Raw genomic sequence first — 57,671 nt, 5'->3', positions numbered from 1 at the left:
AGGCTGGATGTGGGGAAGCACAGATAGAAATGAAGCCGTTGAAGCGATAAAAGCTTCTTATGATGTTGGAGTAACTTCAATCGACACCGCTCCGATTTACGGGCAGGGAACAAGCGAGGAAATTGTAGGTGAAGCCATCAAAGGCATTTCCCGTGACAAAGTTCAGATTCTGACGAAATTCGGAATGCGCTGGGATCTTGCAAAAGGTGATTTCGGCTTTAACAGCTTTAAAAATAATGGTGACGCAATTGATATTTACAAATATGCGGGTAAAGACAGCATTATCTACGAATGTGAGCAAAGTTTAAAGAGATTAGGAACAGATTTTATCGATTTGTATCAAATTCACTGGCCGGATTCTACGACTCCGATTGATGAAACTTTTGAGGCTGTTTTAAGGTTGATCGAACAAGGAAAAGTACGTTTTGCCGGAGTTTGCAACTATAATGTTCAACAAATGGCAGAAGCGGAAAAGACTTTGAATTTAGTTTCAAATCAAATCCCTTTCAGTATGGTGAATCGAGGAATTGAGGAAGAAACGGTTCCTTACTGCATCGAAAATAATAAATCAATTTTAGCATACAGCCCATTGGAAAGAGGTTTGTTAACCGGAAAAATATACAATGGGTATAAATTTCAGGAAGGTGATCACCGGGCAGGTCACAAACATTTTCAACCTGATTTTATTGAAAAAACAAATCAGCTTTTAGATAAAATTAAACCGATTGCAGAACAGCACAATGCTACTTTGGGACAATTGGTTCTCCGTTGGACAATCGAGAGACCTGGAATTACCATTGCTTTGGCAGGAGCGAGAAATGCAGATCAGGCGGTACAAAATGCAAAAGCAATTGAGATCAACTTGAGCAAAGAAGAATTAGCTGCAATTGACGAGCTTGTAAATAATTTTTAAATATTTTGTGAATGGTTGATTTTAAATTGATCATTCACAATTCATTTTAAACAATGGAAAAAAGAAGCAACAAATATCATCTCGAACTGAAAGAATTATCTTTAAAAGACGGTTCTGGCGGTACAAAAACACTAGAATTTGATTTTGAAAATCATGACGATATATTTCAGATTCTTGATGTAATTAAATCTAAAAATATTTTTAGTAATGAACAGACAGCGCGGGAATTCGCTTTAGGTTTGAAACTCTTCACAGAAGTCATGCTTAAAAACAAACAGCATCATTTGTTTGAAGAATTGAGACCTTCAATCATGGAATTTATGAAAAAACTGAAAAGCCAGTAAATACCAATTAAAAAAACATCAATTAATAATAAGAAATATGGAATATAGATTTTTAGGTAAATCAGGATTACAAGTTCCTGTTCTAAGTTTCGGAACTGCCACTTTTGGCGGCGAAGGTGATTTCTTCAAAGCTTGGGGAAGCACACAGGCAGATGAAGCAAAAAAACTGATTAATATCTGTTTGGATGCAGGAGTCAATTTATTTGATACTGCGGATATTTATTCTGATGGAAAATCCGAAGAAGTTTTAGGAAAAGCTATTGAAGGAATTTCCCGCGATCAACTTATTTTATCTACTAAAAGTACCTTTACTTTTGGTAAAAATCCATTGAATCAGGGTTCTTCCAGAACACATATTTTAAAACAGATTGAAGGAAGTTTAAAACGTTTAGGAACAGATTATATCGATATTTATCACATGCACGGATTCGATGGAAATACGCCTGTTGAAGAAACATTGAAAGTTTTGGACGATCTAGTCACAAGCGGAAAAGTGCGTTATATTGCGGCTTCTAATTTTTCAGGCTGGAATTTAATGAAATCTATCGGTGTTTCGGAAAAATATGGCTGGAGCAAATATATCGCTCATCAGGTTTACTATTCTTTAGCAAACCGCGAATACGAATGGGAATTAATGCCTCTCGGATTAGATCAAAATGTAGGAGCTATTGTATGGTCTCCCCTTTCATCAGGACGTTTGAGCGGAAAATACGGAAGAAATAAGCCTATTCCGAAGGAAAGCAGAATTGCACAAGGCGGAAGCCCGGTTCCGGAGGCTGTTGTTCAGGAAGAAATATTTTACAACACGATTGATGCGTTAGAAGAAATTGCTGAAGAAGTGGGTAAAAACGTCGCTCAGGTTGCTTTAAACTGGCTTTTGCAGCGTCCTACGGTTTCCAGTATCATTATTGGAGCAAGAAATGAGGAACAATTAAAGCAAAATCTTGAAGCTGTTGGCTGGAACTTAACTCGTGAACAGATTGAAAAATTGGATAAGGCAAGTGAAGTTCCTCCGATTTATCCTTATTGGCATCAATGGCAGAATAAAAGTCTGAATCCTACTCCTGATTTTTACAGTCACATAAAATAAATTTCTTTAATTGATTTCATTAAAAACAATACAATGGCTCAAGAAAAAATAGGGTTCATCGGATTGGGAAACATGGGATATCCGATGGCAAAAAACTTAGAAAAAGCAGGATTTCCCCTTTCCGTGTACAACAGAACGATTGAAAAAGCTGAAGATTTTAAAGAAAAATCTACCGTTTATCAAAATATCTCGGACTTAGTGAAAAATTCCGATATTATTTTCACGATGTTAACAAACGATGAAGCTGTAAAGATTGTCTACGAAAAAGTTTTAACATTAAATATTTCAGGAAAATTATTCATCGATATGAGTACAATTTCTCCTGAAGTGAGTAATGAAATTTCGAAGGCTGTTAAAATAAAAGAAGGCTCGTTTATCGACGCTCCGGTTGCAGGAAGCACAAAACCAGCTGCAGACGGAACTTTAATCATCATGGTTGGAGGTGAAGAAAAAGATTTGGAAAAGGCTCTTCCCTATTTTGAAAAATTAGGAAAACAGGTGAAGCATTTAGGCGAAAACGGAAAAGGACTTGCTGCGAAATTATCGGTTAATTATTTTATTTCAGCAATTTATCAAGGATTGGCAGAAACTATTTTGCTGTCTGACAAATTAGGAATTGAGCGAAAAGATATCCTCGAAATCATTAACGAAAGTGCAAGCGGAAGCGGTGCCACAAAAGTTAAAACTCCTGTATTGATTAATGATAATTATGAGGCCGCCTTTGCTTTAGATTTGATGTTGAAAGATATTTTGCTGGCAAAAAATGCAGGTGCCGATTTTCCTTTGTCAAAAACTCTGATTGAAACCTACCAAGCCGCTCATGATGCAGGCTTTGGAAAAGATGATGTGATCGGAATTATTAACTATCTTAAAAAATAAACGGCAAATTTATGATTTCGTGATTTTGCCGTTTTCTTAAAAAAATTCACCATGAAAAACTTCAAAACTGCTTTTTTCTTTTTAAGACTTCCCGTTGCAGTTTCATTATTGGGACACGGATTCGTTAGGATTCCAAAACTGGCAACATTCAGTGAATGGATGGTTAGTACGATGGAAAAATCAATGATTCCTGCGGCTTTGATTGTTCCGTTCAGTTATATTTTACCACTTGCAGAAGCTGTTATCGGGATTTTGTTATTAATTAATTTTAAAACAAAGCAGACTTTATATGCTGCTTTGGTATTAATGAGTATTTTGATTTTTGGAAGTTGTTCTATTGAAAACTGGTCGGCAATTGAAGCGCAATTATTGCATTCCTTTTATCTTTTTGGATTGTTTTGGTTTTATGAAAAATGTAAACCGGAAAATAGTAAATAAAAAATATTTTTTATTTTAATCATAATGAAATTATACTTCGAAATTTCAAAAAATAAAGAATTATTTTAGTTAAAATAGTAATTTTGAACAAATATTTTTTTTAATGTTTAAAGTTCTCCTTTCCCATATTCAGAATAAAGTCGATTTAAGTAAAGAAGAAAAAATTGAATTACAGTCATTTTTCGTATTTAAAAAACTGCGAAAAAAGCAGTATCTATTGCAGGAAGGTGATATGTGTAAACATATTTCTTTTGTAAGAAAAGGTTTGTTAAAATCCTATTTTTTAGATGAAAAAGGTGGTGAACATATCAATATGTTTGCTTTTGAAGGCTGGTGGATTTCGGATTTTAACAGTTTTATTAATCAGGAAAAAGCGGTTTTAAATATTGATGCAATTGAAGAAACAGAGCTGCTAATGATCACCCGCGATGATTATGAAAAACTGATGTTGGAAATTCCTGCTATGGAAAGATATTTCAGAATTTTATATCAAAATAGTCTGGTGACAAAAGATTACAGATTAATCGTTTCCAGTGGCTTTACTGCGGAAGAAAAATATACTCAATTAATGAAAAATAATCCGGAAATTATTAAAAGGGTTCCTCATAATTTAATTGCGTCCTATCTTGGTTTGGCTCCCGAAACGGTCAGTAGAATCCGTAAAAAGATTTCTTTTAAATAAAACTTGATTCAGATCAACAAAAAGCTGTGATTCAGGTCAAGTATTTCGATAGATTCTGTCCATAATTTTGTAAAATAAATTTTTATATTTTATGGGAAATAAAAATATTGCACTGGTAGTCGGTACTACCGGAATTACGGGAAGTAATCTTGCACAGGAGCTTATTTTACAAGGTTTTACAACTTACGGATTGTCAAGAACTTCTAATAATACTATTGAGAATTTAGTTCATGTTAAAGCAGACTTATTAGATATTCAGAATCTGGAAAAAGCTTTAGAAAATATCTCTCCTACTCATGTTTATTTCACAACGTGGATGCGGAATGATACTGAAGAAGAAAATATCCGTGTTAACAGCGCATTAGTAAGAAATCTTCTGGAAGTTTTATCTCCAAAAAAATCTATAAAACATGTGGCATTAGTAACAGGACTGAAACATTATTTAGGACCTTTTGAAGCCTATGCAAAAGAAGGAAAACTACCCGAAACGCCAGTAAGAGAGGAACATCCGAGACTTCCTCTTCCCAATTTTTATTATGCTCAGGAAGATGAAGTATATAAAGCTTCTGAAAGAGATGGTTTTGCATGGAGTGTTCACAGACCGCATACTGTGGTTGGTTATGCTGTTGGAAATCTAATGAATATAGCTTCGACCTTAGCGGTTTACGCCAGTATTTGCAAAGAAACGGGTCGAAAGTTTATCTGGCCGGGATCTTCCGAACAATGGAACGGAATTTCTGATGTGACGGATGCCAGAATCTTAGCGAAACAACTAGTTTGGGCGTCAACAACAGAATCTGCAAAAAATAGGGCTTTCAATATTGCAAATGGAGATGTTTTCCGTTGGAAATGGCTTTGGAAAAGACTGGCTGATTGGTTCCAAATTGAAGCTGTCGGTTTTGACAATGAAATCAAACCACTCGAAAAAGAAATGGAAAACGATCAGGAAATATGGAGACAAATCGCACAAAAATATGGTTTAAAAGAAGAAAATTTAACCAGATTATCCTCCGCCTGGCATACAGATCTTGACTTGGGAAGACCTCTTGAAGTAATGTGTGATATGACTAACAGCCGAAATTTAGGCTTCAATGAATATCAGAATACAGAAAGATCATTCATAGATGTTTTTGAAAAATTAAAGGCAGAAAAAATTATTCCTTAAGCTTTAATTTGATAAAGAGTTGTTTCATAACAGCTCTTTTTTTGTTATATAAAAAATCGTTTCTTTGTAAAAAAGACCAAGTGGTATTATTATGAAAAAATCGGAAGCAACCCGCTTAAATATTCTTCAAAAAGCATTTGAATTAATTTATACCAACGGCTATCAAACGACCAGTGTTGATGAGATTATTGCGACTACTCAGGTAACGAAAGGCGCATTCTATTATCATTTTAAAACTAAGGACGAAATGGGTTTGGCAATCATCAACGAACTCATGATTCCCAACTTCAAAAATACTTTCATTGAACCATTTCAAGGTGTTGTAAATCCGCTGGATGCAATTTATGATTTAATGCATTATTTGTTGATTGAGAATGAAACATTAAAGGTTGAATATGGCTGTCCCGCTTCCAATTTTACTCAGGAAATGGCCCCCTGGAATATTGATTTTACCAAGGCTTTGAACGAACTTACTAGGCAATGGGAACAGACAATGATCGATGCCATTGAAAAAGCAAAAGAAAATGGGAAAATTAAAGCCGATGTTAATGCCAAAGAAATTGCCGTTTTTGTGATGTCGGGCTATTGGGGAGTAAGAAATTTGGGTAAATTAGAAAATTCTAAATCCGTGTATCTTGTTTATTTAAAAGGACTTAAGGCTTATTTTGATTCAGTGTAATATTTTTTTATTAAAAAACATACTAATTAGTATGTTTTTATTATATCTTTGTCAAATTATTAAAAATTGATAAATGTATCAGACACTTACCTTTCTGCATTCCACTTTTCGGTGGTTGGTATTATTAAGTTTAATTTATGCTATTTTCACGGCTTACAAAGGTTATTTTTCAAATAAAGAATTTTCAAAAAAGGACAATTCTGTAAGACATTGGACAGCAACAATTGCTCACATTCAATTGGTTCTGGGAATCACTTTATACTCTCAAAGCCCTATCATCAAATACTTTTGGACTCATTTCAGTGAAGCGAAAGAATCATTCGATCTTTTATTTTTCGGATTGATTCACATTTTTCTGATGCTGTTTTCAATTATTTTAATAACGATTGGCTCGGCAATTTCAAAAAGAAAACCGACTGATAAAGAGAAATTTAAAACAATGCTGATTTATTTTACGATTGCTTTACTCATTATTTTCATCGCCATTCCGTGGCCCTTTTCTCCTCTTGCTAACAGACCTTATTTCAGATAATTATGATTGATTTATTTAAAACTAAAATCGGACGGTTAAGAATTATTGCGATCCTTGAAGGAATTTCATTATTAACTTTAGTATTTGTCGCAGTTCCAATGAAATATGGATTTGATAATCCCGCTTTTGTAAAGATGATGGGACCGATTCACGGTTCATTATTTCTGCTTTTTTTATTTAATACGTTAAGCGTTGGTATCGAACAAAACTGGAAGTTTAAAGAAATAACCTGGAAAGTACTTTTAGCGTGTATTATTCCGTTTGGAACATTTTATATTGATAAAAAAATATTAAGCAAACTATGAAAAATGCGTTGATTTTTTGCGGAATTATTTTACTGATTTACCTTGTTTATCGAGTGTATAAATACCAAACTTTAGATGATGGTTTGGATAAATTAATTAAGAATGGAGCTGTCATTCTGGATGTAAGAACCGAAAAAGAATACGAAAGCGGACATATTGCTGGATCAAAGAATATTTCGTTGGGAACAATCCGGGAAAGATATGTAGAACTTGATCCGAATAAAACGTATATCACGGTTTGTTCGCATGGTTTAAGAAGTGTAAAAGTCGAGCATATTTTAAAAGAAAAAGGTTTTAAAAATGTTCATAACGGCGGAGCTTGGAGTGATTTGAAAGAAAGTTTTAACTTAAAATAAAAATTTCGGAAGAGAAGATTATCCCCTTCCGAAATTACTATAAAAACAAGAAATTATTTGATTAATTTTTAATCACTTTAAAATCTTTGAAATAACCGATGGTACCAATATCAACCCAAAGTCCGATACTTCCCGATTTCAGGTTGCCTTTTCGTTCACTCACAATAAATGAAGGGTGTTTTTGATTATTCACATACAAAACAGCTTTCCCGTTTTTCAGTTCGATTCGTAATGTGATCCATTCATTCAAACCAGTATCGGCATACGTTTCATACTGCCCTTTGAATTCCGGCTTTCTTAATTTTTCAAACTTAAAATCAGGATAAGCGTAATATTGCACACTGTGATTTCTTCCGAATTGACTGTCTGATCTTGCAGCTTTCGGTCTCAGATAAATCGATTCGAAAGCAGAGTTATCTTTATTAATATTAAAAGCAAGACCTATAAAACCCTGTGCAAATTCAAAAGGTGAAGGATTCTGAATCTGGCTATAGATTTTTACCTCAATGATTCCGTTTTCAATTTCTGTTTTGGTCAATTTCACAAAAGTTGGTTCATCAACCGTATTTTCCAGATGATTGACATCGAAAGATATTTTGTTTAGATCTCTTTCTAATTGCAAAACTTTTTCACCTTTAAAATCAATGACAGAAGCCTTTACATTAGAAATTTCAAATTCTTTGTTTTCGAATCGTATAGATTGCGCAGAAACAGCTGTAGTCGACATGATGGTAATTATTAATGATAAAATTGTATAATTAAACATTAAATTTTCCCTTTTGCTTCCGACAATGTAACCGTTTTACCCAACGCACCGAATTCATGGAGATCTCCAAAAACTTCAATTCTAACAGATTGATCGATTCCTCCGATTTTTAAAGGCTCAAAACCATTATTCTTAATTAAATTTTCAGCTTCAGCATCAATACTCTCATCATCTGAAGCATAAAATAAAACTGTTTTTTCAGGATTTTGATAAGCAGATTCTGTTATGGATGAAGCTCCTAAAGTTCCTAATGCTTTAACCAATTTTGCATTTTCAGGTAAAAATTTACGGTTAATTTCTCCTGCAGATTCATTTTCTCCAATAATTTTTTTGAAACCTCCATTTTCGTCCATAGCAATCGGATTGGAAGGATCAACAATAATTTTTCCTTCTAAATCTTTAGAATATTCCTTTAAAAACCCTTCAATCGCTCCAAATGGAATTGCCAATACGATAATCCGGGCATTTTTCACTGCGCTTGCAATATCACTCGGAAGAACATTATTTCCCCATTTTACAGATAATTCTTTTGCTTTTTCAAGATTTCTGTCGGCAACGATAAACTGATTTTCAGATTTTGCAAGATTTCCCGCAACTGCCTGTCCGATATTTCCTAAACCGATTACGGCTACTTTTGATGTTGTTGTCATTACTATTTATTTTTAAAATTTATAATGCAAATTTCCATCGAAAAGGAGGCTTTTTCCAATGAACTGAATTAAGAAATGGTCTTAATGTAGATTAAGATTTTGTTTTAATGATTTTACTTTTAAGCTTACTGAGAAATTCGGGAGTGATTCCTAAAAACGAGGCAATCTGCGTTTGCGGAAGCCGGTTGGAAAGATGAGAATACGTTTCCATAAAAGAAAGATAACGCTCTTCAGCAGTCGAACTGATGTTTTGTAAAAGACGATTTTGAAGCGTAACAAAGCTGTTTTCAATTAAAACCCTGAAAATCCTGTCGAATTTCGGAGCGGAAGTATACAATTTGATTAAATTTTCATAGCTGATCTGAAGAACCATTGTGTCTTCCAGTGCATCGATGCTCAAGTCTGATGATTTTTTCTGATGAAAGCTTCCAATATCGACCATCCACCAGTTTTCTGAAGCAAATTGGATGATGTGGGTATTTCCTTTTTCATCAACTTTATACATTCTCAGACAACCCCGAACCACAAAATTGAATTGATTACAAATATCATTTTCCTGTAATACATATTGCTTTTTTCGATATAGTCTTGATTTGAAAAGTTCTCTCACCAATTGAGATTCTTCATTATTTAAAGGGATTAGCGAATTAAAATAATTAATCAAAGGCTCTGTGGAAGGCTGTATCGGTTTTTCCTGCATGGTGAAATTTCTGATACAAATGTAATTAATATTAAAAAAATAAACCGTCCCAAATTTGAGACGGCTTACTTTTATAAAAATCTAACTAAGTTTTGATATGAGTTGAAACTGACTATTTCAAATATTTCTGTTTTAAAACCGCAATTTCTCTCGGCCCGATTCCCATTTCAATCTGGAAGAAGTTTTCTACGCTTCCATATTTTTTATTGATGGCTGCAAAGAAATTTCTAATCAGTTCTGGTCTTAATTCCATTTGCTGTTTGATTTCCGCTTCACTCATTCCCGTCATTTTTGTAAGCCCGGAATACATTTGATTCATCGTTGGATTTTTTGCTAAATAAAAGTTAGAAGCAACATAATCACTTTCAATAACATCTTGCGGAACTCCCAGAATTTTCAGGAATAATGCCGATGCCATTCCCGTTCTGTCGCGCCCTCCTGTGCAGTGAAATAACAGGGCTTCATCGGGCTTTAAAGTCAATAACTGAACAAATAAACTTCTGTATCTTTCTCCGAAATACGGCAATCCGCCTTCGCCGTACATATCGAATAAAAAATTTTTGTCTTTCAGGAATTTAGCCATATCCTGAGCCGTCGGAAGGTTGTTGCTTCCAGCCGGACAAAGAATGTAACTTGTATTTTCCGGAAGTCTGTCCTGTGCTTTTTTAGCCTCTTCAATCCCTCTGAAATCTACCACCGTTACGATTTTTTTATCCTTAAAAGTCTGTAAATCTTTATCAGATAATTTATTAATGGCGTCACTTCGGTATACTTTTCCTAGCACAACTTCTTTTCCGTCAGTCGTTTTGTAACCTCCTGTATCTCTAAAATTATAGGCTCCTTCCATTTTTACAACTCTTCGAAGACTGTCTTTAATCTGTGCATTTGTTGTCGCTCCACAAGCAACGATTGCTAATGTTAATACTATTTTTTTCATAGATAAAATTTTAAAATATTTGCCAACGAACTCCCAGTTGTCCTCTGCTTCCATACCATTCGTTCGACGTTACTCTTTTTTTATTGTCGCCCATATAAAGCCTTAAATTCTCGTTGCTTAGGTTATTTAATTCAACAAATAATTTCACTTTCTTGCTGATGTCATAACTTGCAGAAAAATCGATCGTAAAGTTTTTATCAGACCAGATATAATAATTCGGACCTAGATTTTGATTGATGGTTTCAACAGACTTCCCCCTGTAATTCCCTGCAAGACGGATCATTACTTTATTGCTTTCATAATAAAGAATCGCATTGAAAAGGTTTTTAGACTGATTCGGAAGCGTTGTTTTATCGAAATACTGAACTCCATTTGTCGTTCTCGGAACTTCAACACTCGAATCGATGAATGTATAATTAAATTCAACCCCGAAACCGTTCCAGAATCCCGGTAAAAAATCAAGACGTTTGTTGATTCCCACTTCCAATCCCAACAAATTGGAATCCTGAAGGTTTTTCGCCTGAGTTACCATATAATCGGTACCGTTAAGGTTCATAATAGAGGTGTCTGAAAATACAATGTCTGAGATTTTTTTGTAAAAGACACCTCCTGAAAGAATACCGATATTGTTAAAGTAATATTCACCCATCAAATCAAAATTATGACTGAAGGTCGGCTGTAAATCCGGATTTCCTCTTGTAATTTTGTTAGGACTTGAAGTATTGTCAATGCTCGATCCCGGAGACATATCTCCGAAATTCGGTCTGATGAACGATCTTGTATAAGCAAACCTTACACTAGCTTTTGGTGAAAAATTATAACGCAAATGAAGCATCGGAAGAAAAGCATTATAGTTGCTTTCCACAATTGATTCACTGATTACCGTTGTGCCGGGAGTTCCTGATTTGGTTGCTTTAGCTCCGTTTAAAGTTAATCTTGTGGTTTCATTTCTAAAACCTCCGACGATTTTAAACTTATCGCTTGCTTTGATTTCAGCCATTGCGTACGCTGCAAAAACATTTTCTTCGCCTGTGTAAACGCTTGTTGCATTGGTTTCTGCATTTGAAAAATCTTTAAAACCATTCTGCTGCAAAAATTCAGGAGAATACATCTGGAAAAGCTGATCTTTTGTAGGTGGATTCATGATGTATTGACTATAATCTCCGTTCATTCCGTTGAGAAAAGTGGTTCCTTTTGGAGCTTCAGTTGTTGTTAATTGAGACAGCGTCAGCAAAGCCGGAGAATTCGGAATTCCTAAAGATGCATTCGGAAGGAAAACCGCGGTATATCCATAAGTACTGTTTCTGTCTTTTTCACGGTATTTTGCTCCTATTTTTAATGTAATACTGGAATTTATATCATATTTTAAATTTACCCTGCCGATTTTATCTCTTTCATTATTATCCAATTTGGAAATGACCAATTGAGAAAGCAATAATTTATTGGCGCTCATCACTTCATTCGGATTAGCCGCATCAGAGCTGTAATCATGATACTCACCTCCTATTCCTTCTGGTGAATCAAATCCCCAATATCGTTTTCCGTCACTTGATAAATTAGCAAATCCACCAGTAATTTTTTGTCTGAAAGTAGCAATCGGAAGACCTTTAATATCATTTGTCGGCGGAGTATCAAGGAAATATTTTGCCTGATAGTCACTTACCATCCAGTCGATGTTTAATTTTGAAGAAATGCTGTGTTCGCCGCCCAATTCCATTCCATATAATTCCGTTTGATAGTGAGAATATCTGAAATTGTACTGATAACGGCTGTTTGTATAATCTACATAAGATTCATAAACCGGACGAATATCATCAAACTTATTAAACATTCCACGGAAATAAATTTTATTATTTGCATTAAATTTATATTCCAATCCACCATTCAGACCGATCGTTCTTCTCGTTCCCATATATCGTTTCATCATGATCGTGCTGATGGATTTTCTTTGGACATCATTTGCTGCACCTGTATTGTAAGTCACATCAAATGAATCTGCTCCCCATTGTCTGTCCCAAATTGCACCCGACAAAATAACTCCCAATTTATTTTTGAAAAAACGGTCTCCGTAAACAATTGAACCATTGTACGTCGCATTTTGAGAAAAAGTATTATAACCTCCTGCTCCACTTACACTTAATGTTTTCTTTGCGGGAGCGGTTCTGGTAATAAAATTGATACTTCCACCGATCGCGTCACCGTCCATATCGGGTGTAACTGCTTTCGAAACCTGTACAAACTGAATTAATTCAGAAGGAATAACATCCAAAACGAAAGATCTGTTTCCCAAAACATTCGCACTCGGAAGACGGTTTCCGTTGAATAATGCAGAAGTCCATGCAAAAGGAGTTCCCCGAACGGTCGCCTGATCTGCTTCACCGTGATACCTTGCAACAGCCACACCCTGAACTCTTTGCACAGCTTCTGCAGCATTTCTGTCCGGAAGTTTCCCAATCGCATCGGCGGCGATTACTTCCATGATGGCGTTATTATTTTTTTTGATCTCGTAGGCTTTTGCCTGAGTTAGAGCATTCGGTCTTGAAATAACAACACCTTCAATATCAGTTGTTTTATCCTTACTCTTCTTTTCTTCGGGAGCAATGGTGATATAGCCGATATCGTTTGTTCCTTCTTTTATTGTGATCGGAAAAATTTTCGTTTCATAGCCGATATATTCAACTTTAATATTGATTTCCCCCAGTTTTGGTGAAAGTAAATTGAAATCTCCGTCCAGGGACGAAACAGCTTTCGCATCAACATCTATAATCGAAATATTAGCTCCAGGAAGTGCCCCGTTCGTTTTACCTACAACGGTTCCTTTGATAGTCTGTGCATGAATGGTTCCAAAAGATGCTATCAGGAAAAAAGCAGATATCTGTATGATCCTCGACTTGTGTTTTGAAAAACCAATAGAATTATTCATAGGAATTTTTTTGTGGCAAAATTGCGCGAATCAAAATATCATTTCGTCCATAGGAAAAAACCATATTAAAAACCGTATCACTCGTTGGATTGATACTTTTAATGTATTGATTTTTAATTACTTAAATTGATTTAACTATTTGTTATTTATTTATGAACCTAATATTAATAGCTAAAGAAAATTTTTAATAGATAAATAATAGTATTGACGATGGTAAAGTGATGATTTTGTATTTATTTTGTGAAAACCTAAGGAAGAATGCAATATATAATTATCATTGGGGCTTTTCAGGCACTTGTGGCGCTTTGGCTTTTACAGTTCAGAGAGAGAAAATCACCTTCCAATTATCTGTTTATTTTCTTGCTTTCCGCGATTGCGGTTCACCTCATTATCAAATTTGTTATTTTCAATTTTATTCCTGACGAAAGTATCAGACAGCAGATGAATACGTTTATCGGGGTCTGTTATGGTCCTTTGATTTATTTATATACTTTAAGTAAGACCAAAAAAGATTTTTCTCTGGCAAAAAAATGGTACACCTTTATACCGCTTTTTATTCTGATGATTGCCTATTTAACGGTTGCCTGTGTGTTTTTCGTCCTTCATCGTGTGGATCAAAAGTTGCTTGATTTATATAATGATTTCAGCTTAATTGTACTTTTCATGATCAATTTATATTATCCGTTAAGAAGTGTTTTAATTATCAATAAAAATCAATTTAAAACTTCTCAAAAGATTGAATATGATGTGATTAAAAGAATTTCTTACTGTATTCTTTTTATGGAACTGCTCGTTGTTGCATCGAAGACATTGATTCATATTTATCCTGAAGATTTTCAGATCATTAATATTTCGGTGAGAACTGTTGCATACTTTTTACTTTTGGTCATTTGTCTTTTAATTGTAAGAAAAAGCCTTAAAACAGAGGCTCTCCAACTTCCGGAAACTCCTGAGAATCATCTTAAAATTGCAGTTGAAAATATCCCGCAGGAAAAAGAAAATTTTCCTTTAAATACGCTTGATTACGAAATAAAATTCAATGAATTGTGGCAGAAAATGGATAATTCTGTAAAGCAGAAACAACTGTTCAGAGATTGTGATTTAAATCTTGACCAATTGGCTTTGAAAACAGAAATCAATAAATACCAGATCAGCGAAATGTTAAACGGTTACAAACACAAGCCATTTTACCGATATATCAACGAATACCGCATCGAATACTTCAAAAGCATGGTTGAAAAAGCAATTCAAACGAATGAAAATATTAATTTTTTGTCTTTTGCTTATGAATCAGGCTTTAAATCAAAGTCTTCTTTTAACCGCTATTTTAAAGAAATTATAGGAAAAACTCCCTCAGAATACTACAAGAGTTTGATTAAAAGTAATAAAGAATCCTCTTTTGAAAATCTTTACAGAGGGAGCGCTTAAAATTTAACTATTTTCATTATCAATCCATACAACTTTTTGCTGGGCCAGATGTTCTTTTCCAAGAATGTCTTTATATAATTCCGGTCTTCGGGCATTAATGTATCTGTAACCGCCCGCTTGGGTCAGTTTCTCAGGAGTTATGAGAGCTGTTTCAAAGCTGTTATCAAACGAGCGGCATTCTGCAATAACATCCCCAAAAGGGTCAATAATCATCGAGCATCCGTTTTTCAATTGGTTATCATCCATCCCGATAGGATTAGAAAAAACGATATAAGCTCCGTTGTCGTAAGCTCTTGAAGGAAGCCATTTCATCAACCAGTCTCTGCCTTTCATTCCATCAAATTCTAAACGGAGAGATGTAGGATCAGTTTCTCTGCTTTCCCATAGTTTTGGATCCACAAAACCAGCACCCGGTCTTGTAGAAGGCGTACACATGGTAACATGAGGCATGAAGATAATATCCGCGCCCAGAAGTTTGGTGGCTCTTACATTTTCAATAATATTGTTGTCATAGCAGATCAAAATGCCACATTTCCAGCCATGAATTTCAAAAACACAGTATTCGTTTCCGGGTGTTAAACTGGGATTAATGAACGGATGTAATTTTCTGTATTTTGCAACCAACCCTTTTTTATCTACACAGACATAAGCTTTAAATAAATTATTGTTTTCATCCTTTTCAAAAAGCCCTGCTAATATGATGATATCAAATTTACCTGCAATCTGCTGTAATTTTTGAATGCTTTTTCCTTCAGGAATAATTTCTGCAATATCAAGCATTTGTTCTTTGGTCAGTTTTCTGGCAAATGTATAGCCTGTAATTGAGCATTCATGAAAAGCGATTACATGAGAACCATTAGATGCAGCTTTCTCAGCAAGTGTTTCTATAACCGAAAGATTATATTCTTTATCTCCGCTTCTGTTTTCGAATTGCGCCGTTGAAATTTTTAGGTTGTCCATTCTTTTTTTTGACAAAATTAGAACACTCAAAAATTTTAAAATTGTATAAAACCGACATTGATTTCTTAATTTAATTCGATAAAGTTTACAGCCAGTTTATTTTCTGTTTTTAGATACTGATTGGGAGTAAGCCCAATATTATTTTTAAATTCTTTGATCAGATGAGATTGGTCGGCGTAGCCTGCATTATATGAAAGACCTATAATGCTTTCATGATTAATATTACAATTAATTAAGCTTAAAAAATAATGAAGCCGGGCGATATTGCTATATTTTTTAGGAGAAACTCCCATGTAATTTTTAAATTTCCTTTCAATATGCCGCTCGGAATATCCTGTGAAATACTCCAGATCTTTTAATGTAACAGAGCCTTTATTTTGAAGAATATAGTGTTGAACTGCCGTCACAAAATCATAGTCGGAACTAATTACTTTAGATAGAATTTTTGTGAAATATACATTCAGATCATCTATAATTAATTTAGGATCCGTTTTATAAAATAGTTTTTCCTGAAAAAGGTGCATTTCATTTTTTACTACATCTTTTACTGAGATAATTTGATCCTGAACTTCTTTTACAGAAATTCCAAGAAAAGCATTAAAAAAATAAGGCTGAAAAACCACTGCAATCAAAGAAAATCTTCCTTTGATAAAAAGGTCTTTATACTGGGTCAGCTGTCCGTAAAAAAAAGAAAGAGGAAGATCGTTCCCGGAAATATCGAATATATTGATATTATCCGATAAAATAAGTCCGGTATTTCCGTCGGTAAATAACCTTAATTTCTTCATATTATCTTCAGAATTTCCCAAAAAGATATAATGTTTAATATAAGATGTTAAATGTTTTGGCGGAGAAATTTGCATTATCAAAAATAAATAAAATAGCTTGATTATTATTCTTTAAAGAATATTTTATGATGTAAATTTTTCATAAATATAAATAACAAACAATTATTGAATGGCTGAACAATTCTCCATTAAAGTAAATCGGTTTTTTGGTCAGGTTTTTGAATAGTAAACGTAATTAAATTTCTAGTTTAATGTAAACCAATCACTTAAAATATAATATTATGTCAACAGAAAATCTTACGCATTTAGAAGCGATCAAAAAAATTAAAGAACTGTCGGAAAGTGCAAAAATCTGTATGTTTTGTACAGAATTGCAAACTCTCCCGATCAACTCCCGTCCAATGACTTTACAAGAAACTGATGATGAAGGAAATCTCTGGTTTATCAGCGGTGATACCAGCAACAAAAATTTTGAAATAAAAGATGACCGAAGAGTTCAGTTATTTTTCATGAATAATTCGGATTATCAATATCTTTCAGTATTCGGAGAAGCCTCAATTTACAAAGATAAAACAACCATCGAAGATAAATGGTCACCGATGGCAAAAGCTTGGTTTGAGGAAGGAAAAGACGACCCTAACGTTTCTATTATTCGCGTAGAGCCATCAGAAACGTATTATTGGGATACAAAAGCAGGAAAACTGGTAAGTTTATTCACCTTTGTTGCTTCTGCAATTACAGGAAAAACCACTAATAATTCTGATGGTGTAGAAGGAAACGCTACGATTTAATTTTAATGAACATCAATAAAAAAGCAGTGAAAAAATTTCACTGCTTTTTCGATTACAAAATTAAAAATATAAAAAAACTACTCAATTTCAAAGATAGTCTGAATTTCCACAGAGGAATGGAATTCACAGGAATCGAAGAAGCTCCGTATGTGCTCTCGCATGTTTTCCTTTTTTCCAAAAAAACTTCTGGAACCTAGATTTGAAGTCATGATTGAATTTAGAAATTCTTTACAAAACCAATTCCTGCATTTCCTTTCTGATAATATGGCATAATCATCGATGAGGAATTTTCTTTTTTTCCGCCCAAAAGAGTAGTAATTTTCGGATATAGCCAATACGCTAATTCCGTTGACAAAATTCCAAACCCAGCCCCTCCAACAACATCTCCGAACCAATGTTTATTGTTCAGCATTCTGTAAACTCCTGTGAAAACTGCAAGAGAATATCCTGAAACAGCCAGTAAAAAATTAGAATCTTTGTATTCCCGAAACATAAACTGAGCGGAAGCAAAAGCTATCGCCGTATGCCCGGAAGGAAAAGACAGCTTATTTGATAAATCAGGTCTTTCCTCTTTTACAGCGTGTTTCAGAGGAACGGTGATCGCTGTTGTAATCAATAAAGAAGTTCCATAGATAATACTTCTGTCTCTTAAATTATGTTTTCCTTGCACTCCGAAGGCATTCAGACCATAAACTAACGCTGCAGGCGCAAATTGGGAATAACTGTCGAGTTTAATATGATCCGGTTTATGTTCGCTGATTTCGTATTGTGTAGATGAATTCAGCCTTTTTAGTCCGTCGATGCCCAGACTTGCAACTCCATAAGAGATCAAAACAGTCGGAACAATCAATTTTTTATAGCTGAACTGATGCGTTTTATCCAGTGAAATATTTTTTGAAACAGCAGCTGAATCATTAATTTTTTCAACCTGTAAACTGTCTTGTGCGTGAATTCTTTGGAAGCTTAGAACAATTAATAATAAGCTTGATAGTAAACCTTTCATGAGCTAATTCTGTATCTTTAAGATTAATTATTAATACAAAATTGCCATTCAATTTCGAATAAATTTCGAAGAAAGCCTCTTAAAAAAGGTTAAAATTAGTATTGTTTTATCTTTGAAATCAATAATCATATTTTTAAAATAAATTATAGATTTATAATAAAAATATGATTATTGTTTTCGAATGTATAATCAATGGTCCAATTCTGGAATTTGCAGATTTCTTTGATAATTGCTAATCCTAAACCACTTCCATTATTATCAGCAGAACCTCTTGAAAACCTTTTAAATAAAAGATCTTTGTCAAGTTTGCTTGTTCCTGAATTTGAAACTTTAAATGATGTTTCCGTAAGTTCTATAGAAATCGAAGCATCTTTTGAAGTGTGGCGAATCGCATTAATCAATAAATTATTAATTAGAACTTCCGTTAAGCCTGAATTTCCATTTACATAAACTTCAGGAAGAATATAGGATTTTACGGAAATATTTTTCTGCAGAAAATGCTCTTCCAGCAATTCAACACTCTGTCTTACCAAAATATCAAGCTGGATTTTTTCAGTATTATCAAACTGACTGTTATCAATTTTTGCGAGCAATAATAGATTTTTATTAATTCTTGAACTTCTGGTTAGGGCTTTATTGATGTCTTCAACAATTTGATATTGTTTTTCCGTAATATCTTTATTTTGCAGCAGAAGATCCAGTTTGTGTTTAATAATTGCTAACGGCGTCTGTAATTCATGAGAAGCATTTTCCGTGAATTCTTTTTGAGTTTGATAGACTGAAATATTCTTTTCTATCAGTTTATTTAAAGACAAATGAAGCTCCTCAAATTCTGTAGTATCTGTTATTTCAAACTCAATATTGTTTTGATGATTAAGATTGAAGTTTTTTAATTTTTCCAAAGTATTTCGGAAAGGTTTCCAGATTGTTGCAGAAAGTTTTCTGTTTAAATATAAAAGTCCCAAAACAATTATTATAAAAAAGAAAACCGTTGTAACAGCAATAACAGCAATGGTTTCATGGGATTCTTCAATATTGGTCTGGATTGTAAAAAGAAATGGTTTATTATTAATCTGAACCACAGTTTTCAGGCATCTGTAACGTTCGATTTCCGGGTTATCAGAAAATGTTTCGGGTTTCTCTATGGTTGTGTATACATCTCTTTTTAAATTATTTACCAGAATTCCTTCAATATTGGTTTCCGGCTGAATATGATTCCAGAGTTCAATACTTTTAGTCAACTCCTGATCCGAAAGTTTCAGATGGTTGAATTCGTAAGCCGTTTTCTCTGCAATTGTCTTATTGTGTTCATCCAATTCACTTTGCCAGATCGTATCGATAACCCAATAATAAACAGGAATACTTATGACCAGAATAATCAGGACATAGATGAGAAAGGGTTTTGTGGTCTTGTTCAATAATGGCTTCAAGTTTAATTGTTGGTGTTAATGTTTAATTATTAATATCCCACTTATATCCCGTTCCGTAAACAGTTTTCAGATAATGTTCACAACCCGCATCATACAGTTTTTTCTTTAAATTTTTCACATGAGCATATACAAAATCATGGCTATCCAGCATATCTGCAAAATCTCCTGAGAGGTGTTCAGCTAAAGTGCTTTTTGAAATTACTTTATTTTTGTTTCCGATAAAATAAATTAAAAGGCCGAATTCTTTTTTTGTCAAATTAATGGGTTGATCGTTGATAGAAACCGTTTTTGCCAAAAGATCAATCTGTAATTCATTTTGTTTGATGGTATTTGAATTATTAAACTGTTTTCTGCGTATAATGGAATAAATTCTCGCCATTAATTCTGAAAGATGAAAAGGTTTTGTAAGATAATCATCCGCTCCCATCTGTAAGCCATAAATTCTATCATCCAACGCATTTTTTGCTGAAACGATAATTACTCCGTCCTCTTTATCCTGTTTCTTTAATTCTTCCAAAATTTTAAGTCCGTTTCCGTCGGGAAGCATGATGTCCAAAACGATACAGTCATATTGAAATGTCTCAATTTTGTCCATTGCTTCGGCAAAGGTGAATGCAAATTCGCACAAATATTTTTCTTCTGAAAGATATTCTGCAATACTTTTCGCCAGTTCCAGCTCGTCTTCTATGATCAGGATTTTCATTTTGCAAAATTATAAACCAATTTCGAAGAAATTCTGAATTAAATATAAACAAAATAACCCATACAAAATATATGGGTTTGACTAGCTATATTAAAACTAAGACTTATTTATTTTATCCATTAACGATCAATCCGCCGTTTGGATGGAGAATCTGTCCTGTGATCTGAGTGGCATCATCACTTGCCAGAAATAGGAAACTTGTCGCTATTTCTTCCGGGGAAGCATTTCTTTCGAAAGGTGGTTTGTTTATATCTTCTTCCTCTTCTCCGAAAGTTTTTTCTGTTAAAGGTGTTGCCACAGGTCCTGGAGCAACGGCATTGATGCGGATTCCTTTCGGTTTTGCCTGTAAAGCTAAAGAACGCGTAAAGGAAACAATTGCACCTTTTGTTGCAGAATAATCCAGCAATTCAGGATGTCCCTGATAAGCCGCTGCCGATGTAGTATTAATCACAGAATTTCCCTCTTTTAAATAAGGGAAAACAACTTTCGTCAACAAAATCATTCCTATAATATTTGAATCGAAGGTTTTTCTGATGTTTTCTTCTTTAAGGTCTTCAATATTTTCAGACGGAAACTGAACTCCGGCGTTGTTGATTAAAATATCAATCCCATTAAATTCTGAAACGACTTTCTGGACTGTTTTTTCACAAAATTCATAATCATTAATATCACCTTTGAAAATAAAAGATCTTCTTCCCAAATTTTCAACTTCCGATTTTGTTTTTTCTGCGTCCTCGGTATTTGAATGATAAATAATCGCAATATTTGCTCCTTCTTTTGCAAAAAGCAAAGCAACAGCCTTACCAATTCCACTGTCGGCTCCGGTGATGAGTACGGATTTGTTTTTTAACTTTAATTCACCCATAATTAAAATTATTTTTGATATTCAGCTTATTTATTTTAAAATTAATGTTTGATTGATTTCACTTTTAAAGCAACCTAAAATAAATTCTGTGTAATATAATTGGGCATTCAGAGCTTGAGTTTTAGGATGCAGTTCTAATTTTTTTGTTAAAATAATTTCACCTTTATAAACAAAAGAGAAAAATGCAAAAATTTTATAGGATGAATTACGAGTTGGCGTGCAATAACCGGTTGTAGCGATTGCCCAGTCGGTTTCAAAAAGTTTGGCAACATTTAAAGCCATTGTTTCGGCAATATTTTCTGAAACACAGTCGCAGTCTTCTGCTTCTGCTTTGTCTATATTTAATAATCTTACTTTTTCGGGTAAAGTATAAGCCGTCATTCCGCCTTTATAAAACAGAGAAGCATTCGGCATTTGTGAAAAAGCTAATTGTAAGCAGCCTGAAGTTACACTTTCTACGACCGAAATAGTTTCACCTGTCGTCATCAGAGACTGACTGATGTATTCTAAAAGGTTCTTTTGAAATTCCATAATTTTAATATTTTAAGTGATGTGATTAAGTATTTTACTTTGAAAAAGCCACATAGAAAATTCTACCTGACTTTATTTTACTAATAATTACTCCGATTTACATCAAGAGTAATTTGGTATTCTTATTATTTTAGCTTTATTAGATGCCTTAATAAAAATTCTGAAATGATAATTATTAAATTTACATTTAAAACAACTGTATTTCTTATGACTTGAGTCATGTAAATACTAGTATAGAATTTTTCGGTTATCTATTTTAAGATTTCCCTGTTTTTCCATCTTTTTTAAGGTTCTGATCACGGTTTCAACACGTAATCCTGTAAGATTTGCGATCTGCTGTCGGGTAAATTCTACATGAAAACAATGTTCACAGTCTCCGTCATGATAGCTTTTCAGGTAATCCAACAAACCTTTTAATCGTAAAACAGGATTCTGTGAAGACATACTTTGCAACATAATTGCCTTGAAATAAAGCCTTTGCGATAGACATGCATTCATCTCCATAGAAAGCTTCGGGTTTTTGTCCAAAAGTTCTATGAAATTGTTTTTAGGAAGCCTGATAATTTCTACTGCAGATAAACAGACTGCATTCATTACATAAAATTTCTCCAAAAAAAGCATTGGTTCACCAAAACTTTGCTTTTCTCCTAAAATATTATGAATGAATTCTTTTCCTTCTTCATTGTAATTATTTTGCTTTACTTTTCCCGTTACAATCTGATAATAATAAAGTGCATTGTCTCCCTCTCTGTAAATAATATCTCCTGTTTTGTAATTCTTGTCTTCTCCGCCGAAAGAATATAGAATTTCAGAGTCGATGTTCATACAGCTTATAGTTTTCATATCCTAAGTTTTTTTTAGAATTCCTTACAAAAAAAAGACCATAAATCTTATATTAGAAAAAATAATACAAAATTTTACCATCTTTAAATTTATAATTCTTGATATTAATTCTATTGACTGTAAAATTTGTTATTTATTAGGTTGTTATTTTTAATATTCCTATTAAAGTCTGAGCATTTTAGTAGGAATAAAGTATGGTCTTAGTTAGTTGAATGCAAATATTAAGCCTTGTGTTTCTGTTTTAATAATTAAATACATTTATTTTATTAAATTTTAAATATTTTAAAATTATTAATGTGAATTTTAAAAATAAAGTAATGTAAAATTGAAATTTCAACAATAGTATTAATTCGATATAGAAAATAAATAAACCCCGTTTAATTGTAAATGAGGTTTATTTATCTAATGGCATTTAATTATTTTGTGATTTAATCTAACGAAAAAATGAGATCGCTTGATTTTAAGTAAACTTATATTTGAAACTCAGGACAAAAATCTGAGAAATCTAAGCATTACTTGCAGTTCATAATAATATATTTAAGTGGTGATTATCAAAGCTAGAAAAACATCATGTTAACAAATTATGATCTCAATCATATTTTTATTTTGATGTGTTTTATTTAGCAAATTTTTTCGTGCCTGCGACACAAAGAATTACTCCTATTGTTACGCCTACCATTCCAAGACTTACTTGTTCATGAAGAAAATATGCAGCTAAAGCCAATCCGAAAAAGGGTTGTAAAAGCTGTAATTGTCCGACCGTTGTTATTCCGCCCTGCGCTAAACCTTTATACCAGAATATAAAGCCGATAAACATACTGAATAAAGAAATATAACCTAATCCAAACCAACCCTGAAAGCTCACTGTTTCAATATTTTCGGGGAAATAAATAAAAAATAAAGGAAGCATTAACGGTAAAGCCAAAACTAATGCCCAGGAAATCACTTGCCATCCTCCCAAGGTCTTTGATAGTTTTGCGCCTTCTGCATAGCCCATTCCACAAAGAATGACAGCTAATAGCATTAAAATATCGCCAATTGGAGATGCAGAAATTCCTTGTAAAAAGGCATACCCAATCACTAATAAACTTCCAAGAATAGAAAAGAACCAGAATATCGGGTGTGGTCTTTCTCCTCCTCGAAAAACTCCGAATAAAGCGGTCATTAGCGGTAACATTCCCAAAAATACAATCGAATGTGCTGAAGTTAAATATTGTAAAGCCATTGCAGAAAGCAAAGGAAATCCTATTACGCAACCCAACGAAACTAAAATTAGAGGAAATACCTGAACTTTTGCAGGTCGTTTTTCCTTAAAAATAAGCAAAACAGAAAGTGCCAAAACTCCGGCAATCCCCGCTCTTGCAATCGTTACGAAAATCGGACTCATTTCCATTACAGCCAATTTTGTTGCAGGCATTCCTCCGCTGAAAAGTAAAACTCCGATGAAACCGTTAATCCATCCCTGTAAAGCCTGATCTTTTGATATTGTAGTTGTTGTCATTCTATTGAAGTCTTATTGAATGTTTCAAAATTATTAAGGTTAAATAAATAAACACAGTCTCAGTTTTGTATATTTGTATGAGCACAGTTTTAGAAATGAACAAAGAATACTTATATACGGAAATAGCCAACGGAATTGCATCACAGATCCGAAAAGGTATATTAAAAGTCGGTGATAAATTACCTTCTGTAAGGAAATTATGTCAGGATCATCAAATCAGCATGAACACTGCAAAACGTGTTTTCCTTGAACTGGAATCGCAGTCTTTGGTAGATTCAAAACCACAATCAGGTTATTTTGTGAGTAATTTTCTTTCTATAAAACTGCCTTTACCCGATGTAAGTAAACCTTCTTTAATAGCTAATAATGACGAACCCGATGAACTGATTAATAAAGTGTATGAAAATATCGGCAAAAAAGATATGACGATATTTTCCATCGGAATTCCGTCGGGAGATCTTTTACCACAAGCAAAACTTAAAAAAGAAATCATCAACGCGATCCGAACTTTAAAAGAAGGCGGAACAGAATACGAAGAAATCCAGGGAAATATGAAACTGCGAAGAATGATCGCGATGAGATCTCTGCAATGGGGCGGAAATTTTCATGAAAATGATCTGGTTACCACAAACGGCGGAATGAATGCCTTATCGTTTTGCTTAATGGCTTTGGGAAAACCCGGTGATACTATTGCCATTGAAAGTCCGTGTTATCCGGGAATTTTACAGTTGGCAAATGGTTTAGGCTTAAAAGTTCTGGAACTTCCTACCCACCCGACAACAGGAATTGAAATTGAAGCTTTAAAAAAAGTAATTCCCAAGATCGATCTGTGTCTTTTGATTCCTAATTACAATGCACCTTTGGGAAGTGTGATGTCCGATGAAAATAAAAAAGAGGTCGTAAAACTTTTATCAGAAAATAATATTCCTTTGATTGAAGATGATGTTTATGGAGATCTCTATTTTGGTTCAACACGCCCAAAATGCTGCAAATCATTTGATAAAGAAGGAAATGTTTTGTATTGCAGTTCCATTTCAAAAACATTGGCTCCCGGTTATCGTGTCGGCTGGATTGCTCCCGGAAAATACAAGGATAAAATTTTAAAATTAAAGCTCCTTCACTCTACTTCATCGATTTCGATTGTGAATGAAGCAGTTGCCAATTTCATGAAAAACGGCTATGAAAAACATCTTCAGCAAATGAGAAAATCTCTGCAGAATAATTACCAAAATTATGTTCAGACTATCGCAGAATCTTTTCCTGAAGGCACAAAAACAAGCCGTCCACAAGGCGGATTATCACTTTGGGTAGAATTTAATAAAAATATTAAAACAACAGAATTGTATGATCTTGCTATTAAAGAAAATATAAGCATAGCTCCGGGAAGAATGTTTACTTTACAAAATCAGTTTGAAAACTGTATGAGACTTTGCATCGGTTTGCCATGGACCGAAGAAACACAATTGAAATTGAGACGGGTTGGGAATCTGGCGAAAAGAATTTAAGAGATTTAATTATAAACTTTAAAATTAAATCTTAATATTGAGTTTATCATTCCGTAGGAATTTATGCAAAGAATTTTAAACGTAAATAGTTTAGATTCCTACGGAATGACAAAAGATATTTTGATATTATAACTTGATTATTTACTATCAGGAACGAAGTTTTTCCTGGCCAGTTCTTTTCTTACACGGCTCAAACTTTCAGGAGTGATTCCCAGGTAAGAAGCGATCATCCATTGAGGAACCCTTAATAATAAATCCGGATACATTTTGATGAATTTCATGTATCTTTCTTCCGCTGTTTCGCCTAGTAAAGAATTAATTCTGTCCTGAAGACTTTTAATATGTTTTTGAAGTAAAATATCGCTTTTTTCGAGGCTGTTCGGGAACTCTCCGATTAGTTTATTGATGAAATCAGGATGCAGCAAAAGTACTTCAGAATCTTCAACGGCTTCAATATAATAAACTGATTTTTCGTTGAAATAAAGACTGCTTCGGTCGGAGGTCAGCCAACTTTCAGGGGCAAACTGAATGATGTGTTCCTTTCCGTTTTTATCAATAGAATACATTTTTAAAAGTCCTTTTTCGACAAAATAAATGTATCTGCAGACTTCACCATACTGTAAAAGAAACTGGTTCTTCTGAACTTTCTTCACTTCATAATGCAGACTGCACATGTTGACCTTTTCCAAAGGAACATCTAAAACTTTCGCTAAATAATTATTAATATTTTTCATCCTGTAATTTGGTCTGCCGATATATCCTGGTGCGAAGCATTGTTAATTGCTTTTCCGTTTTCTATTACAATTAATTGCGGACTTTGGTGTGTTACTCCAAGATCATTTGCAATTTTATTTGAGATAGATCTGTGTGCCAACAAATCTAAGTAATATAACCCTACTTTTTGATCTAAGCTTTCTTTTTCAAAATTTCTCAATACCGTTTTGCTGATAAAGCAACTCGTTGAATGCTTGAATATTGCTATTCTGTTTTGAAATGAGTGGTCAATAGCTTTTTGTAAATCTTCTTCGGATTCTATTTTCTTCCAAAATGATTTCTGTTCTTTCGTTTCTTCTTTTCCTCCGAATATTTTATCAAAAAAACTCATACGTTAAACTGTTTTAGGTGATGATTAAGATGTTTATACTCCAGAAATCCCCAGTCCTTTTTTTTCATTTTTCCGAAAAGCACATGACGATCAGGCAAATTATCTTTTTTGGAGTTAATTATATATTCATCAAGCGTTCTCAGAAGTTTTTCTTTTTCTTCATCAAAATCACACTCAAAATTAATGATAAGTTTTTGAAAAGTTGGCATATTTCGGGGAATTCCGTTATTAAAAATCTGCATTTCCAATTTGGTAAGAATTCCAATAGCTCCAAAAATGCGATTAATATTAGGAAGTTCAATTTTTTTCAACGGAACCTGAAGAACGGAATTACAATGTCTCAACATCTGAGCAACATCCATTTTCCCCCATTTTGCCTGGGAATTTTCAGTCAAATCGGAAATTCTTTTTATGATTTCCTCAAAATAAATTGGATTATGGAGACTTTTCTTTACCAACCTTTTTCTTTCTTCAGATTTTCGATGTGAGCAAAATGGTGATTGCAATGCCAAGCGTAATGAGCAAGGCAATGTCTCAGATCATAATCTTTATTCTGTTCAGGATGGTGGAAAGTTCTTTCAAAGTGTTTATTGGTCATACTTTTTAATAAAGCTGTCCATCTTTGATGCGTTCCTTTAAGCATTCTCATTGCCGGTTTTACGGGCATATTTAAGCTGTCCTGAAGTTCTGCCCATTTTGCCTCATCATAAGGTTTTATGGTCGGATTATCTTCTGTAAGAGCCAATTTGAAACGCATAAAACTATTGATATGACTGTCTGCAAGATGATTGACAACCTGTCTCACTGTCCAGCCGCCTTCTCTGTATTGGGTATCAAGTTGGTCATCGTTGAAATCTTCGATCAGGTTTTTCAGCCTTCCAGGAAAATCTTTGATAACTTTTATATATTCGTCTAGTTTGATGTCGCAGATATTTTCAGGCTGTTCAAACTGTCCTATCGGAAACTTTTTTTGTTCTAAGTTGTTCATTTTTAATTATGTTGTTTAAAACGCTCAGTAAAATTACAGCATCTTTATCTTTTAAGTAATATAACATTTTGTTTTTATAATTGTCCTCTTTCGAGAAGATCATAAAATGATGACGGTATTTTTTAAATTCTAAATCTTCAAACAGAATTTCTTTTTTATCAAATTTAATTCTATCCTCTAAAATTTCAATATCTGCAATGCTGACTTTTTCCTTATTTTTAAATTTTTGATAGTAATCATCAACTATATCATCTACAAATTTATCCCATAATTCATCAATAATATCACAATACAGCTGATGTTTTTCGTTTAATTTTCTTCTGTAAAAAAGTTTGAAATATATTTTTAATTCCTTATTTGATTGAGTTCGGATAAAAATCTGATACTCTCTTCCTATATAGAATCTATAACCTTTGATAAAGTGAATTCCGTAGCGAAGTCCGGCAATATCTTTTTTATTAAGAATAGTAAAAAGATCATTAATACGATCTTTATTTTCAAATTTTATAAAATTCTCATCGATGATCAATGATCGCTTTCTTGTATCAAATAATCCACGAACAATGGTAAATTCTTTCATAAAATGCTGATTTGTCCGATAATAAAGTTTGGACAATTTTTCGAATATTAGTTTTTGTAAATTTATTAAATATTTGAGAATATAAAATGAAAAGAGCATTAATAAATGCTAAACTTGATTCATTTATTGATTTTTTATTACCTAAATCATTGATTCTTATAATTAAAAAAGACCTCAATTTTATAAATCGAAGTCTTTATTATTTAAATTCTTTCACTAATAACCGTGTAAATCAATATCGCCCGTTCTTTGTAGCGTCACCTTCTTCCCCATTTTCTTTTGAATCACTCTGAAATGCTGCAATTCGTCATCCGTCAGAATACTGATCGCAGTGCCTTTTTCATTTGCACGACCTGTTCTACCGATGCGGTGAATATAATCTAAAGGCGAACGTGGCAGTTCGTAATTGATGACACAAGGCAAAGATTCGATGTGAATACCACGACCAATCAAATCTGTCGCAACCAAAATCTGAGCGCCGTTTACTTTAAATTCTTCTAAATTATTTCTACGTGCACCCTGCGATTTCTGACTGTGAATAGCTACGGCTTTAATTTTATTTTTTTTAAGTTTTTCAACCAAATTATCTGCAGATCTTGTGGATGAAACAAAGATTAATGCTTTTTCAACCTTCTTTTCTTTGATTAAATAACGTAAAAAAGGACCTTTATTTTCCGGAGAAACGTGATAAGCCAATTGCTCGATATTATCTATTTCAACTTCCTCTTTTTTGATTTCAATCATTACAGGATTGATGGATAAACGTTCTTTCATTTCAGAAACCTTATCATTTAAAGTCGCTGAAAACAAAGTCGTTTGCTTTGCAACAGGCATCAAAGCGAAAAGTTTATTCATTTCTTCCCCAAAACCTAACTGAAACATTTTATCCGCTTCATCAATCACCAAATGCTGAATTCCCGAAATACTCAATGCATTATGATCAATCAAATCCAATAACCGCCCTGGAGTTGCAATAAGAACTTCCACACCAAACATTCCTTTCATCTGCGGATTGATGGAAACACCACCATAAACAGCCATTGTACGGATCTCACGTTTCAAATTTTCTGTAAAAGCCCTGAATACTTCATCAATCTGAATCGCCAATTCACGCGTAGGAACCAATATTAAAACCTGAACATTACGATCTTTTTTAACCTCTGCATTTTGTAACTTTTCTAAAATAGGCATCACAAAACAAGCTGTTTTTCCGGAACCTGTCTGTGCAATTCCCATTAAATCTTTTCCCTGCAAAATAACAGGGACAGCCTGCTCCTGAATCGGGAATGGCTTCAGATAACCTAATTTATTGACGGAACGAATAATATTGTGTGATAATCCTAACGATTCAAATGACATAAAAACTTATTTCCTGCAAAGATAAGCTATTGAAATTTGGTTTATGTATCGAAACTGAATGCTAGTAAAAAAGTGAAGATCCTATTTTGTTGGAAAACCGCAAAGTCGCAAAGATTTTTAATTTTGATGATGTTTTTAAGGCGCAGGAAAATCAAAGATTTTTAGCAAAATTCTAGTTTGAAACTGTATAATTTTATCGCAGATAAAACCCTTGCACCTTAAAAATATATTTGCTAATTCTAATTTGCACCTTTGCGATTAAAAACTGGTCTGATTAAATGTATAAATCTTAGTCAAAAATTATTGTTCTAAATGCCGATTTGTCCGATATTTCCAGATTGGACAATTTTTTGAATAGTAGTTTTCGTAAATTTATCAATAATTCGAGAATTTTAAATATGAAAAAAGCGTTAATAATCGTAGATGTTCAGAATGACTTTTGTGAAGGCGGTGCATTGGCAGTTCCGGGGGCAAATGAAGTGATTCCGTATATCAATGCTCTGATGGAAGAAAACGAGTATGATCAAATTGTTTTAACTCAGGATTGGCATCCTGCAAATCATAAAAGTTTTGCCAGCAATAATGGCAGAAAGGTTGGTGAAAGTATTATTTTAAATGGTGTTCCGCAGTTTATGTGGCCTGATCACTGTATCCAGGGAACTTTCGGAGCAGAATTTCATAAAGATCTCAACAGAGATAAAGTAACTCACGTCATCCAAAAAGGAAAAAATACTGAAATTGATGCGTACAGCGGTTTTCAGGACAACAACCATTTTATGAAAACAGGTTTGGATGATTTCTTGAAATACCATGATATTCAATTGTTGGAAATTGTAGGTTTAGCTATGGACTATTGTGTAAAATTCACATGTACAGATGCTGTTGCAAATGGTTATGTTACTTGCCTTCACTTTAACGGAACCCGTGCTGTAAACGTAAAACCTGATAATGGAAGAGACGCGATCTACGAAATGATTCAAAAAGGAGTGACGGTTTTAGGATAGTTTTATATAAATTTAAACTGAATAAAGGCTTCGAGAGCCTCAGCCTGACAACGCGAATACTATTTTCGTAACTTTTCAACTCTTCTGTCAGGCTGAGGCTCTCGAAGCCTTACAAACAACAAAAAAGACGTTGAATTTTCAACGTCTTTTTATTTTTTAACTTAAAATATACTTTTGAATTAAAGCATTTTAAGATTGTTTACTTCAAGTTCAGTAAGGATTCTCCAGTGTCCTCTCTTGATATTTTTCTTCGTTAATCCTGCAAACATTACTCTGTCAAGAGCCTCCACTTCATATCCTAATCTCTGGAAAATTCTTCTGATAACACGATTCCAACCGATATGGATTTCAATTCCGACTTCATTTTTAGGTTTTCCTTCAATATATGAAATTTGATCTACAACAGCTACACCTTCATCCAAACGGATTCCTTCAACGATCAGTTTCATATCTTCATGACTTAATTTTTTATCCAAAGTCACATGATAGATTTTCTTGGCATCAAAAGATGGGTGCGTCAGTTTTTTCGTCATGTGTCCGTCGTTCGTTAGAAGAATAACTCCCGTTGTAGAACGATCCAGTCTTCCGACAGGGAAAACACGGTAAGGAGAAGCATTTGCCACCAAATCCATTACTGTTTTTCTTGCTTTGTCGTCTTTCGTCGTAGAAATATAACCTTTTGGCTTATTAAGAAGTACATACACGGGTTTTTCCGGAGTGATATTTTGTCCGTCGAAAACTACTTTATCGACTTTCTGAACCTGGTACCCCATTTCAGTAACTACTTTTCCATTTACTTCTACTAAACCTTGAGTGATCAATTCATCTGCTTCTCTTCTGCTGCAGATTCCTGAATTGGCGATGTATTTATTAAGACGTATAGTATCTTTATGAATATCTTTTTCTATTTTATTCAGTCTTCTTTTTTGCACAAAAGATTTTGCACCGTCCTGATTTCTGTCATCTCCACTTCCCGGTCTTCTTCCGTATTTTAAGCTCCCTCTTTCATACTTATCTCTGGTATCAAAGCTACTAGGTCTACTTCCCCCTCTTTTCGGAGCTGATTTACTGAAAGGTTTTTTTTCTTCGCCTGTACTGGTAATAAATGGTTCTTGATCATTTTTCCCATATTTCTTATCCATACGAGCCTGGTAACTGGTGTCACCGCTTCTCCTGGAATCAGAATTTCTCTCTCCAGCTTTTGGAAATGGTTTTTTAAAAGGTTTTGAACCAGAAGAATTTCCTGATCTTGAAGCACGAGAATCATCAGAATTATTTCTTGTTGAACTTCTTGGTTTCTTTGGTCTTCCTGAATTATTGTCTCTGCTCATGCTAAATATTTGTGCAAAGATAGTTAATTTAGTAACGAGTTAAAAATTAAGAATCATAACTTTGCAATATAGTTTAATTCTAACATTACAGGAAAACCGAAAATGATAACAATAGTAGACGATAATTTCTCACAGTTAAACTCCTTTTTACACGAAAAATCTTTCAGCAAAATTTTTATTTTGGTTGATGAAAATACACATGAATATTGCCTTCCTGTTCTTTTAGGAAATATGGAAACAGATCTTGGTTTTGAAATTCTGGAAGTGGAAGCTGGTGAAGAGATGAAAAATATTCAGACGGCAAACCAGCTTTGGGAAATTCTGACAGAAATGAGAGCAGACCGAAAAGCACTGGTTATCAATCTTGGTGGCGGTGTGATTACAGATATGGGAGGTTTTGTAGCTTCTACATATAAGAGAGGAATTGAATTTATTAATATTCCCACCACTCTTCTTTCAATGTGTGACGCTTCAATCGGCGGAAAAACAGGAATTGATCTGATGCATTATAAGAATATGGTAGGAACTTTCAGCTTCCCAGAAAAGATCTTTGCTTATCCTAAATTTTTAGAAACCTTACCTTTTAAAGAATTAAGAAGTGGTTTTGCAGAAATGCTGAAACACGGATTAATTGCAGACAAAGCGCATTGGGAAAACTTGATACAGATTCATAAATTAGATATTGAAAGTGTAATTCCTCATATTCAAACTTCTATGAACATCAAACAACTTGTTGTAGAACAGGATTTTCATGAGAAAAATATTAGAAAAACATTGAATTTCGGACATACAATTGGGCATGCAATCGAAAGCTTATGCTTAAACCAAGGGAATCCCATTCTTCATGGTGAAGCGGTTGCGATGGGAATGATTTCCGAAGCACATCTTGCTTATTTGGAAGGTTTAATTTCTGAGGAAGACTCAAAACTAATTATTGAAAACATTCAAAAATACTATCCTTATTTAGATATCAGTGATTTTAAAGATGAAGATATTTTTGATTTGTTATTAAACGATAAAAAGAATGTAGACAGCAAAATCAATTTTTCTTTGCTTTCAGGAATTGGTTCTTGTACGTTTGACCATCAATGCCACCTTAAAAATATCACCAAATCTTTGAATTTTTACAGAAAACTAAACGATGCATAAGGTTATTTTCATGAAATGAGGATATAAATTCTATGTACTTTAACAAAATTGTCAATTTAGATTATTTCTAAACAAATGTTTAATTGAATTTTTAACTATTTGAAATTCAATATTATAAAAATAAAATCCACTTATTTTATAGGTGGATTTTTTACTGATTTTCATCATATTTAGTTTTTTGGCAAGCAATTTGAAAGATACTCACCGTCAAATGAAAAAATGACGAGTAGTAAAATTTAAAATTAGAAATAGTAAAAATTAAAAAATTAAAGTTATGAAAAAGTTAATCTTAGGAATAGCAGTAACAGCAAGTTCATTAGCATTCGCTCAAACAACGACTTCAAGTTCGAATATGTCATCTACAAGTCCGGTAAAATTCGGTATAAAAGCTGGAATAAATGTATCATCAATTTCAAAAGATGGATATGAAGATGCTAAATCTAAAGTAGGATTTGCCGGAGGTGTTTTCGCAAACATTCCTGTTTCAGAAATGTTCAGCATTCAACCGGAAGTAATGTATTCTCAAATGGGATCAAAGGTTACTAATAGCTCGAGTGGTACAATTTTAGGAAATAGTTTTACTTCAAAAAGTTCTGCTACTTTGAATTTAGATTATATTACAGTTCCTTTAATGCTTCAATTTAGAGCGACACCTGCATTTTATGTGGAAGCAGGTCCTGAATTTGGATTTTTGGTAAGTGCAAAAACTAAAGATGCAAGTACAACTACGGTAAATGGATCTACAACTACTACAACATCAGAATCTGGTGACGTTAAAGATTATTTTTCAGGATTTAATATGGGTGTAGGTCTTGGTCTAGGATATGATATTACTCCAAACTTTGGTGTTAGTGCTAGATATGTTGCCGGATTTACAGATATTAATAAAAAAGACAGTAATACGAATGGAAATACTTCTCTTCAAAACGACGGGAATAAAAACAGAAATAATACATTTCAAGGAGGTGTATACTTCAAATTCTAATTCATAAAAACAATTTTGATTTCAATAAAAGGTCAGACTTAATTTTTAAGTCTGACCTTTCTTATTATTAACCATTTAATTTTTACAATAAATTGACTTTTTGCTTTACTTATGAGACTATATTTATCAATTATTAAATCAATTAATAAACATTGGCAAGAAATTTGCTGCAATTTTGGCAAATAAACTATTTATTAATAAATTTAAAATAATAACTATGAAAAAACTAATTTTAGGATTAGCAATTACAGCTAGTTCATTGGCGTTTGCTCAGGAAAAAGCTAAGGAATCGTCTTCTTCAGTAAGATTTGGTTTAAAAGCAGGTCTTAACATTTCTACTATTTCTGGTGGAGATTCTAAGGCGAAAGCTGGATTTTACGGAGGCGCGTTTGCAAATATTCCTATCGCATCAAGCTTCAGCATTCAGCCGGAAGTTATGTACAGTGGATTAGGAGCTAAAGACGAACAATTAAATGATTTTAAGATAAACTTAAGTTATATTTCGGTTCCTGTAATGTTTCAGTATAATGTAATTCCAAACTTTTATCTAGAAGCAGGACCACAATTTAGCTTTTTAGTAGATTCTAAATTCAAATATCAGTCTGCATCTGTAAAAGCTAATGATTATATTAAAACTTTTGATTTTGGAATCGGTCTTGGTGCAGGATACTATGTCACAGACAATTTTGGAATTACAGCAAGATATGTTGCTGGTGTAGTAGACATTCCTAAGGAAACTATGGGGCCTGATGCTACAGGTAAAAACAATGTTTTTCAGATTGGTTTAGCATATAAATTCAACTAAAAACAATTTGATTTCAATATAAAAGGTCAGATTTCATCATGAAACCTGACCTTTTTGATTTATTTAAAAATAAAAAATTTTAACTAAATAATTCCACTTCCTCTCCTTTCTCTACAGGATATTCTTCTGTAAAACATCCAAAACAGTGATTGGAAGAACCTAAAATTGCTTTTAGGTTATCTGTGCTTAAAAACTCTAAAGAATCTACTCCTAAATAGTCTCTAAGCTCTTCAGTCGTCATATTTGCAGAAATCAAATCATCTTTTGATGGGGTGTCAATTCCTAAATAACAAGGTGCAATAATTGGCGGAGAAACACTTCTGAAGTGAATTTCCTTTACACCAGCTTCTTTCAGAATCTTAACCAGTCTTTTTGAAGTAGTTCCACGAACGATTGAATCGTCTATGATAACAACTCTTTTGCCTTTGATTTCAGAAATAATCGGGTTTAATTTAAGGTTCACTACCCTTTCTCTCATTTCCTGAGTTGGTACGATGAAACTTCTTCCGATATATCTGTTTTTTATCAAAACCGGACGGAAAGGTATTCCGGAAGCTTTAGAGAAACCAATCGCAGCAGGAACTCCGGAATCCGGAACACCAATCACCAAATCAGCTTCTACAGGAGCCTGTTCCCAGATTTTCTCTCCGGATTTTTCTCTAATTTCGTAAACATTTATATTTTCTAATGTAGAATCGGGTCTTGCAAAATAGATATATTCAAAAGAACAGATTCTTTGCTTTCCTTTTTCTTCATTTACCATGTACGAGTTTAATTTTCCAGGTTCGTTTTCATTTGTATAAATGATTTCTCCCGGTAAAATATCACGAACATACTGAGCTCCAACAGCATCTAAAGCTACAGATTCAGAAGCTACAACGTAAGAATTTTCGTTGATTGCTCCCAAAACCAAAGGTCTGATTCCGTTGAAATCTCTGAATGCGAAAAATTTATTTCTCGTCATTCCGACAACAGAATATGCACCTTCAATTTTCTCCATTGTTGCCTTGATAGCCCCACGAAGACCTAAATCAAGATTTTTTTGGATTAATCTTAAAATCACTTCAGAGTCGGAAGTTGCTCTGAAAACTACGCCTTCAGCTTCCAGTTCTCGTTTTAATTCTTTTGCATTGGTAAGGTTACCGTTATGCGCTATAGAAAGGATAATCTGGTCATATTCGTTTTTCGCGAAAAATGGCTGGAAATTATACTTCTTTTTGTCTCCTGCAGTCGTATAACGAGTGTGTCCGATTGCAGAATTTCCCATAAAAGTTTCAGGATCCTGGATCTCTTTATAAACATCTAAAACCAACCCTTCATCTTTCATATTGGTGATTTTTCCATCCTTTAAAACAGAAATACCACATGCTTCCTGACCTCTGTGCTGTAACGCAAAAAGCCCGAACTGCGAAAGAGAAAACGTGTCCAAATCGTTATCAGAATACATTCCGAAGATACCGCACTCCTCATTCGGAGCATCAAGTCTTTCTTCTTCCTGCGTTCTGAAAAGATTTCTTCCGTAGGTTTGAGTTTCAAATTGTTTTAAATATTCACTTTTATGAATGTCTAAACTTTTCATTTCTATTTTTTCTAATCTAGATTTTATTTTGATAGATTTATAAATTAGATGAAAAATTAAATATTATGTTAAATAAGAAAACTTAACATCTAATTTTATCTAAAATCTTATTTGCCTAAAGCTACTTTCAATCTGTTGTAGATCTCAACGTAAGCTTCAGTAACTTCTCCTAAGTCTCTTCTGAATCTGTCTTTATCCAACTTCTTCATTGTATCCTTGTCCCAAAGTCTGCATGTGTCAGGAGAAATTTCGTCTGCAAGGATGATTTCACCGTCAGAAGTTTTTCCTAATTCAATTTTGAAATCAACCAGGATGATATTCATTTTGTCGAAAAGATCGATCAGGATTTCGTTGATGTCTGATGTTAATTCATACATTTCATCAAGCTCTTCATACGTTGCAGCACCTAAGAAAACAGCGTGGTGATCGTTGATAAGCGGATCTCCCAACTCGTCTTTTTTGTAGCAGATATCGAAGATAGTAACAGGAGATTTAATTCCTTCTTCAACGCCTAATCTTTGAGCCATACTTCCTGCAGAATAGTTTCTTACAACCATTTCTAAAGGAATGATAGATACTTTTCTCACCAATTGCTCTCTTTCGTTCAATTGTTTAATGAAATGAGTCTTAATCCCTTTTTCATTTAAATATTCAAAGATCAAAGTTGTGATGGCGTTGTTCATTTCACCTTTCAAATCAACAGATCCTCTTTTTTGAGCATTAAATGCAGTAGCATCGTCCTTGAAACGAACTACAACTTGGTCAGGATTATCGGTAGCAAATACTTGTTTCGCTTTACCTTCGTACAACATTTCTTTCTTTTCCATTTCTTACTAGATTTATTTTTATTATTTAATTAAAATTCCTGTTAAAACTGCCAACCCAAAACTCAGAAGCGTACCGATTAATACATATTCCGTTAATTTTCTTTGTTTGGCCTGTGCTAAGTCGCTGAATCTGAAAACAGATTTTGCGGCCACCATAAAACCAACGCCTTCCCAGTGATTCACCAAAATAAAAGTGAATACCAATAAACGTTCTAAAATTCCAATATATTTTCCGGCACTCGATAAAGATTCGGTTTGTATGTTACCCGTAGTCTCCGGAACGGGGGTCCATGAAGACAATAATATTTTGATAAAAATTGAAGCTGGTGTTGTTAAAAACAAAGCAGCCATCAATATTTTTAAAATTTCCTGATCTTTTAAAAATTCAAAATTGAATTCATTAAAATAAAAAGAAACTCCGGCAATTACTAAAATATGAAGAGCCTGATCAAAGAAAAACCAGTTTTTCTTATTTTTAACAGTCTGAAAATTCAGTTTCGCTGCATCAATAATAAAATGTGTAATTCCTACTAAAACAGCTACCCACCAAAGTTGAATATCCCAAAGGAAAATAAAACTTAAAACCATATGAATCAGAACATGAAGGTACAAATATTTGCTCTTCAGTTTTTTGCTTTCTTTCTCTGCAACCCAAGAATTTGGCTGAAGAATAAAGTCTCCAAATAAATGTGCCAATATGAGTTTAGTAAAAATCATGCTTACAGTTCTGAGATTTTCTTTTTAAAATATTGATTGGTTTCCACGATAAGCTCATAGTTTGCACGCTTCAGTCTCTGGCTTATAGATGATTGGGAGATTGCAAATCTTTTTGCAAGATCTTCCTGAGTGATATCTTTATTCATGATCATTTCGTGGATGATTTCGGATGTTGCCATTGTCCAGTTATCAAAATCTTTCGAAGACCATTTCAGTAAAATATTTAAGTCTCTGTCAACAGAATCGTTGGAGGTTTTGATAGAAACGGTGTGCCCGTCGTTCTTTAAGTCGTTTAGTAATCTTCCGGAATATACATATGCCGTTCCGTTGGATTCTGTAATTTTTTCAGATGAAAAGTTTTCTTCGCCAATACCAATGGCAATTCTTACATCTAAATTTTCCTGACTTTTTATTAATGATTTTATGGCTAAGAAACGCCAGAAAACTTCATCGATATTACATTTGAACTGAAATTCGTCGCCTCTGTAGATTTCCCATGTTTGAGGTGCGCTTCCCCATTGTTCGAGAAGATTTTTGAGCTTGGTCATCCAAACTTCTGTTTCCGCGTGTTGTGAATTTATAATGTCTCCGGTAAGTACCGCTATCATTTTGCAAATATAAGCATAATTACTTATAAATAAAAAATATAAGCAGATACACTTATAGATATTGATTATTAGTGAATCTGCTTATATCGATGATGTTGTAAATACCTGATTTCAGGATATTTTTAATAAAATTATTTTTAATTGCTCTTTTATAATTGGGATGCTTCGACAAGCTCAGCATGACACCACTATAAATTAACTTCTAAATAGAACCGGTTAGTATCAGAGTTGTCATGCTGAGTTTGTCGAAGCATCATAGCATATTAAAAATACCTTACTTCTTAATAAACTGATAAATTTTATTATCTAATTTTAATAAATAAGAACCTGTCGGCAAGCTTTGAGCTGAAATAGTTTTCTTATTTTTAAAAGGATTTTGTTCTGTAGAAATTACTTTTCCTGAGAAATCTAAAATCTGAGCCGTTTTTATATTTTCAATTTTTCCGTTAACGAAAATATTGTCGTTAACAGGATTTGGATAAATTTTAAACTCATTATTTTGAGCAAAAATTGCGTCAGAAGTTGCTAAAGTTCCTAAACTCTGACAATAATCGCTCGCATATGAATCCCATTCACCAATTGTAAATGTTGTTGTCGGCTGATTAATATTGGTTTTTCGGTATAAAGAAACATTTCCTAAAACAGACGAATTCGACTGCCCGCTCACACCTATCGCATCCACACTTGAAGATTTATATCTCAATTCTAGATAATTACTTCCCGTAAAAGTCATCTGTGGAGCCGCCGTTACAAATTTTGCCTGATTTACGGTATAACAAGAAAAATTTGCACTTGGATTTAGGACAACGAAAGTTTCGTTATTTTGAACTATTCCTTCCAATTCATAAGGATCTACGAAATAGTAATTTGTTCCGCTATAAAACTGAATGGACAATCTGTAATCGCTTAAATTAACAGGGTGCCCTGTTTTATTAGTGATTTCTAAAGCTTTATTATTTGAAGATCCTTCCAGATATTTTGTAACCATTAAATCTTTAGCATAAATATCCGATGCTAAAGTTGTTGTTGAAGCAACATTGCTGTCCGATGACAATAAATATCCACTGTCATAAGCTTTAACTGTAAAAGTATAAGCTGTAGAAGGTGTTAAATGATCTATACTGAATGTTGTATTTTTCGTCGCTCCAACTAAAGCTCCGTTCTGGTAGATTTTATAACCGATTACATCTGTGCTTGAACTTGGCGTCCAGCTTAATGTTGAAAAATAAGCACTGTTTTGAGTTACAGTTAAATTGGCAGGTGTTTGTGGTACAATTGCATCCGGAGTTTGTCCCCAAATTGCACTTATCCATGCAGGATTATCAATAAAAGGATTTCGGTTTTTCTGTAAATTATAGACTGCATTATTTCTGTCAATTTCCTTTTGAGAAACAGGATCTTGCTGATTCCACTGGAGAAGCATTGTAATATAAGCCGGATCAAAAGACCTTTCCTCTGTACCATCCAAAGGATTGGTGTCAGAAGCAGGATTTGCATTATTATTAAAATTAAAAGTACCTAATTTCCCTTCATATCTTACCGCAAAATACAGTAAACTTCTTGCTACATCGCCTTTAAATTCATTAATCGGTTCATAAACACGTCCGGTATAAGTCATCCCCGGAATTGCACAGTTGCCTATTCGTGAAGAATTAGTAAACGTATAATATATAGTAGAGCCTACAATTCCATAAGGATAGTTACTTCTCAGCTGATTAATTCTTGCATCCGTAGGAACTACATAAAACAAATCAGAATACATAGGATAATTACTGTAGAATGTACTTTGAGGCATCATATGCTCTCTGTTCCAGCCCTGTCCTTCCGCAGAAGCACTTCCGATAATATTAGCTGTTGTATATTCGTAAACATCCGGTCCTGTCGGAATTTCAGAATACATGTCTAATAGTATAGTCGTATTGGTAGCATCATGATCGTAATATTTATCTAAATCTGTCTGATTGTAATAGTTGGTAAGATCACCATAATTCCAGTTTATATTTTTTGCCGAAATAATATCATGCAATTTCGATTTTAAGGCGTAACCCGTCAAGCCTGCTGTTCCATCGTAATATCCTGCCGGAGCCTGAGCTGCAAAACAGGATGAAATCAAAATAATTGGAAGTAGAAATTTTTTCATGCTTTAAAATTGGGTGGCTAAAATAGTAAATTAATCTACTCAAAGTTCTGAAAATTTTATTAAAAAATCATTAATTTTTAAAATATAAAAAATTGAAAATTAAAGTTTTGCATATAAAATAGTAGCTGTAAAATAATTTTCTTTGGCATTCCGTCAATTTGGTTATCTTTGGGCACTAACTATTTATATATATGAATACAGAGACAATTGACAATATCAAAATGATAGCGGAAACAGCAAGAGAATTTGCTGAGAAGAATATTAGACCTAATATTATGGAGTGGGACGAAAGCCAGACTTTCCCTAAAGATCTGTTTCATGAGTTAGGAGAGATGGGTTTCATGGGTATTGTTATTCCGGAACAATATGGTGGTTCTGGTCTTGGATATCATGAATATGTTACGATCCTTGACGAAATTTCTCAGGTAGATCCTTCTATAGGTCTTTCAGTGGCAGCACACAATTCACTTTGTACTAATCATATTTATGAATTCGGAAATGAAGAGCAAAGAAACAAATGGCTTCCTCAGCTAGCTTCAGGTAAAGTAATCGGAGCTTGGGGATTGACAGAGCATAATACAGGTTCAGATTCAGGGGGTATGTCTACTACAGCCGTAAGAGACGGTGACGAATGGATCATTAATGGTGCTAAAAACTTCATTACTCACGCTATTTCGGGTGATATTGCAGTTGTAATGACAAGAACAGGTGAGATTGGTGCAAAAAACAACTCAACGGCTTTTGTTTTAGAAAAAGGAATGCCTGGTTTTTCTTCCGGTAAAAAAGAGAATAAATTAGGAATGAGAGCTTCTGAAACTGCAGAATTGATTTTCGATAACGTTCGTATTCCTGATGCCAATCGTTTGGGAGAAGTTGGAGAAGGTTTCAAACAAGCAATGAAAATTCTTGACGGGGGTAGAATTTCTATCGCTGCTTTAAGTTTAGGAACTGCAAGAGGAGCTTACAAGGCGGCTTTGAAATATGCTAAAGAAAGACAGCAATTCGGAAAATCTATTTCAGAATTTCAGGCGATCAACTTCATGTTGGCAGATATGGCAACAGAAATCGACGCTTCTGAATTATTGATTCAAAGAGCTGCAACTTTAAAAAATGCTAAACAAAAAATGACAAGAGAAGGAGCAATGGCAAAATTGTATGCTTCTGAAGCTTGTGTAAGAATTTCGAATAATGCCGTTCAGATTTTCGGAGGTTATGGTTATACAAAAGACTTCCCTGCTGAGAAATTTTACAGAGATTCTAAGCTTTGTACAATCGGAGAAGGTACTTCTGAAATCCAAAGATTAGTTATCGGCAGAGATATTACAAAATAAATTATTTATAAAAAAACATACAAATGATTAAACAGGCATTATTAGGCGAATTTTTGCATGAAGCAGAAAGTACCAGAAAACTTTTAAAATCAATTCCGGACAGTGCTTTAGATTTTAAACCATCCGAAATTAATTGGACAACAGGTCAGTTGGCTTCTCACATTGCAGAGGTTTACAATTGGTTTGAATCCACTTTCAATCAGGATGTATTTGATATGGGAACATACAAATATGATAAAGGTAATATTTCAAAAGTAGAAAATATTGTTGCTAAGTTTGAAGAAAATGTTGCAAAAGCTCAGCAAATCATAGAAAATTCAGACGAAAACACTTATTTTAATGAATGGAAAATGGAAATGGACGGAAATTCACTCTTCCCTCCTATGCCAAAAATTCAGGTAATTCGTTCATTTTTGTATAATCATTTGTATCATCACAGAGGCGAGTTGGTTGTTTATTTAAGATCTACAGGAAATAAAGTTCCGGGATTGTACGGACCGACTGCTGACGATAAATTTTAGAAATTTAGAATTATATCATCAATAAGTGAATAGCACCCGCGTTTTGCGGGTGCTATTTTCTTTTTTTGAGAAAATAAAATTTTAATGATATTCAATGTATTGCATAATTGTTTAGATATATACTCTAAAATTTTCTTAAAAAATTTTGTTTTTCGTAATAAAATTTTTATTAGCTTTGATATCCCACAATCAAAATAGAGATTATATGAAAAAACAATTATCGATGATTGGGATGCTGCTTCTATCGGGCATCTCTTTCGCGCAGACCGATCGTCTTTGGTCTGAAGGGTCTAAAAAAACAAGTTCAGAAATTTTTGAAAACAAATCAAGTATTAATAATCCGAAGATTTACAGTTTGGATATTAATGGTTTAAAAAATGTTTTGGCAAAAGCTCCAAAAAGGTTGGCTGCAGGAGAAAAATCAGAGATTATTATCTCCTTTCCTAATTCTGACGGGAAAATGGAAAACTTTAAGGTAAGAGAGAATTCCAATTTTGATCCTCAATTAGCCGCAAAATATCCGGATATCAAATCTTATGTAGGCGAAGGTTTCGGAGATTCAAATTCGACAGTTTATTTCAGTGTTTCACCACTCGGTTTATCATCGATGGAAATTTATGGTGATAAATCCGCGGTTTTTATTGAGCCTTACACAAAAGATCTTTCAACTTATGTAGTTTACAAAAAATCAGATAAAAAAGATAACTTAAATAAATTTGAATGTACTGTAATTGATGTAGCTCAAAAAGGTGTTGCCAATACAAGTAATCTTGCCGCAAGACCAAACGCGGATGATGCCAAACTAAGAACATTCAGATTAGCATTATCTTCTACGGGAGAATACACTGCTTATTTTGGAGGAACAAAAGCGAACGCTTTAGCCGCAATGAACAACACAATGACCCGTGTAAACGGAGTTTTTGAAAAAGATTTCTCAGCGAGAATGGTTCTTATTGCTAATAATGATGCGGTAATTTATACAAGCGCTTCATCTGATCCATATTCTCCTGCTGCACAAATGAATAACTGGAATTCTCAATTACAATCAACTTTAACGTCAGTAATCGGTGAAGCAAACTACGACATCGGACATTTATTCGGAGCTTCAGGAGGTGGCGGAAACGCAGGTTGTATTGGTTGTGTTTGTACAAACGGTTCAAAAGGAAGCGGTTATACATCTCCCACAGATGCAATTCCATCAGGAGATAATTTTGATATTGATTATGTAGCTCACGAAATGGGGCATCAATTTGGAGGAAACCACACATTCTCAATGAATAACGAAGGAACAGGTGCAAATATGGAACCTGGATCCGGATCAACAATCATGGGATATGCAGGAATTACTGCCCAAGATATTCAGCCACATTCAGACGCTTTCTTCCACGCGATAAGTATTCAGCAGATTACCAATAATATCAAAGCTAAAACTTGCCCGGTAAGCACAAATACTGGAAATTCTATTCCAACAGCAGGCGCAGGTTTAGATTATACAATTCCAAAAGGAACACCTTTCATGTTAACAGGAACCGGAACAGATGCAAACGGAGATTCCTTAACATATGTTTGGGAGCAGATGGACAATGCTTCTTCTTCTCAGACAGGAGCAAGTTCGGCAGCAAGTGCTACAAAAGCAACAGGACCAACTTTCAGGTCATGGACTCCACAAACTACACCTGTAAGATATTTCCCAAGAATGGCTTCAGTCTTAACAGGAGCAACAACAACGGCAGGTTCAGAAATTACAGTTGAAGCGCTATCTAATGTAGCAAGAACTTATAATTTCAGATTCACTGTTCGTGATAACAGAGCCGGAGGTTCAGGAAATAATTCAGATGATGCAGTAATTACTGTGAACGGAACTGCAGGACCTTTCAGTGTAAGTTCTCAAAACTCGGCAACAACTTATACAGGCGGAACTTCTCAAACCGTAACGTGGAATGTTGCCGGAACTACAGCAAACAATGTAAATGCAGCAAATGTAGATATTCTCTGGTCTACCGATTCAGGAACAACATGGACTACTCTACTTGCCGGAACTCCAAATGACGGAACTCAGGCTGTTGTAATTCCAAATACTTCTACTACAACGGGAAGAATTATGGTAAAAGGTTCAAACCATATTTTCTTTGATGTAAACAACGCAAATATTACTGTAAATGCAGGTTCAGGGACAGGAGATGTACTTGCTCCGACAGCACCTACATTGGCAGCTTCAGGCACTACTTCTATAAGCACAAATCTTTCTTGGTCAGGAGCAACAGACAATGTAGCAGTTACGGGCTACGACGTTTATCAGGGTGCTTCATTGATCGGTTCCACAGCTTCGACTTCTTATACTGTAACAAGTTTGACTCCTTCTACAACGTATAGTTTCTCAGTAAAAGCAAAAGACGCGGCAGGAAATGTTTCGCCTTCAAGCAATACGGTTTCTGTAACAACTCTTGCAGGAAGTACAGTTTCTTATTGTTCAGCTTCTGCCAACAACACGGCTGATGAAAGAATCGGAAATGTGAAATTCGGAACAATTAATAATACTTCCACAGGAACTGCAGGTTATGAAAACTTTACGGCAATTTCTACCAACGTAACAAAAGGTTCTGCTTATGCAATTTCTGTAACTCCGGTTTGGACATCAACGGTTTACAGTGAAGCTTATGCAGTTTATATTGATTACAACGGAGATGGAGACTTTACAGACAGCGGAGAATTAGCATGGTCTAAAACCGGTTCTACAACAACTCCGGCAACAGGATCGATCACGATTCCTTCAACGGCAACTGTTGGTACTACAAGAATGAGAGTAATGATGCAGTATAGCTCTGTTCCTACATCATCTTGCGGAACTTACACATACGGACAGGTTGAAGACTACACTTTAAATATTGCTTCATCAGCAAGAGGTGAGGTTAATACAAAAGATTTATTGACTGATATTAAATTATATCCAAATCCTGCTAAAGATTTTTTAAATATTTCAAATACGACGAATGAAGATTATAAAATCTTCGATATGGGTGGAAAACTAATCAATTCAGGAAAACTTGAAAGAGGCTCTGTAAATGTAAGCAATCTTATCAAAGGTGCTTATATGATCCAGGTTGGAGAAGTCTCTAAGAGATTCATCAAAAACTAATACTCTTCTCGAATTTAAACACGGGATAAAAGGCTGTCTGGAAACGGGCAGTCTTTTTTTATGGGTAATGAGTAATTTTATTAATGAATGATGAGTACTTAATATCATAAGCATTGTCATGTCGAGTGCAAAGCAGTCGAAACATCTCTGCTTTAATTTTTAAAATAAAAAATAGATTCTTCCTCCAATATCACTTATTAAATAATTCAACAAAAAACCTAAGTCTTAATTCCTGATATCTAATTCGTAATTTTTATATTTGCCTTAAATTAAAAATATTCATGGATAAAATTGACAGCCTGAACCAAGTAGCAGAATTCCACACAACTTTCAAAGCCCCTATTTTAGATACTCCACAAATTCCTTCGCAGGAAAGATGCAACCTTAGAGTTGAACTTTTACAGGAAGAACTGAATGAATTAAAACAGGCACTTGCCGACAATGATATCGTAGAAATTGCTGATGCATTGTGCGATTTGCAATATGTTTTGAGCGGTGCGGTTCTGGAATTCGGACTTGGCAACAAATTTGTAGAATTGTTCAACGAAGTTCAGCGTTCGAATATGTCTAAAGCTTGCGATAACGAAGAACAGGCACAGGAAACGGTTGAATTTTACAAAGAAAAAGATGTAGAATCATTTTATGAAAAATCAGGTGAGAAATTTAATGTATATAGAAAAGCTGATCATAAAGTTTTGAAAAATAAATACTATTCTCCTGCTGATTTGAAGACAATTATCGAAAAATAGTATGAAAAAAATTATTACAAATGTTTTTGCTGTTTCAGCTTTACTTTTGGCAAGTCAACAGCTTACAGCACAAAAAGTTGTGGTGGGCCGTGAAGTCGAAACAACGAATGACGGCAAAATGCTTTTGGGAAATCAGTTGAAAAGCAAATTTCTTGAAGCTCCATATGCAGATTGGTATGTGAAAGAACACGACGAATACGCATTAGATCAAAAAGCAGTCGGTGAACTAAAAAAAGGTAAGATCAATTCTTATAATATCATAGTTTTTATGGGAACCTGGTGTGAAGACAGTCACAGAGATTTTCCAAGATTAATGAAGATTTTGGAAGAAGTGAAATACCCTGAAGGTAAGTTAACCATCATTGCTGTGAACCGTAAAAAAGAATCTCCGACAGGCGACGAAGCCCGTTATAACCTTCAAAAAGTTCCGACAATTATTGTTGAAAAATATGGTAAGGAAATCGGAAGAATTATAGAAATGCCTACAACCGGATATATAGAAAGAGATTTGGTTGAGATTTTGAAGAAAGATGATCAGTCTGTGATTAAAGAAATTTTTAGCAAATAAACTTTGAGAAATATCAGAATAATAGTACCGTTTTTGGCTGGAATTGTCTTAATGACGATTCTTTTTTTCAGCTTTAAATCTTGTTTTAATCCTAGTGAAAAAACAGAAAAGTCAGATTATTATATTTTGACCAACCAGATTTCAAAGATGAATAAAATGGTAGTTCTGGAGCAGAATTCTTCCGCAATGCAGAAGACAAAAATGGGTTACGAATTTTTCGGGAAAGAAGTATCGAGCAACAGTATTATTACTTACACAAAAACCAATGCGCAGGTTTCTTATGATCTTAATAAAATGAAGATGGAAGTAGATTCTATCAACAAAAAACTGATCATAACGGAACTTCCGGATGCAGATATCAGAATCACTCCAAGTGTGGAAATTCAGTCTCTGGACGATTCTTTTTTTAATAGAATTTCTGAAAAGGACATCAAAAATGTAACTCAAAAAGCAAAAGATACGGCCATTAAATCTATTGATCAAAATAAACTGAGAACGGAAGGCCGCAAACAATTGATGGAAAATCTTAATAATATTTTCGTTTTGGCAAAGGCTTTGAACTATACCATAGAAGATAAAACCGGAAAGATCGGTATTCTTGGACTATAGAAATTTTAGCTTTATATTTAAGTTTTTAAAGTCCTGTTTCAAATCATAAAATTTAAAATTATGGACTCAAACGACAAAAAGAAAGAATCTGCCAATACCGCAGAGACAAAGAGACAAAATCAGGATTTTCCTAATATTCCTGCATCATCAAAAAAAACGAATCCGCCTGATATTGACAAGGAAGATGTACAAAAATCTTCAAAAAACAAATCTGGAAAAACGGATAACACGAAAGAATAATCTTACAATAAAAAAGGTTCTGTCTCATAGAGATGGAACCTTTTTAAAAAAAATATACAAATAAAAATCAAATATCTTATAAACTTAAAGTGGTCAATTGCTCCGCTCGTAAACTACCCTAACTATTCGGCTGTTGACTTACGAAGCAAAATTGACAATTCACTTTTTTTAAACAATCGTTGATTTTCCGATTTTCACATTTTCAAAATTATAATACGTCTTCTCGGAATATTTAATATAATCTGCAATAAAACTTCCTACTTCGCCTGTAGAATAAGGCTGCTCCGAATTCAGGTCGATTGTAACATATTTATTTTCAATCGCATATTCCACAGATGCTCGCAATTTTTCTGCAGCCTGCTCAAGTTTTAAATAATCAAGCATCATCGCAGTACTCAAAATGGAAGCAATAGGATTGGCAATTCCCTTTCCTTTCGCCTGCGGATAAGAACCGTGAATAGGCTCAAACATAGCATTCTCGTTACCAATCGAAGCCGACGGAAGCAGTCCGATAGAACCTCCGATCACACTTGCTTCGTCAGAAATAATATCTCCGAACATATTTTCTGTAACGATGACATCAAATTGTTTCGGATTTAAAATTAACTGCATCGCTGCATTATCTACAAACATAAAATCAAGCTCCACATCAGGATATTCCGCAGCAATTTCTTTACAGACTTTTCTCCATAATCTTGAAGTATCTAAAACGTTTGCTTTATCAATTAAGGTTAATTTTTTTCTGCGTTTTTGTGCTTCCTGAAAAGCCATATGAACGATTGGTGCGATTTCATCACGATTATATTTACAAATATCATAAGCATAACCGGCTTCTTCATCCGTAAATTTTTCACCAAAATAAATTCCGCTCACCAATTCCCTGAAAATCTGAATATCAGTTCCTTCAACTATTTCTTTTTTCAAAGGACTTTTTTCAATTAAAGAATTGAACGTTTTCAAAGGTCGGATGTTGGCAAAAAGTCCTAACTCTTTACGAAGTTTCAACAAACCTTGCTCTGGACGAACTTTTGCATCAGGATTATTATCAAAAGACGGATCGCCAATTGCTCCGAAAAGCACGGCATCAGATTCTTTGCAGATTTCTAACGTTTCATCTGGTAAAGGATTTCCGGTTTTAAAAATCGCTTCAGCTCCTGTTAACCCGTATTTAAAATCGAATTGGTAATGAAAAGCTTCGGCAATGGCATCTAAAATCTTAATGCTTTCGGCAACAACTTCCGGCCCAATTCCATCTCCCGGAAGAACCGCAATTTTAAAATTAGTTTTCATATACTTTTTGTGTTTTTAGTTCAAATTCTTTGATCGCCTGTTTTCTGCTGATTAAAAAGTCAATATCATCATAACCATTTATCAGACATATTTTTTTATAAGAATCAATTTCAAAATTCTCCGTTTTATCGTTGAAAGTAATCGTCTGTTTTTCAACATCTACTAAAATTTCTTTTTCAGGATTTTCTGTAATGTTATTTAAAATTTCTTTTAAAAACTCTTCAGAAACTTTTACGGGCAATAATCCGTTATTCAATGCATTACCTTTAAAAATATCTGCAAAAAAACTTGAAACAACGACTTTAAAACCATAATCCGTCAATGACCAGGCTGCATGTTCACGACTGCTTCCGCAACCGAAATTGTTTCCGGCAACCAAAATTTCACCGCTATATTTTGAATTGTTCAGAACAAAATCAGAATTCGGCTCATTCGTATGAACATTATATCTCCAATCCCTGAAAAGATTGTCTCCAAAACCGTTTTTATCAATACTTTTTAAAAATCTGGCCGGAATAATCTGATCCGTATCTATATTTTCTGCCGGCAAAGGAATTGCCCTGGATTTTATAATAGTTAATTTTTGCATTTTATTGAAATCAAAATAATTTTAATTCGTTTAGTTTAAATTTTCAAAAACTGAAATTCGACCTTCAATAGCAACTTTCGCGGCGGTTAAAGGACTTGCCAGAATTGTTCTTGCTCCTTGTCCCTGTCTTCCTTCAAAATTTCTGTTGGAAGTTGAAACACAATATTCACCTTCAGGAATTTTATCGTCATTCATTGCCAAACACGCTGAACATCCCGGTTGTCTGATCTGAAAACCAGCTTCGTTAAAAACCTTATCTAAACCTTCTTCAAAAATTTGTTTTACAACCTGTTGCGAGCCCGGAACAATCAAAGCCTGAACATGTTCTGATTTACTTTTTCCTTTAATATAATTCGCTGCAGAGCGGAAGTCTTCAATTCTTGCATTGGTACAACTTCCAATAAAAACATAATTCACTTTAATATCTGAAAGTGCTTGTCCGGCTTTTAAACCCATGTATTTCAAAGCCTTTTCCTCAGACTCATTCTGTGGATTCGGAATATTTTGATTGATAGAAATCCCCATTCCCGGATTTGTTCCGTATGTAATCATTGGATAAATTTCAGAAGCATCGAAAGAAAATTCCGTATCAAAAACCGCTTCATCATCTGTTTTCAATGTTTTCCAATATTCTAATTTTTCATCCCATTCTTCACCTTTTGGAGCAAAAGTTCTGCCTTTAACATAATCGAAAGTCGTTTCATCAGGAGCAATCATTCCTCCACGAGCACCCATTTCGATACTCATATTACAAACGGTCATTCTTCCTTCCATCGACATTTCTTCGAAAACATTTCCTGCATATTCACAGAAATAACCTGTTCCGCCATCCGTTCCTACTTTTGAAATGATGTATAAAATCACATCTTTAGGCTGAACATTTTTATTTAATTTACCATTTACGGTAATTCTCATCGATTTTGGTTTGTTCAACAACAGACATTGACTTGCAAAAACCTGGGCAACCTGACTCGTCCCAATTCCAAAAGCAATCGAACCAAAAGCACCATGCGTTGAAGTATGGCTGTCGCCACAAACAATGCTCATCCCAGGTTGTGTAACTCCCAATTCAGGAGCTATAATATGCACAATTCCTTGATATTGATGTCCTAAACCATACAGTTCGATATTGTTTTTCTTACAATTTTCTGTTAGCTGTTCAACCTGATTTCTCGAAGAATCATCACGAATTGGTTTATCCTGATCCAAGGTTGGAACATTGTGATCGGCTGTCGCAACAATTTGCTTTGGTCGGAAAACTTCAAGATTTCTGGATTCCAATTCTGCAAAAGCTTGTGGGCTCGTTACTTCATGAATCAGATGTTTGTCAATGTATATAATTTGAGGTCCGTCCGGAATTGTTTCTACAACATGAGCATCCCAGACTTTATCAAAAAGTGTTTTTTTATCGTTGTTCATTTTAATTTTATCCATATTTAAAATCAAATCCTACCCTATTTTTCTCGTCACTTTTTCAATAATTGAACTTAAATCATCATTATTAACTTCTTTTTTACTATCAGCGATTTTCAAAAACTCCTGATAGAGAAAATCTAGTTCATTTTTAGTAACATCAAAACCAATATGTTTGAATCTGTATGCCAAAGCAGACCGTCCGCTTCTGGCCGTCAATACAATTGTTGAAGCATTTACGCCTACTTCTGAAGGATCGATAATTTCGTAAGTTTCTCTGTTTTTGATCACTCCATCCTGATGAATTCCTGAACTGTGCGCAAAAGCATTAGCTCCCACAATCGCTTTATTCGGCTGAACAGGCATTCCCATCAGCTCAGAAACCAAAACACTCATAGGATTGAGCATTTTGGACTGAACATCGGTGTATAATTTTAAATATGGATGCTGCTTTAAAACCATCACAACTTCCTCCAACGCTGTATTTCCGGCTCTTTCTCCCAATCCGTTGATGGTACATTCGATTTGTCTGGCTCCATTGATAACTCCTGCAATAGAATTGGCAGTTGCCATTCCCAGATCATTGTGACAGTGACAAGATAAAATTACGTTGTCGATTCCTTTTACATTTTCCTTCAGATACTTGATTTTTTCTCCGTATTCTTCAGGGAGACAATATCCTGTTGTGTCAGGAATATTGAGAACTGTTGCACCGGCTTTAATAACTTCTTCACAAACTTTTGCCAAATAATCGTTGTCGGTTCTACCAGCGTCTTCTGCGTAGAACTCTACGTCTTCGACATAAGATTTAGCATATTTTACGGCCTGAACAGCTCTTTCAATAATATCTTCTCTATTCGAATTGAATTTAAATTTAATATGAGAATCAGAAGTTCCGATTCCTGTATGAATTCTAGGTTTTTTGGCGAATTTTAATGACTCTGCAGCAGTGTCGATATCTTTTTGATTAGCTCTTGTTAATCCGCAGACTTTTGCATTTTTTACCAGTTTTGAAATCTCCGAAACCGAATGAAAATCTCCGGGACTTGAAATTGGGAAACCAGCTTCTATAACATCTACACCCAACTCGTCCAGTTTCTCAGCAATAATTAATTTTTGCTCTGTGTTTAATTTACAACCGGGAACTTGTTCTCCATCACGCAATGTGGTATCAAAAATTTCGACTTTTTCGGAATTCATAATGAAGTTTTTACTTAATTTTGATTCAAAACTAGAAAGATGAAACGTTTATTCATTTTTAGTTTTTGTAAAAATTACAATACTCAAAATAATGTTTTTTAATTTCAATCAACTGATTATCATTATTTTAAATTATAAAAATTTACAATGGCAGAATTGCATAAAGATTTTTTATTTGTATTAATTAAGTCGTTAACAACTTCCGAAAAAAGGCAATTCAAGCTGTATGTAAACCGACTTGGAATTAATGTTGACGCAAAATTTCTTCTTCTTTTTTCAGAACTGGATAAGATGAAAGAGTATGACGAAAATATTATCCTTGATAAAAAAATTTCTACAAAACAACAGCTGTCAAACCTGAAAGCTCATCTTTACAAGCAGATTTTGGTAAGTTTAAGAATGAATCCAAGTCATCAGAATTACAGGATACAATTGCGCGAACAGCTTGATTTTGCAAATATTTTGTATCAGAAAGGACTTCATAAACAGGCTTTGAAGATTTTAGATAAAAGCAAACAAGCAGCTTTAGATTTAGATGAAAAAAATATTGCTTCCGAAATTATTGACTTAGAAAAAGTAATTGAATCACAGTTTATTACACGAAGCATTGAAGGTCGCGCCGATGAATTGATAAAACAATCCACTGAGATCAGCGAACAAAATCATTATGCGACTGAATTATCCAATCTTTCATTGAAATTATACAGCGAAATGTTGACGCATGGTTATGTAAAAAATAACGAAGACCGTGCTGAAATTATGGAGATTTTTAATACTCAGATTCAAAAAATCAACTTTGAAAAATTAAATTTCACAGAAAAACTATGGTATTTCAAAGCGCATGTCTGGAAAAACCAATTGCTTCAGGAATATAAATATACTTTGAAATATGCTTTTCAATGGGTTGATTTGTTTCACAAAAATCCGGAGATGATTGTAAGTCATCCTGTTTGGTACATTAAGGGTAATACTTATCTTTTAAAAATCCTTTTTATTTACGGAAATATCGATATTCTAGAAAATCGTTTCAAAGATTTTAATGAGGTTGTTCATTCTTCCAGTTTTACTCAAAATGAAAACATACAATCTCTTGTATTTTTGACTTTTTATAATACCTTAATGAATATCCATTTTGTAAAAGGTGAATTCTTTTCGGGAACAAAATTAATCCCTGAAATTGAACTGAAAATGGAAAGATTCCGTGATAAAATTGATGAGCATCATTTTATGATTCTTTATTTAAAAATGGCAGCAATGTTCTTTGGAAGCAAAAAGTTTAAAGAGTCTATAAAATATTCATTGAAAGTAATTGAATCTAAGGGGAATGTGCAGGAGGATTTACTCTTTCATACCAGAATTTTGATTTTAATGACAAAATATGAATCAGGAAATGATGAAGATTATGATGAATTTATAAAAGCTACTTTAAAGTTTACAAAAAAGATGAAAAAACCGGATGAATTTCATTTTGAAAGTATTAAATTTTTTAAAAACCTGAACGATCTGACTCCTGATAAACAACTGGAATCTTTTAAAGAATTTAACAAAAAGCTCGATCTTTTTTCGGAAAATGAATATTACAGAAGATCATTATTATATATAGATATACACGGTTGGGTAAAATCTAAAGTAAGAAATGTAGATGTAATTGAAATTATTAAGGAAAAAGTGAGGTATAAAAGGAATAATTAAAGTTGTATAAGAGCCTTTTTAACTTATTCATAATTAGACTCTTGATTAATTCTTAATTATTAAAAACGATTTTATTCCGTTTTTAGTATTAAATATCGCTTCAAATATGCCGTATTGTAGTATTTTAAATAAAAAATGCGTATTTTTGCATCTTAAAATTTCTTAGTAAACAATGATAAAAATTACACTTCCAGACAATAGCGTCAAAGAATTCGAGGCGGGAGTTACTCCGCTAGATGTGGCAAAATCTATAAGCGAGGGATTGGCTAGAAATACCATCTCTGCAGTTGTTAATGACAAACAAGTAGAAACAACCACACCTATAACCACGGATTCTACGGTACAGTTGTTGACTTGGAATGATGATCTTGGAAAGAAGGCTTTTTGGCACTCTTCTGCCCACCTTTTGGCGCAGGCTATCCTTGAATTTTATCCAAATGCTAAGTTGACAATCGGTCCTGCCATCGAAAGCGGATTCTATTATGATGTAGATTTCGGGGACGAAAGTTTATCTGAAAAAGATTTTGAGAAAATTGAGAAAAAAGTATTGGAAAATGCTAAAAAAGGTTCAACTTTCTCATTATACCCTGTTTCTAAAGAAGAAGCGTTAAAAACTTATGCAGATAATCCTTATAAAGTAGAATTGATTTCTAATCTTAATGATGGAGAAATCACTTTTGTAACACACGATGATTTCACAGATCTTTGTCGTGGAGGACACATTCCAAACACTAGTATTGTAAAGGCAATGAAGATTTTGAATGCAGCCGGAGCTTACTGGAGAGGAAATGAAAAAAATCCTCAGTTAACAAGGGTTTATGGTATTTCTTTCCCAAAACAGAAAGAATTAACAGAATATCTTGAAAGATTAGAAGAAGCAAAAAGAAGAGACCACAGAAAATTAGGTAAAGAATTAGGAATTTTCGCTTTTTCTGAAAAAGTAGGTGCCGGTTTACCATTATGGTTACCAAAAGGTACCGCTTTGAGAAGAAAATTAGAAAATTTCCTTTCTGTTGCTCAGAAAAAAGGAGGTTATGAATTTGTAATGACACCACATATTGGGTCAAAAGATTTGTATGTAACTTCCGGACACTGGGATAAATATGGAGCAGACAGCTTCCAGCCGATCAGAACTCCAAATGAAGGAGAAGAATTTATGCTGAAGCCGATGAACTGTCCTCACCACTGTGAAATTTACAAAACTTCACAATGGAGCTACAGAGATTTACCGAAAAGATATGCGGAATTCGGAACTGTTTACAGGTATGAGCAAAGCGGGGAACTTCACGGATTGACAAGAGTTCGTGGATTTACTCAGGATGATGCTCACCTTTTCTGTACTCCGGATCAGCTGTTGGGAGAATTTGAAGCAGTAATCGATCTTGTATTGTATGTTTTCAAATCTTTAGGTTTTGAAGATTTCATGACTCAGGTTTCGTTGAGAGATCCTGAGAACAGAGAAAAATATATCGGTTCTGATGAGAACTGGGAAAAAGCAGAAAATGCTATCATCACAGCAGCAGCAAACAAAGGTTTGAAAACAGTTGTTGAATATGGTGAAGCAGCATTTTATGGTCCGAAACTGGATTTCATGGTAAAAGATGCTTTAGGTAGAAAATGGCAGCTTGGAACTATCCAGGTTGATTATAACTTACCGGAAAGATTTGATCTTCACTATATTGGAAACGATAATGAGAAACACAGACCGGTAATGATTCACAGAGCACCATTTGGTTCTATGGAACGTTTCATTGCCATTTTGCTGGAAAATACTGCAGGAGATTTCCCATTATGGCTGAGTCCGGATCAGTTTATTATTCTTCCGATCAGCGAAAAATATGTAGATTATTCGAAAAAAGTTTCACAATTTTTAGAAAATCACGATATTAGCGGTCAGATTGATGACAGAAATGAGAAAACTGGTAAAAAGATCCGTGATGCAGAATTGAATAAGATTCCATTCATGCTGGTTGTAGGAGAAAATGAAGAAAAAGACGGCACAATTTCTGTAAGAAGACGTGGAGAAGGAGATCTTGGAGTAATGAATATGGAAGATTTCGTTTCTTATTTTAAGAAAGAATCTGCGATATAAAATTTAATTAAAAGATTAAATTACTCAGAGATTAAGATATTAGCAATAATAATTTCTGAATCTCTAAATTTTTTAATTTTAGAATAGAAAGTTAACCAATAAAATTATAATACAATAGCACAAAGATTTAACAACAGGGGCCCACAAAGACGTCCTGTACAGGAGGACTTACACTTGATTAACGATAAAATTCGTGTGAGAGAGCTACGTTTGGTGGGCGATAACGTAGAGCCGGGAATTTATCCAATTGACAAAGCAAGACAGATTGCTGCTGAACAAGAATTGGATCTAGTAGTAATTTCCGATAAGGCTGAACCGTTTATTGCGAGAATATTAGAATATAAAAAATTCTTATATGAGCAAAAGAAAAAGCAAAAGGAACTAAAAGCTAAGCAAGTAAAAGTAGTTGTAAAAGAGATCCGTTTCGGACCTCAGACTGACGAACACGATTATGAGTTTAAGAAAAAACATGCTGAAAAATTCCTTGAAGAAGGTTCAAAATTAAAAACCTACGTATTTTTTAAAGGACGTTCGATTATCTTTAAAGATCAGGGAGAAATTTTGCTTCTAAAACTGGCTCAGGAACTGGAGCACGTTGGAAAAGTAGATCAGCTTCCTAAACTTGAAGGAAAAAGAATGATTATGATGATGAGTCCTAAAAAACCAGCTAAATAATCCAATAATCAGATCAAAAATCTGATTTAAAATATCAAACCTCAAATTTTCTTTGAGGTTTTTTTTGTTTTTAGTCTATTGTAAAATAAGGAAATTTACACTTTTATTAATATAGTTAAATCAATTGTCAAAATCCATTTTATATAATTTATAATAGTTATTAATTATTTATTAAAATTTAACCTAAGTTAAAATTATGATAAAAATTTTACTCTAAATTTGCTTTACAAATAAGAAATAAAAACCTATTCGAATAATAATAAAATATTAATAACATTAAAAAAAATCAAGCTATGAGTACATTAAAATTAAAAGACGGAACAGAGATTTTCTACAAAGATCAGGGACAAGGACCAGTACTGATGTTTCACCACGGATGGCCTTTATCATCAGATGATTGGGATGCACAGGTCATTTTCTTCTTACAGAAAGGTTATAGAGTAATTGCCCACGACAGAAGAGGTCACGGTCGTTCCAGCCAGGACATTTACAATCACACCATTGAACAGTATGCTTCTGATGCAGCTGAACTGGTAGAATTCCTTGACCTGAAAGACGTGGTTCATATCGGACATTCAACGGGTGGTGGTGAAGTAATCCGTTATGTTAACAAATATGCCAACGGAAGAGCTAAAAAAGCAGTTTTAATCAGTGCAGTTCCTCCAATTATGGTAAAAAGCGA

At 33.9% G+C, this 57,671-nt stretch carries 59 protein-coding genes (1 of these 59 running past the window's edge); 29 read left to right on the top strand and 30 right to left on the bottom strand.

Annotation, left to right across the window (positions count from 1 at the left end; genetic code table 11):
- From ABD745_RS19725 to ABD745_RS19675, 11 genes are all read left to right on the top strand, one after another.
- Window positions 1-913: the 3' portion of an aldo/keto reductase gene (locus ABD745_RS19725; protein WP_344834225.1), read on the top strand. 71 nt of this gene lie to the left of the window's left edge; the window shows 913 of its 984 coding nt (coding positions 72-984); its start codon lies off the left edge, out of view; the stop codon is at window positions 911-913.
- A gap of 53 nt (window positions 914-966) precedes the next feature.
- Complete coding sequence (locus ABD745_RS19720) at window positions 967-1,257, top strand: DUF3861 domain-containing protein (protein WP_344834222.1); 291 nt, start codon at window positions 967-969, stop codon at window positions 1,255-1,257.
- A 37-nt stretch (window positions 1,258-1,294) separates the two neighbouring features.
- Window positions 1,295-2,347, top strand: coding sequence for an aldo/keto reductase (locus ABD745_RS19715; RefSeq protein WP_344834220.1), 1,053 nt, complete (start codon window positions 1,295-1,297; stop codon window positions 2,345-2,347).
- 33 nt (window positions 2,348-2,380) lie between these two features.
- Window positions 2,381-3,226 carry an NAD(P)-dependent oxidoreductase gene (locus ABD745_RS19710; protein WP_344834216.1) on the top strand — a complete coding sequence of 282 codons (846 nt, stop codon included), beginning with the start codon at window positions 2,381-2,383 and terminating at the stop codon, window positions 3,224-3,226.
- Between the two features lie 51 nt (window positions 3,227-3,277).
- Window positions 3,278-3,664 carry a MauE/DoxX family redox-associated membrane protein gene (locus ABD745_RS19705; RefSeq protein ID WP_344834212.1) on the top strand — a complete coding sequence of 129 codons (387 nt, stop codon included), beginning with the start codon at window positions 3,278-3,280 and terminating at the stop codon, window positions 3,662-3,664.
- Window positions 3,665-3,767: 103 nt separating this feature from the next.
- Window positions 3,768-4,346, top strand: a complete 579-nt coding sequence (locus tag ABD745_RS19700) for a Crp/Fnr family transcriptional regulator (RefSeq protein WP_344834209.1) — start codon at window positions 3,768-3,770, stop codon at window positions 4,344-4,346.
- A 91-nt stretch (window positions 4,347-4,437) separates the two neighbouring features.
- Window positions 4,438-5,511 (top strand): SDR family oxidoreductase, encoded by a 1,074-nt coding sequence (locus ABD745_RS19695; RefSeq protein WP_344834207.1) that lies wholly within the window; start codon window positions 4,438-4,440, stop codon window positions 5,509-5,511.
- A gap of 91 nt (window positions 5,512-5,602) precedes the next feature.
- Window positions 5,603-6,190, top strand: coding sequence for a TetR/AcrR family transcriptional regulator (locus tag ABD745_RS19690; RefSeq protein WP_344834206.1), 588 nt, complete (start codon window positions 5,603-5,605; stop codon window positions 6,188-6,190).
- Window positions 6,191-6,263: 73 nt separating this feature from the next.
- Window positions 6,264-6,722 (top strand): hypothetical protein, encoded by a 459-nt coding sequence (locus ABD745_RS19685; RefSeq protein WP_344834204.1) that lies wholly within the window; start codon window positions 6,264-6,266, stop codon window positions 6,720-6,722.
- A gap of 2 nt (window positions 6,723-6,724) precedes the next feature.
- A complete protein-coding gene (locus tag ABD745_RS19680) occupies window positions 6,725-7,027 on the top strand; it encodes a DUF3817 domain-containing protein (protein ID WP_344834203.1) in 303 nt (100 codons plus the stop codon).
- The gene (locus ABD745_RS19675) at window positions 7,024-7,383 is read left to right on the top strand and encodes a rhodanese-like domain-containing protein (protein WP_344834200.1); all 360 of its coding nucleotides are present in this window, start codon (window positions 7,024-7,026) and stop codon (window positions 7,381-7,383) included. The genes ABD745_RS19680 and ABD745_RS19675 overlap by 4 nt, the downstream gene beginning before the upstream one ends.
- A 61-nt stretch (window positions 7,384-7,444) precedes the next feature.
- Here the strand turns inward: ABD745_RS19675 and ABD745_RS19670 are convergent, their stop codons facing one another.
- From ABD745_RS19670 to ABD745_RS19650, 5 genes are all read right to left on the bottom strand, one after another.
- Window positions 7,445-8,149, bottom strand: a complete 705-nt coding sequence (locus ABD745_RS19670) for a hypothetical protein (protein WP_344834197.1) — start codon at window positions 8,147-8,149, stop codon at window positions 7,445-7,447.
- The gene (locus ABD745_RS19665; RefSeq protein WP_344834194.1) at window positions 8,149-8,799 is read right to left on the bottom strand and encodes an NADPH-dependent F420 reductase; all 651 of its coding nucleotides are present in this window, start codon (window positions 8,797-8,799) and stop codon (window positions 8,149-8,151) included. Before ABD745_RS19665 ends, ABD745_RS19670 begins: the two co-directional genes overlap by 1 nt.
- A gap of 91 nt (window positions 8,800-8,890) precedes the next feature.
- Window positions 8,891-9,499, bottom strand: coding sequence for a Crp/Fnr family transcriptional regulator (locus tag ABD745_RS19660; protein WP_344834192.1), 609 nt, complete (start codon window positions 9,497-9,499; stop codon window positions 8,891-8,893).
- 112 nt (window positions 9,500-9,611) lie between these two features.
- A complete protein-coding gene (locus ABD745_RS19655; RefSeq protein WP_344834189.1) occupies window positions 9,612-10,436 on the bottom strand; it encodes a tyrosine-protein phosphatase in 825 nt (274 codons plus the stop codon).
- A 10-nt stretch (window positions 10,437-10,446) separates the two neighbouring features.
- Window positions 10,447-13,359: a TonB-dependent receptor gene (locus ABD745_RS19650; protein ID WP_344834186.1), complete on the bottom strand. Its 2,913-nt coding sequence runs from the start codon at window positions 13,357-13,359 to the stop codon at window positions 10,447-10,449.
- A 258-nt stretch (window positions 13,360-13,617) separates the two neighbouring features.
- On the opposite strand from ABD745_RS19650, the gene ABD745_RS19645 reads away from it, so the two are divergent.
- Window positions 13,618-14,787: a helix-turn-helix domain-containing protein gene (locus ABD745_RS19645; RefSeq protein WP_344834183.1), complete on the top strand. Its 1,170-nt coding sequence runs from the start codon at window positions 13,618-13,620 to the stop codon at window positions 14,785-14,787.
- A gap of 3 nt (window positions 14,788-14,790) precedes the next feature.
- On the opposite strand, the gene ABD745_RS19640 is transcribed toward ABD745_RS19645, so the two are convergent.
- Together ABD745_RS19640 and ABD745_RS19635 are read right to left on the bottom strand one after the other, a co-directional pair.
- Entirely contained in the window at window positions 14,791-15,747 is a 957-nt protein-coding gene (locus ABD745_RS19640; RefSeq protein ID WP_344834180.1) for a nitrilase family protein, read from the bottom strand.
- 65 nt (window positions 15,748-15,812) lie between these two features.
- Window positions 15,813-16,610 (bottom strand): DUF6597 domain-containing transcriptional factor, encoded by a 798-nt coding sequence (locus ABD745_RS19635; protein WP_344834178.1) that lies wholly within the window; start codon window positions 16,608-16,610, stop codon window positions 15,813-15,815.
- Window positions 16,611-16,816: 206 nt separating this feature from the next.
- Between ABD745_RS19635 and ABD745_RS19630 the strand changes: the two genes are divergently transcribed.
- The gene (locus ABD745_RS19630; RefSeq protein ID WP_344834175.1) at window positions 16,817-17,326 is read left to right on the top strand and encodes a pyridoxamine 5'-phosphate oxidase family protein; all 510 of its coding nucleotides are present in this window, start codon (window positions 16,817-16,819) and stop codon (window positions 17,324-17,326) included.
- 217 nt (window positions 17,327-17,543) lie between these two features.
- Here ABD745_RS19630 and ABD745_RS19625 read toward each other — a convergent pair whose 3' ends face one another.
- The 7 genes from ABD745_RS19625 to ABD745_RS19595 form a co-directional block, all read right to left on the bottom strand.
- A complete protein-coding gene (locus tag ABD745_RS19625; RefSeq protein ID WP_344834172.1) occupies window positions 17,544-18,329 on the bottom strand; it encodes a phosphatase PAP2 family protein in 786 nt (261 codons plus the stop codon).
- Between the two features lie 143 nt (window positions 18,330-18,472).
- Window positions 18,473-19,747: a sensor histidine kinase gene (locus tag ABD745_RS19620; protein ID WP_344834169.1), complete on the bottom strand. Its 1,275-nt coding sequence runs from the start codon at window positions 19,745-19,747 to the stop codon at window positions 18,473-18,475.
- Window positions 19,748-19,781: 34 nt separating this feature from the next.
- Entirely contained in the window at window positions 19,782-20,462 is a 681-nt protein-coding gene (locus ABD745_RS19615; protein ID WP_047402021.1) for a response regulator, read from the bottom strand.
- A 112-nt stretch (window positions 20,463-20,574) separates the two neighbouring features.
- Complete coding sequence (locus tag ABD745_RS19610) at window positions 20,575-21,327, bottom strand: SDR family oxidoreductase (RefSeq protein ID WP_344834165.1); 753 nt, start codon at window positions 21,325-21,327, stop codon at window positions 20,575-20,577.
- Between the two features lie 30 nt (window positions 21,328-21,357).
- The gene (locus ABD745_RS19605; protein WP_344834162.1) at window positions 21,358-21,858 is read right to left on the bottom strand and encodes a CinA family protein; all 501 of its coding nucleotides are present in this window, start codon (window positions 21,856-21,858) and stop codon (window positions 21,358-21,360) included.
- A 228-nt stretch (window positions 21,859-22,086) separates the two neighbouring features.
- A complete protein-coding gene (locus tag ABD745_RS19600) occupies window positions 22,087-22,683 on the bottom strand; it encodes a Crp/Fnr family transcriptional regulator (RefSeq protein WP_344834159.1) in 597 nt (198 codons plus the stop codon).
- Window positions 22,684-23,317: 634 nt separating this feature from the next.
- Window positions 23,318-24,202, bottom strand: a complete 885-nt coding sequence (locus ABD745_RS19595) for a DMT family transporter (RefSeq protein WP_344834156.1) — start codon at window positions 24,200-24,202, stop codon at window positions 23,318-23,320.
- Between the two features lie 95 nt (window positions 24,203-24,297).
- Here ABD745_RS19595 and ABD745_RS19590 point away from each other — a divergent pair, with 95 nt between their 5' ends.
- Window positions 24,298-25,707 carry an aminotransferase-like domain-containing protein gene (locus tag ABD745_RS19590; RefSeq protein WP_344834153.1) on the top strand — a complete coding sequence of 470 codons (1,410 nt, stop codon included), beginning with the start codon at window positions 24,298-24,300 and terminating at the stop codon, window positions 25,705-25,707.
- Window positions 25,708-25,844: 137 nt separating this feature from the next.
- Here ABD745_RS19590 and ABD745_RS19585 read toward each other — a convergent pair whose 3' ends face one another.
- From ABD745_RS19585 to ABD745_RS19560, 6 genes are all read right to left on the bottom strand, one after another.
- A complete protein-coding gene (locus tag ABD745_RS19585; RefSeq protein ID WP_344834150.1) occupies window positions 25,845-26,441 on the bottom strand; it encodes a Crp/Fnr family transcriptional regulator in 597 nt (198 codons plus the stop codon).
- Window positions 26,438-26,812, bottom strand: a complete 375-nt coding sequence (ytxJ, locus tag ABD745_RS19580) for a bacillithiol system redox-active protein YtxJ (protein ID WP_344834147.1) — start codon at window positions 26,810-26,812, stop codon at window positions 26,438-26,440. The genes ABD745_RS19585 and ytxJ overlap by 4 nt, the downstream gene beginning before the upstream one ends.
- Complete coding sequence (locus ABD745_RS19575; RefSeq protein ID WP_344834145.1) at window positions 26,809-27,270, bottom strand: DUF1569 domain-containing protein; 462 nt, start codon at window positions 27,268-27,270, stop codon at window positions 26,809-26,811. Before ABD745_RS19575 ends, ytxJ begins: the two co-directional genes overlap by 4 nt.
- Window positions 27,264-27,800, bottom strand: a complete 537-nt coding sequence (locus tag ABD745_RS19570; protein WP_344834142.1) for a YfiT family bacillithiol transferase — start codon at window positions 27,798-27,800, stop codon at window positions 27,264-27,266. Before ABD745_RS19570 ends, ABD745_RS19575 begins: the two co-directional genes overlap by 7 nt.
- Entirely contained in the window at window positions 27,757-28,380 is a 624-nt protein-coding gene (locus ABD745_RS19565) for a hypothetical protein (protein WP_344834139.1), read from the bottom strand. The genes ABD745_RS19570 and ABD745_RS19565 overlap by 44 nt, the downstream gene beginning before the upstream one ends.
- A gap of 216 nt (window positions 28,381-28,596) precedes the next feature.
- Window positions 28,597-29,739, bottom strand: a complete 1,143-nt coding sequence (locus ABD745_RS19560; RefSeq protein ID WP_344834136.1) for a DEAD/DEAH box helicase — start codon at window positions 29,737-29,739, stop codon at window positions 28,597-28,599.
- Window positions 29,740-30,137: 398 nt separating this feature from the next.
- Here ABD745_RS19560 and pncA point away from each other — a divergent pair, with 398 nt between their 5' ends.
- On the top strand, window positions 30,138-30,743 hold the full coding sequence (gene pncA, locus ABD745_RS19555) for a bifunctional nicotinamidase/pyrazinamidase (protein WP_344834133.1): 606 nt from the start codon (window positions 30,138-30,140) through the stop codon (window positions 30,741-30,743).
- A 179-nt stretch (window positions 30,744-30,922) separates the two neighbouring features.
- Here pncA and ABD745_RS19550 read toward each other — a convergent pair whose 3' ends face one another.
- Window positions 30,923-31,885, bottom strand: coding sequence for a pseudouridine synthase (locus tag ABD745_RS19550; protein ID WP_344834940.1), 963 nt, complete (start codon window positions 31,883-31,885; stop codon window positions 30,923-30,925).
- Between the two features lie 291 nt (window positions 31,886-32,176).
- On the opposite strand from ABD745_RS19550, the gene aroB reads away from it, so the two are divergent.
- The 3 genes from aroB (at window position 32,177) to ABD745_RS19535 (ending at window position 35,013) form a co-directional block, all read left to right on the top strand.
- Complete coding sequence (gene aroB, locus ABD745_RS19545) at window positions 32,177-33,223, top strand: 3-dehydroquinate synthase (protein WP_344834130.1); 1,047 nt, start codon at window positions 32,177-32,179, stop codon at window positions 33,221-33,223.
- Between the two features lie 274 nt (window positions 33,224-33,497).
- Window positions 33,498-34,208: a porin family protein gene (locus ABD745_RS19540; RefSeq protein WP_344834127.1), complete on the top strand. Its 711-nt coding sequence runs from the start codon at window positions 33,498-33,500 to the stop codon at window positions 34,206-34,208.
- A gap of 217 nt (window positions 34,209-34,425) precedes the next feature.
- Window positions 34,426-35,013, top strand: coding sequence for a porin family protein (locus ABD745_RS19535; RefSeq protein ID WP_344834124.1), 588 nt, complete (start codon window positions 34,426-34,428; stop codon window positions 35,011-35,013).
- A gap of 79 nt (window positions 35,014-35,092) precedes the next feature.
- Here ABD745_RS19535 and purF read toward each other — a convergent pair whose 3' ends face one another.
- The 5 genes from purF to ABD745_RS19510 all read right to left on the bottom strand — a co-directional run bounded on the left by purF (window position 35,093) and on the right by ABD745_RS19510 (window position 40,884).
- Window positions 35,093-36,592: an amidophosphoribosyltransferase gene (purF, locus tag ABD745_RS19530; protein ID WP_047402034.1), complete on the bottom strand. Its 1,500-nt coding sequence runs from the start codon at window positions 36,590-36,592 to the stop codon at window positions 35,093-35,095.
- A 107-nt stretch (window positions 36,593-36,699) separates the two neighbouring features.
- The gene (gene purC, locus ABD745_RS19525; RefSeq protein WP_344834120.1) at window positions 36,700-37,419 is read right to left on the bottom strand and encodes a phosphoribosylaminoimidazolesuccinocarboxamide synthase; all 720 of its coding nucleotides are present in this window, start codon (window positions 37,417-37,419) and stop codon (window positions 36,700-36,702) included.
- A 21-nt stretch (window positions 37,420-37,440) separates the two neighbouring features.
- Window positions 37,441-38,136, bottom strand: coding sequence for a DUF3307 domain-containing protein (locus ABD745_RS19520; RefSeq protein ID WP_344834118.1), 696 nt, complete (start codon window positions 38,134-38,136; stop codon window positions 37,441-37,443).
- Between the two features lie 2 nt (window positions 38,137-38,138).
- On the bottom strand, window positions 38,139-38,744 hold the full coding sequence (locus ABD745_RS19515; RefSeq protein WP_344834115.1) for a SatD family protein: 606 nt from the start codon (window positions 38,742-38,744) through the stop codon (window positions 38,139-38,141).
- A 274-nt stretch (window positions 38,745-39,018) separates the two neighbouring features.
- On the bottom strand, window positions 39,019-40,884 hold the full coding sequence (locus tag ABD745_RS19510; protein ID WP_344834112.1) for an endonuclease: 1,866 nt from the start codon (window positions 40,882-40,884) through the stop codon (window positions 39,019-39,021).
- Between the two features lie 191 nt (window positions 40,885-41,075).
- Between ABD745_RS19510 and ABD745_RS19505 the strand changes: the two genes are divergently transcribed.
- The 7 genes from ABD745_RS19505 (at window position 41,076) to ABD745_RS19475 (ending at window position 48,038) form a co-directional block, all read left to right on the top strand.
- Window positions 41,076-42,215 carry an acyl-CoA dehydrogenase family protein gene (locus ABD745_RS19505; protein WP_344834108.1) on the top strand — a complete coding sequence of 380 codons (1,140 nt, stop codon included), beginning with the start codon at window positions 41,076-41,078 and terminating at the stop codon, window positions 42,213-42,215.
- A 23-nt stretch (window positions 42,216-42,238) separates the two neighbouring features.
- Window positions 42,239-42,736 (top strand): DinB family protein, encoded by a 498-nt coding sequence (locus ABD745_RS19500; RefSeq protein WP_344834106.1) that lies wholly within the window; start codon window positions 42,239-42,241, stop codon window positions 42,734-42,736.
- A gap of 205 nt (window positions 42,737-42,941) precedes the next feature.
- Window positions 42,942-45,872 (top strand): reprolysin-like metallopeptidase, encoded by a 2,931-nt coding sequence (locus ABD745_RS19495; protein WP_344834104.1) that lies wholly within the window; start codon window positions 42,942-42,944, stop codon window positions 45,870-45,872.
- A 281-nt stretch (window positions 45,873-46,153) separates the two neighbouring features.
- Entirely contained in the window at window positions 46,154-46,621 is a 468-nt protein-coding gene (locus ABD745_RS19490) for a pyrophosphohydrolase domain-containing protein (RefSeq protein WP_344834102.1), read from the top strand.
- A 1-nt stretch (window position 46,622) separates the two neighbouring features.
- On the top strand, window positions 46,623-47,189 hold the full coding sequence (locus ABD745_RS19485; RefSeq protein ID WP_344834100.1) for a TlpA family protein disulfide reductase: 567 nt from the start codon (window positions 46,623-46,625) through the stop codon (window positions 47,187-47,189).
- Window positions 47,190-47,336: 147 nt separating this feature from the next.
- Window positions 47,337-47,798, top strand: a complete 462-nt coding sequence (locus tag ABD745_RS19480; RefSeq protein ID WP_344834097.1) for a DUF4230 domain-containing protein — start codon at window positions 47,337-47,339, stop codon at window positions 47,796-47,798.
- A 60-nt stretch (window positions 47,799-47,858) separates the two neighbouring features.
- Complete coding sequence (locus ABD745_RS19475; RefSeq protein WP_344834095.1) at window positions 47,859-48,038, top strand: hypothetical protein; 180 nt, start codon at window positions 47,859-47,861, stop codon at window positions 48,036-48,038.
- Window positions 48,039-48,206: 168 nt separating this feature from the next.
- On the opposite strand, the gene leuB is transcribed toward ABD745_RS19475, so the two are convergent.
- Genes leuB through ABD745_RS19455 form a run of 4 tightly spaced genes read right to left on the bottom strand, consistent with a single transcriptional unit; the run spans window position 48,207 to window position 52,530 of the window.
- A complete protein-coding gene (leuB, locus tag ABD745_RS19470; RefSeq protein WP_344834093.1) occupies window positions 48,207-49,328 on the bottom strand; it encodes a 3-isopropylmalate dehydrogenase in 1,122 nt (373 codons plus the stop codon).
- A complete protein-coding gene (gene leuD, locus ABD745_RS19465) occupies window positions 49,318-49,917 on the bottom strand; it encodes a 3-isopropylmalate dehydratase small subunit (RefSeq protein WP_344834091.1) in 600 nt (199 codons plus the stop codon). The genes leuB and leuD overlap by 11 nt, the downstream gene beginning before the upstream one ends.
- Before the next feature lie 30 nt (window positions 49,918-49,947).
- Window positions 49,948-51,336 (bottom strand): 3-isopropylmalate dehydratase large subunit, encoded by a 1,389-nt coding sequence (gene leuC / locus ABD745_RS19460; protein WP_344834937.1) that lies wholly within the window; start codon window positions 51,334-51,336, stop codon window positions 49,948-49,950.
- Between the two features lie 30 nt (window positions 51,337-51,366).
- Window positions 51,367-52,530, bottom strand: a complete 1,164-nt coding sequence (locus tag ABD745_RS19455) for a 2-isopropylmalate synthase (protein WP_344834088.1) — start codon at window positions 52,528-52,530, stop codon at window positions 51,367-51,369.
- Window positions 52,531-52,677: 147 nt separating this feature from the next.
- Here ABD745_RS19455 and ABD745_RS19450 point away from each other — a divergent pair, with 147 nt between their 5' ends.
- The 4 genes from ABD745_RS19450 to ABD745_RS19435 all read left to right on the top strand — a co-directional run.
- Window positions 52,678-54,222 (top strand): hypothetical protein, encoded by a 1,545-nt coding sequence (locus ABD745_RS19450; protein WP_344834086.1) that lies wholly within the window; start codon window positions 52,678-52,680, stop codon window positions 54,220-54,222.
- A gap of 172 nt (window positions 54,223-54,394) precedes the next feature.
- Window positions 54,395-56,314, top strand: a complete 1,920-nt coding sequence (thrS, locus tag ABD745_RS19445; RefSeq protein ID WP_344834083.1) for a threonine--tRNA ligase — start codon at window positions 54,395-54,397, stop codon at window positions 56,312-56,314.
- Between the two features lie 174 nt (window positions 56,315-56,488).
- Window positions 56,489-56,989 carry a translation initiation factor IF-3 gene (infC, locus tag ABD745_RS19440; protein ID WP_185100065.1) on the top strand — a complete coding sequence of 167 codons (501 nt, stop codon included), beginning with the start codon at window positions 56,489-56,491 and terminating at the stop codon, window positions 56,987-56,989.
- A 293-nt stretch (window positions 56,990-57,282) separates the two neighbouring features.
- The coding region (locus tag ABD745_RS19435) for an alpha/beta fold hydrolase (RefSeq protein WP_344834079.1) at window positions 57,283-57,671 on the top strand (389 nt) is incomplete at its 3' end.

This window comes from Chryseobacterium ginsenosidimutans (genome assembly GCF_039536845.1).
GTDB classification, from domain to species: Bacteria; Bacteroidota; Bacteroidia; order Flavobacteriales; family Weeksellaceae; genus Chryseobacterium; species Chryseobacterium ginsenosidimutans_B.
Note: the sequence above shows the minus strand (reverse complement) of the source record. Positions and strands in the feature narration are given on the sequence as shown.

Bases quoted from the DNA above. Each gene is read 5' to 3' on its own strand.
- ABD745_RS19720 (WP_344834222.1), top strand. From the start codon at position 967: ATGGAAAAAAGAAGCAACAAATATCATCTCGAACTGAAAGAATTATCT.
- ABD745_RS19715 (WP_344834220.1), top strand. From the start codon at position 1,295: ATGGAATATAGATTTTTAGGTAAATCAGGATTACAAGTTCCTGTTCTA.
- ABD745_RS19710 (WP_344834216.1), top strand. From the start codon at position 2,381: ATGGCTCAAGAAAAAATAGGGTTCATCGGATTGGGAAACATGGGATAT.
- ABD745_RS19705 (WP_344834212.1), top strand. From the start codon at position 3,278: ATGAAAAACTTCAAAACTGCTTTTTTCTTTTTAAGACTTCCCGTTGCA.
- ABD745_RS19700 (WP_344834209.1), top strand. From the start codon at position 3,768: ATGTTTAAAGTTCTCCTTTCCCATATTCAGAATAAAGTCGATTTAAGT.
- ABD745_RS19695 (WP_344834207.1), top strand. From the start codon at position 4,438: ATGGGAAATAAAAATATTGCACTGGTAGTCGGTACTACCGGAATTACG.
- ABD745_RS19690 (WP_344834206.1), top strand. From the start codon at position 5,603: ATGAAAAAATCGGAAGCAACCCGCTTAAATATTCTTCAAAAAGCATTT.
- ABD745_RS19685 (WP_344834204.1), top strand. From the start codon at position 6,264: ATGTATCAGACACTTACCTTTCTGCATTCCACTTTTCGGTGGTTGGTA.
- ABD745_RS19680 (WP_344834203.1), top strand. From the start codon at position 6,725: ATGATTGATTTATTTAAAACTAAAATCGGACGGTTAAGAATTATTGCG.
- ABD745_RS19675 (WP_344834200.1), top strand. From the start codon at position 7,024: ATGAAAAATGCGTTGATTTTTTGCGGAATTATTTTACTGATTTACCTT.
- ABD745_RS19670 (WP_344834197.1), bottom strand. From the start codon at position 8,149: ATGTTTAATTATACAATTTTATCATTAATAATTACCATCATGTCGACT.
- ABD745_RS19665 (WP_344834194.1), bottom strand. From the start codon at position 8,799: ATGACAACAACATCAAAAGTAGCCGTAATCGGTTTAGGAAATATCGGA.
- ABD745_RS19660 (WP_344834192.1), bottom strand. From the start codon at position 9,499: ATGCAGGAAAAACCGATACAGCCTTCCACAGAGCCTTTGATTAATTAT.
- ABD745_RS19655 (WP_344834189.1), bottom strand. From the start codon at position 10,436: ATGAAAAAAATAGTATTAACATTAGCAATCGTTGCTTGTGGAGCGACA.
- ABD745_RS19650 (WP_344834186.1), bottom strand. From the start codon at position 13,359: ATGAATAATTCTATTGGTTTTTCAAAACACAAGTCGAGGATCATACAG.
- ABD745_RS19645 (WP_344834183.1), top strand. From the start codon at position 13,618: ATGCAATATATAATTATCATTGGGGCTTTTCAGGCACTTGTGGCGCTT.
- ABD745_RS19640 (WP_344834180.1), bottom strand. From the start codon at position 15,747: ATGGACAACCTAAAAATTTCAACGGCGCAATTCGAAAACAGAAGCGGA.
- ABD745_RS19635 (WP_344834178.1), bottom strand. From the start codon at position 16,610: ATGCAAATTTCTCCGCCAAAACATTTAACATCTTATATTAAACATTAT.
- ABD745_RS19630 (WP_344834175.1), top strand. From the start codon at position 16,817: ATGTCAACAGAAAATCTTACGCATTTAGAAGCGATCAAAAAAATTAAA.
- ABD745_RS19625 (WP_344834172.1), bottom strand. From the start codon at position 18,329: ATGAAAGGTTTACTATCAAGCTTATTATTAATTGTTCTAAGCTTCCAA.
- ABD745_RS19615 (WP_047402021.1), bottom strand. From the start codon at position 20,462: ATGAAAATCCTGATCATAGAAGACGAGCTGGAACTGGCGAAAAGTATT.
- ABD745_RS19610 (WP_344834165.1), bottom strand. From the start codon at position 21,327: ATGGGTGAATTAAAGTTAAAAAACAAATCCGTACTCATCACCGGAGCC.
- ABD745_RS19605 (WP_344834162.1), bottom strand. From the start codon at position 21,858: ATGGAATTTCAAAAGAACCTTTTAGAATACATCAGTCAGTCTCTGATG.
- ABD745_RS19600 (WP_344834159.1), bottom strand. From the start codon at position 22,683: ATGAACATCGACTCTGAAATTCTATATTCTTTCGGCGGAGAAGACAAG.
- ABD745_RS19595 (WP_344834156.1), bottom strand. From the start codon at position 24,202: ATGACAACAACTACAATATCAAAAGATCAGGCTTTACAGGGATGGATT.
- ABD745_RS19590 (WP_344834153.1), top strand. From the start codon at position 24,298: ATGAACAAAGAATACTTATATACGGAAATAGCCAACGGAATTGCATCA.
- ABD745_RS19585 (WP_344834150.1), bottom strand. From the start codon at position 26,441: ATGAAAAATATTAATAATTATTTAGCGAAAGTTTTAGATGTTCCTTTG.
- ytxJ (WP_344834147.1), bottom strand. From the start codon at position 26,812: ATGAGTTTTTTTGATAAAATATTCGGAGGAAAAGAAGAAACGAAAGAA.
- ABD745_RS19570 (WP_344834142.1), bottom strand. From the start codon at position 27,800: ATGAACAACTTAGAACAAAAAAAGTTTCCGATAGGACAGTTTGAACAG.
- ABD745_RS19565 (WP_344834139.1), bottom strand. From the start codon at position 28,380: ATGAAAGAATTTACCATTGTTCGTGGATTATTTGATACAAGAAAGCGA.
- ABD745_RS19560 (WP_344834136.1), bottom strand. From the start codon at position 29,739: ATGTCATTTGAATCGTTAGGATTATCACACAATATTATTCGTTCCGTC.
- pncA (WP_344834133.1), top strand. From the start codon at position 30,138: ATGAAAAAAGCGTTAATAATCGTAGATGTTCAGAATGACTTTTGTGAA.
- ABD745_RS19550 (WP_344834940.1), bottom strand. From the start codon at position 31,885: ATGGATAAGAAATATGGGAAAAATGATCAAGAACCATTTATTACCAGT.
- aroB (WP_344834130.1), top strand. From the start codon at position 32,177: ATGATAACAATAGTAGACGATAATTTCTCACAGTTAAACTCCTTTTTA.
- ABD745_RS19540 (WP_344834127.1), top strand. From the start codon at position 33,498: ATGAAAAAGTTAATCTTAGGAATAGCAGTAACAGCAAGTTCATTAGCA.
- ABD745_RS19535 (WP_344834124.1), top strand. From the start codon at position 34,426: ATGAAAAAACTAATTTTAGGATTAGCAATTACAGCTAGTTCATTGGCG.
- purF (WP_047402034.1), bottom strand. From the start codon at position 36,592: ATGAAAAGTTTAGACATTCATAAAAGTGAATATTTAAAACAATTTGAA.
- purC (WP_344834120.1), bottom strand. From the start codon at position 37,419: ATGGAAAAGAAAGAAATGTTGTACGAAGGTAAAGCGAAACAAGTATTT.
- ABD745_RS19520 (WP_344834118.1), bottom strand. From the start codon at position 38,136: ATGATTTTTACTAAACTCATATTGGCACATTTATTTGGAGACTTTATT.
- ABD745_RS19515 (WP_344834115.1), bottom strand. From the start codon at position 38,744: ATGATAGCGGTACTTACCGGAGACATTATAAATTCACAACACGCGGAA.
- ABD745_RS19510 (WP_344834112.1), bottom strand. From the start codon at position 40,884: ATGAAAAAATTTCTACTTCCAATTATTTTGATTTCATCCTGTTTTGCA.
- ABD745_RS19505 (WP_344834108.1), top strand. From the start codon at position 41,076: ATGAATACAGAGACAATTGACAATATCAAAATGATAGCGGAAACAGCA.
- ABD745_RS19500 (WP_344834106.1), top strand. From the start codon at position 42,239: ATGATTAAACAGGCATTATTAGGCGAATTTTTGCATGAAGCAGAAAGT.
- ABD745_RS19495 (WP_344834104.1), top strand. From the start codon at position 42,942: ATGAAAAAACAATTATCGATGATTGGGATGCTGCTTCTATCGGGCATC.
- ABD745_RS19490 (WP_344834102.1), top strand. From the start codon at position 46,154: ATGGATAAAATTGACAGCCTGAACCAAGTAGCAGAATTCCACACAACT.
- ABD745_RS19485 (WP_344834100.1), top strand. From the start codon at position 46,623: ATGAAAAAAATTATTACAAATGTTTTTGCTGTTTCAGCTTTACTTTTG.
- ABD745_RS19480 (WP_344834097.1), top strand. From the start codon at position 47,337: ATGAATAAAATGGTAGTTCTGGAGCAGAATTCTTCCGCAATGCAGAAG.
- ABD745_RS19475 (WP_344834095.1), top strand. From the start codon at position 47,859: ATGGACTCAAACGACAAAAAGAAAGAATCTGCCAATACCGCAGAGACA.
- leuB (WP_344834093.1), bottom strand. From the start codon at position 49,328: ATGAAAACTAATTTTAAAATTGCGGTTCTTCCGGGAGATGGAATTGGG.
- leuD (WP_344834091.1), bottom strand. From the start codon at position 49,917: ATGCAAAAATTAACTATTATAAAATCCAGGGCAATTCCTTTGCCGGCA.
- leuC (WP_344834937.1), bottom strand. From the start codon at position 51,336: ATGAACAACGATAAAAAAACACTTTTTGATAAAGTCTGGGATGCTCAT.
- ABD745_RS19455 (WP_344834088.1), bottom strand. From the start codon at position 52,530: ATGAATTCCGAAAAAGTCGAAATTTTTGATACCACATTGCGTGATGGA.
- ABD745_RS19450 (WP_344834086.1), top strand. From the start codon at position 52,678: ATGGCAGAATTGCATAAAGATTTTTTATTTGTATTAATTAAGTCGTTA.
- thrS (WP_344834083.1), top strand. From the start codon at position 54,395: ATGATAAAAATTACACTTCCAGACAATAGCGTCAAAGAATTCGAGGCG.